This is a genomic window from Bacteroides ilei (assembly GCF_900128495.1).
Classification (GTDB): Bacteria; Bacteroidota; Bacteroidia; order Bacteroidales; family Bacteroidaceae; genus Phocaeicola; species Phocaeicola ilei.
Genome location: NZ_LT635801.1, coordinates 461,374 through 519,044 on the forward strand (window position 1 = coordinate 461,374; position 57,671 = coordinate 519,044).

The 57,671-nt window shown below is 45.2% G+C and carries 42 protein-coding genes and 3 tRNA genes (2 of these 45 only partly in view); 25 read left to right on the forward strand and 20 right to left on the reverse strand.

All coding sequences use genetic code 11. From position 1 onward, the window contains the following. The 4 genes from BQ7489_RS01945 to BQ7489_RS01960 all read right to left on the reverse strand — a co-directional run. A protein-coding gene (locus BQ7489_RS01945) for a Bax inhibitor-1/YccA family protein (protein ID WP_072529825.1) crosses the window boundary here: on the reverse strand, positions 1 to 597 show its 5' portion. The gene continues 105 nt to the left of window position 1, outside the view; the window shows 597 of its 702 coding nt (coding positions 1-597); the start codon lies at positions 595 to 597; its stop codon lies off the left edge, out of view. Positions 598 to 673: 76 nt separating this feature from the next. Further along, a complete protein-coding gene (locus tag BQ7489_RS01950; RefSeq protein WP_072529826.1) occupies positions 674 to 1,885 on the reverse strand; it encodes a bifunctional 3,4-dihydroxy-2-butanone-4-phosphate synthase/GTP cyclohydrolase II in 1,212 nt (403 codons plus the stop codon). 4 nt (positions 1,886 to 1,889) lie between these two features. Beyond that, positions 1,890 to 3,794 (reverse strand): LptF/LptG family permease, encoded by a 1,905-nt coding sequence (locus BQ7489_RS01955; RefSeq protein ID WP_072529827.1) that lies wholly within the window; start codon positions 3,792 to 3,794, stop codon positions 1,890 to 1,892. A gap of 81 nt (positions 3,795 to 3,875) precedes the next feature. Further along, complete coding sequence (locus BQ7489_RS01960; protein WP_072529828.1) at positions 3,876 to 4,259, reverse strand: START-like domain-containing protein; 384 nt, start codon at positions 4,257 to 4,259, stop codon at positions 3,876 to 3,878. 228 nt (positions 4,260 to 4,487) lie between these two features. Here BQ7489_RS01960 and BQ7489_RS01965 point away from each other — a divergent pair. The 3 genes from BQ7489_RS01965 to pfkA all read left to right on the forward strand — a co-directional run bounded on the left by BQ7489_RS01965 (position 4,488) and on the right by pfkA (position 5,913). Then, a tRNA-Met gene (locus BQ7489_RS01965) sits at positions 4,488 to 4,561 on the forward strand. A 56-nt stretch (positions 4,562 to 4,617) separates the two neighbouring features. Beyond that, positions 4,618 to 4,691: transfer RNA gene (locus BQ7489_RS01970), tRNA-Met, on the forward strand. A 241-nt stretch (positions 4,692 to 4,932) separates the two neighbouring features. After that, positions 4,933 to 5,913: a 6-phosphofructokinase gene (gene pfkA, locus BQ7489_RS01975; protein WP_072529829.1), complete on the forward strand. Its 981-nt coding sequence runs from the start codon at positions 4,933 to 4,935 to the stop codon at positions 5,911 to 5,913. Between the two features lie 121 nt (positions 5,914 to 6,034). On the opposite strand, the gene BQ7489_RS01980 is transcribed toward pfkA, so the two are convergent. Further along, the gene (locus BQ7489_RS01980; protein ID WP_072529830.1) at positions 6,035 to 6,685 is read right to left on the reverse strand and encodes an HAD family hydrolase; all 651 of its coding nucleotides are present in this window, start codon (positions 6,683 to 6,685) and stop codon (positions 6,035 to 6,037) included. A gap of 219 nt (positions 6,686 to 6,904) precedes the next feature. On the opposite strand from BQ7489_RS01980, the gene BQ7489_RS01985 reads away from it, so the two are divergent. The 5 genes from BQ7489_RS01985 (at position 6,905) to BQ7489_RS02005 (ending at position 11,759) form a co-directional block, all read left to right on the forward strand. Continuing rightward, a complete protein-coding gene (locus BQ7489_RS01985) occupies positions 6,905 to 7,714 on the forward strand; it encodes a hypothetical protein (protein WP_072529831.1) in 810 nt (269 codons plus the stop codon). Between the two features lie 52 nt (positions 7,715 to 7,766). Continuing rightward, positions 7,767 to 8,273: a nitroreductase family protein gene (locus BQ7489_RS01990; protein ID WP_072529832.1), complete on the forward strand. Its 507-nt coding sequence runs from the start codon at positions 7,767 to 7,769 to the stop codon at positions 8,271 to 8,273. A 116-nt stretch (positions 8,274 to 8,389) separates the two neighbouring features. Then, on the forward strand, positions 8,390 to 8,647 hold the full coding sequence (locus BQ7489_RS01995; protein WP_072529833.1) for an OadG family protein: 258 nt from the start codon (positions 8,390 to 8,392) through the stop codon (positions 8,645 to 8,647). Between the two features lie 32 nt (positions 8,648 to 8,679). Continuing rightward, positions 8,680 to 10,524, forward strand: coding sequence for a biotin/lipoyl-containing protein (locus BQ7489_RS02000; protein WP_072529834.1), 1,845 nt, complete (start codon positions 8,680 to 8,682; stop codon positions 10,522 to 10,524). Then, positions 10,524 to 11,759 carry a sodium ion-translocating decarboxylase subunit beta gene (locus tag BQ7489_RS02005; RefSeq protein WP_072529835.1) on the forward strand — a complete coding sequence of 412 codons (1,236 nt, stop codon included), beginning with the start codon at positions 10,524 to 10,526 and terminating at the stop codon, positions 11,757 to 11,759. The genes BQ7489_RS02000 and BQ7489_RS02005 overlap by 1 nt, the downstream gene beginning before the upstream one ends. Before the next feature lie 213 nt (positions 11,760 to 11,972). On the opposite strand, the gene BQ7489_RS02010 is transcribed toward BQ7489_RS02005, so the two are convergent. Then, positions 11,973 to 13,229 (reverse strand): phosphoglycerate kinase, encoded by a 1,257-nt coding sequence (locus tag BQ7489_RS02010; protein ID WP_072529836.1) that lies wholly within the window; start codon positions 13,227 to 13,229, stop codon positions 11,973 to 11,975. Between the two features lie 200 nt (positions 13,230 to 13,429). Continuing rightward, a complete protein-coding gene (locus BQ7489_RS02015; RefSeq protein ID WP_083580432.1) occupies positions 13,430 to 14,953 on the reverse strand; it encodes a family 43 glycosylhydrolase in 1,524 nt (507 codons plus the stop codon). Positions 14,954 to 15,128: 175 nt separating this feature from the next. On the opposite strand from BQ7489_RS02015, the gene BQ7489_RS02020 reads away from it, so the two are divergent. Next, complete coding sequence (locus BQ7489_RS02020) at positions 15,129 to 16,451, forward strand: MATE family efflux transporter (RefSeq protein WP_072529837.1); 1,323 nt, start codon at positions 15,129 to 15,131, stop codon at positions 16,449 to 16,451. A 69-nt stretch (positions 16,452 to 16,520) separates the two neighbouring features. Beyond that, positions 16,521 to 17,852, forward strand: a complete 1,332-nt coding sequence (gene ffh / locus BQ7489_RS02025; protein ID WP_072529838.1) for a signal recognition particle protein — start codon at positions 16,521 to 16,523, stop codon at positions 17,850 to 17,852. Positions 17,853 to 17,956: 104 nt separating this feature from the next. Here the strand turns inward: ffh and BQ7489_RS02030 are convergent, their stop codons facing one another. Continuing rightward, entirely contained in the window at positions 17,957 to 19,147 is a 1,191-nt protein-coding gene (locus BQ7489_RS02030; protein ID WP_072529839.1) for an exo-beta-N-acetylmuramidase NamZ family protein, read from the reverse strand. A gap of 50 nt (positions 19,148 to 19,197) precedes the next feature. Between BQ7489_RS02030 and BQ7489_RS02035 the strand changes: the two genes are divergently transcribed. After that, positions 19,198 to 19,734: an HDIG domain-containing metalloprotein gene (locus BQ7489_RS02035; protein WP_072529840.1), complete on the forward strand. Its 537-nt coding sequence runs from the start codon at positions 19,198 to 19,200 to the stop codon at positions 19,732 to 19,734. Between the two features lie 88 nt (positions 19,735 to 19,822). After that, positions 19,823 to 22,597 (forward strand): putative LPS assembly protein LptD, encoded by a 2,775-nt coding sequence (locus BQ7489_RS02040; protein WP_072529841.1) that lies wholly within the window; start codon positions 19,823 to 19,825, stop codon positions 22,595 to 22,597. Positions 22,598 to 22,617: 20 nt separating this feature from the next. Here the strand turns inward: BQ7489_RS02040 and BQ7489_RS02045 are convergent, their stop codons facing one another. Together BQ7489_RS02045 and asnA are read right to left on the reverse strand one after the other, a co-directional pair. After that, the gene (locus BQ7489_RS02045) at positions 22,618 to 23,280 is read right to left on the reverse strand and encodes a uracil-DNA glycosylase (RefSeq protein ID WP_072529842.1); all 663 of its coding nucleotides are present in this window, start codon (positions 23,278 to 23,280) and stop codon (positions 22,618 to 22,620) included. A gap of 123 nt (positions 23,281 to 23,403) precedes the next feature. Beyond that, complete coding sequence (asnA, locus tag BQ7489_RS02050) at positions 23,404 to 24,444, reverse strand: aspartate--ammonia ligase (protein ID WP_072529843.1); 1,041 nt, start codon at positions 24,442 to 24,444, stop codon at positions 23,404 to 23,406. 233 nt (positions 24,445 to 24,677) lie between these two features. Here asnA and BQ7489_RS02055 point away from each other — a divergent pair. The 5 genes from BQ7489_RS02055 to BQ7489_RS17940 all read left to right on the forward strand — a co-directional run bounded on the left by BQ7489_RS02055 (position 24,678) and on the right by BQ7489_RS17940 (position 31,258). Next, positions 24,678 to 24,749, forward strand: a tRNA-Arg gene (locus BQ7489_RS02055). A 271-nt stretch (positions 24,750 to 25,020) separates the two neighbouring features. Beyond that, on the forward strand, positions 25,021 to 28,083 hold the full coding sequence (locus BQ7489_RS02060; RefSeq protein ID WP_072529844.1) for a SusC/RagA family TonB-linked outer membrane protein: 3,063 nt from the start codon (positions 25,021 to 25,023) through the stop codon (positions 28,081 to 28,083). 17 nt (positions 28,084 to 28,100) lie between these two features. After that, positions 28,101 to 30,077 carry a RagB/SusD family nutrient uptake outer membrane protein gene (locus BQ7489_RS02065; protein ID WP_072529845.1) on the forward strand — a complete coding sequence of 659 codons (1,977 nt, stop codon included), beginning with the start codon at positions 28,101 to 28,103 and terminating at the stop codon, positions 30,075 to 30,077. A gap of 82 nt (positions 30,078 to 30,159) precedes the next feature. Beyond that, positions 30,160 to 30,687 carry a family 43 glycosylhydrolase gene (locus tag BQ7489_RS17935; RefSeq protein WP_394334062.1) on the forward strand — a complete coding sequence of 176 codons (528 nt, stop codon included), beginning with the start codon at positions 30,160 to 30,162 and terminating at the stop codon, positions 30,685 to 30,687. Then, complete coding sequence (locus BQ7489_RS17940) at positions 30,680 to 31,258, forward strand: family 43 glycosylhydrolase (RefSeq protein WP_394334063.1); 579 nt, start codon at positions 30,680 to 30,682, stop codon at positions 31,256 to 31,258. Before BQ7489_RS17935 ends, BQ7489_RS17940 begins: the two co-directional genes overlap by 8 nt. 114 nt (positions 31,259 to 31,372) lie before the next feature. Here BQ7489_RS17940 and tnpC read toward each other — a convergent pair whose 3' ends face one another. From tnpC to tnpA, 3 genes are all read right to left on the reverse strand, one after another. Further along, positions 31,373 to 32,998 (reverse strand): IS66 family transposase, encoded by a 1,626-nt coding sequence (gene tnpC / locus BQ7489_RS02075; RefSeq protein ID WP_072529846.1) that lies wholly within the window; start codon positions 32,996 to 32,998, stop codon positions 31,373 to 31,375. 86 nt (positions 32,999 to 33,084) lie between these two features. Further along, positions 33,085 to 33,453 carry an IS66 family insertion sequence element accessory protein TnpB gene (gene tnpB / locus BQ7489_RS02080; protein WP_071149928.1) on the reverse strand — a complete coding sequence of 123 codons (369 nt, stop codon included), beginning with the start codon at positions 33,451 to 33,453 and terminating at the stop codon, positions 33,085 to 33,087. Then, a complete protein-coding gene (gene tnpA, locus BQ7489_RS02085; protein WP_022233666.1) occupies positions 33,446 to 33,769 on the reverse strand; it encodes an IS66 family insertion sequence element accessory protein TnpA in 324 nt (107 codons plus the stop codon). The genes tnpB and tnpA overlap by 8 nt, the downstream gene beginning before the upstream one ends. Positions 33,770 to 33,863: 94 nt before the next feature. Here tnpA and BQ7489_RS02090 point away from each other — a divergent pair, with 94 nt between their 5' ends. Both BQ7489_RS02090 and BQ7489_RS02095 read left to right on the forward strand, forming a co-directional pair. Continuing rightward, the gene (locus BQ7489_RS02090) at positions 33,864 to 34,319 is read left to right on the forward strand and encodes a beta-xylosidase family glycoside hydrolase (protein WP_072529847.1); all 456 of its coding nucleotides are present in this window, start codon (positions 33,864 to 33,866) and stop codon (positions 34,317 to 34,319) included. A 43-nt stretch (positions 34,320 to 34,362) separates the two neighbouring features. Next, positions 34,363 to 36,462, forward strand: coding sequence for an alpha-glucuronidase (locus tag BQ7489_RS02095; protein ID WP_072529848.1), 2,100 nt, complete (start codon positions 34,363 to 34,365; stop codon positions 36,460 to 36,462). A gap of 441 nt (positions 36,463 to 36,903) precedes the next feature. Here BQ7489_RS02095 and BQ7489_RS02100 read toward each other — a convergent pair whose 3' ends face one another. From BQ7489_RS02100 to BQ7489_RS02120, 5 genes are all read right to left on the reverse strand, one after another. Next, positions 36,904 to 37,632, reverse strand: coding sequence for an inorganic diphosphatase (locus tag BQ7489_RS02100; RefSeq protein ID WP_072529849.1), 729 nt, complete (start codon positions 37,630 to 37,632; stop codon positions 36,904 to 36,906). Positions 37,633 to 37,739: 107 nt separating this feature from the next. Next, positions 37,740 to 39,089 (reverse strand): glucose-6-phosphate isomerase, encoded by a 1,350-nt coding sequence (locus tag BQ7489_RS02105; RefSeq protein WP_072529850.1) that lies wholly within the window; start codon positions 39,087 to 39,089, stop codon positions 37,740 to 37,742. Positions 39,090 to 39,102: 13 nt separating this feature from the next. Beyond that, positions 39,103 to 40,098 carry an NAD(P)H-dependent glycerol-3-phosphate dehydrogenase gene (locus BQ7489_RS02110; protein WP_072529851.1) on the reverse strand — a complete coding sequence of 332 codons (996 nt, stop codon included), beginning with the start codon at positions 40,096 to 40,098 and terminating at the stop codon, positions 39,103 to 39,105. A 100-nt stretch (positions 40,099 to 40,198) separates the two neighbouring features. Beyond that, complete coding sequence (gene lysS, locus BQ7489_RS02115) at positions 40,199 to 41,923, reverse strand: lysine--tRNA ligase (protein ID WP_072529852.1); 1,725 nt, start codon at positions 41,921 to 41,923, stop codon at positions 40,199 to 40,201. A 312-nt stretch (positions 41,924 to 42,235) separates the two neighbouring features. Further along, entirely contained in the window at positions 42,236 to 44,440 is a 2,205-nt protein-coding gene (locus BQ7489_RS02120) for a sodium-translocating pyrophosphatase (RefSeq protein WP_072529853.1), read from the reverse strand. A 262-nt stretch (positions 44,441 to 44,702) separates the two neighbouring features. Here BQ7489_RS02120 and BQ7489_RS02125 point away from each other — a divergent pair, with 262 nt between their 5' ends. The 5 genes from BQ7489_RS02125 (at position 44,703) to BQ7489_RS02145 (ending at position 53,526) form a co-directional block, all read left to right on the forward strand. Beyond that, complete coding sequence (locus tag BQ7489_RS02125; RefSeq protein WP_072529854.1) at positions 44,703 to 46,961, forward strand: aconitate hydratase; 2,259 nt, start codon at positions 44,703 to 44,705, stop codon at positions 46,959 to 46,961. Positions 46,962 to 46,971: 10 nt separating this feature from the next. Next, on the forward strand, positions 46,972 to 48,231 hold the full coding sequence (icd, locus tag BQ7489_RS02130) for an NADP-dependent isocitrate dehydrogenase (protein ID WP_072529855.1): 1,260 nt from the start codon (positions 46,972 to 46,974) through the stop codon (positions 48,229 to 48,231). Between the two features lie 38 nt (positions 48,232 to 48,269). After that, positions 48,270 to 49,610, forward strand: coding sequence for a citrate/2-methylcitrate synthase (locus tag BQ7489_RS02135; protein WP_072529856.1), 1,341 nt, complete (start codon positions 48,270 to 48,272; stop codon positions 49,608 to 49,610). A 167-nt stretch (positions 49,611 to 49,777) separates the two neighbouring features. Then, positions 49,778 to 52,237 carry a glycoside hydrolase family 95 protein gene (locus BQ7489_RS02140; RefSeq protein WP_072531985.1) on the forward strand — a complete coding sequence of 820 codons (2,460 nt, stop codon included), beginning with the start codon at positions 49,778 to 49,780 and terminating at the stop codon, positions 52,235 to 52,237. 59 nt (positions 52,238 to 52,296) lie between these two features. After that, the gene (locus BQ7489_RS02145; RefSeq protein WP_072531986.1) at positions 52,297 to 53,526 is read left to right on the forward strand and encodes a family 8 glycosyl hydrolase; all 1,230 of its coding nucleotides are present in this window, start codon (positions 52,297 to 52,299) and stop codon (positions 53,524 to 53,526) included. Between the two features lie 13 nt (positions 53,527 to 53,539). Here BQ7489_RS02145 and folB read toward each other — a convergent pair whose 3' ends face one another. Continuing rightward, positions 53,540 to 53,908, reverse strand: a complete 369-nt coding sequence (gene folB, locus BQ7489_RS02150; RefSeq protein WP_072529857.1) for a dihydroneopterin aldolase — start codon at positions 53,906 to 53,908, stop codon at positions 53,540 to 53,542. A gap of 117 nt (positions 53,909 to 54,025) precedes the next feature. Next, the gene (locus BQ7489_RS02155) at positions 54,026 to 56,572 is read right to left on the reverse strand and encodes an adenosylcobalamin-dependent ribonucleoside-diphosphate reductase (RefSeq protein ID WP_072529858.1); all 2,547 of its coding nucleotides are present in this window, start codon (positions 56,570 to 56,572) and stop codon (positions 54,026 to 54,028) included. Positions 56,573 to 56,942: 370 nt separating this feature from the next. On the opposite strand from BQ7489_RS02155, the gene BQ7489_RS02160 reads away from it, so the two are divergent. Beyond that, a protein-coding gene (locus BQ7489_RS02160) for a nitroreductase family protein (RefSeq protein ID WP_072531987.1) crosses the window boundary here: on the forward strand, positions 56,943 to 57,671 show its 5' portion. Its footprint extends 12 nt past the window's final position; only the first 729 of its 741 coding nucleotides appear in the window; the start codon lies at positions 56,943 to 56,945; the stop codon falls past the right edge of the window.

The following is a 57,671-nucleotide window of genomic DNA, read 5'->3' on the forward strand; positions in this document are numbered from 1 at the left end:
GACTTCCATGTCATCGGCCGACAGTAGCCGTTTGATTTTCTGGGTATCGTATGCTGTCAGTCCTACGAAAAGTAATACTCCGATGTATGAGATGACAACATCCATCATTGCACTTTTGAGGAACAGGTTGACCAATGAAGCGATAATTATTCCTATCAGTGCCATAATGCAGATATTTCCGATTTTGCTAAGGTCTTTTTTCGTTACATATCCGAATATAGCCATGACTGCGAATGTTCCGGCTGTAATGAAGAATGTACTTGCAATGGAGGCTGCCGTATAGATGGCGAAGATAAATGAAAGCGTCACACCGTTCAGTATGGAATATAGAATGAAAAGGACGGTTGCCTTGGTGAATGAAATACTGCTGATCCGTGCAGACAGATACCATACAACACCTATTTCAGCAATCAGTAATCCCCAGAAAAGTAGTGAATTCTGGGCGATAGCTGCCAATAGTGTATATGATTTGGCTACATACATGGCTACAAAGGCAGTAATGACAAGTGCCAGTGTCATCCATACATAGACGCTTCGGAATAATGTAATTTGTGCAGCTTTGGCTGCATAAGGTTTGGCTAATTGATTCATTTCCATAGTTTATATGATTTTAATGATTGTTCTTAATCGGGGGGATTGCCTTTGACACCCCCCGATTCTTATTGTCTGTGGTTCATTTAAAATGTAAGGTATGTCCCATACGCATCTTCTTGGTTAGGAGATAGCGTTCGTTGTACTTGTTCGGAGTGACTTCGATAGGTACATTTTCAGTGATTTCCAGTCCGTAAGCTTCCAGTCCTACGCGTTTTACTGGATTATTGGTTAGCAGACGCATTTTCCGGATGCCAATTTCACGCAGAATCTGTGCACCTACACCATAGTCGCGTTCATCGGCTTGATGTCCCAGGCAGAGGTTGGCGTCTACCGTATCCATACCTTCTTCCTGAAGTTTGTAGGCTTTCATCTTTTCCATCAGTCCTATTCCGCGGCCTTCCTGGTTCAGGTAGATAACGGCTCCTTTTCCTTCTTTCTCGATCAGTTGCATGGCTTTGTGCAGCTGCTCTCCACAGTCGCATCGCATCGAGCCGAAAATGTCGCCTGTAGCGCAGGAGGAATGGACCCGTACCAATACCGGTTCATTTTCTTCAAACGAACCTTTAATCAAGGCCACATGTTCCAGACCGTTACTTTTCTGGCGGAAGGGAATCAGACGGAAATGACCGTATTCGGTAGGCATATCCACTTCCACTCCTTTTTCTACCAATGATTCCTGTTTCAGTCGGTAAGCGATCAGATCGGCTATGGAAATCAGTTTGAATCCGTACTCATCCGCCATTTTCCGTAATTCCGGCAGGCGTGCCATTGTTCCGTCTTCATTCATGACTTCCATCAGTGCAGCTGCCGGATAAAGGCCTGCCAATTTTGCCATGTCAATGGAGGCTTCTGTGTGTCCTGCACGGCGGAGTACTCCTTTATCTTGTGCATATAGCGGATTTACATGTCCGGGGCGCCCGAAGGTTTCGGGGCGGGAGTTCGGATCGGCTAATGCACGGATTGTTGCGGCACGGTCGGCTGCAGAGACTCCTGTAGTACAGCCTTCCAGTTTATCGATAGTTACAGTAAAAGGAGTTCCAAGGACAGATGTGTTGTTTGAAACCTGATGTGGCAAGTCAAGTTCCTGGCAGCGCGACAAAGTAATCGGAGCACAGAGTACACCTCTTGCATGTTTCAGCATGAAGTTGACTTTCTCTGGAGTAATGAGTTCGGCGGCAATGATCAGGTCGCCTTCGTTTTCGCGGTCTTCGTCGTCGACAACAATGACAAATTCACCTTTACGAAAGTCCTCAATGGCTTCTTCAATTGTGTTCAATTTAATTTTGTCCATAGTGCTATTGTATATCTAAATGTTGTTTTGTTATTTCTTGCTGTATGTTTTTATTTGTCTGTATAATGGTTTTCAGGTCTTTTCCTAACCGTCTCCGGTATCTCCATATATTCAGGTAGATAAGGATTCCGGCGGGAACTGCCAGACCGAGGAGGATGTTCAGATACAGATTGTCCGATACACTCTTGTGAGCTTTAACGGATAAGAACGGATAATTGTTCAGATAATTGATCAGAATCGGGTCTTTGGTGTTCGACAGTTCTTCGATGAGGCTTTCCAACCGTTCGCTGATCTCTGCTATAGCATTGTCGTGCGTATGGTTGGTAAAGATCTTGAAATAGTTCGGCATCTTGTTCAGTCTGTGAATCTGCAGGTAAGCTTCACAGCCGGCCGTTATGTCACCCAGAATATGCATGTCTTGTGCATAGTCTGGATTCTCAATGATCACTTCTTTCTTGAACAGGTGTCGTGAAGAGCGGATTCCGAACAGTTTCCGGAAGAATCCGGTGTAGACATCGATATTGAATACAACGGAATCCTTGTTTGATTTATAAGTTAGGAACCCTCCCAGAGGTGCCAGTACCAGCGTACTCATCCATGTACCCAGCACAATATTCATTTCACCGCTTTTCCCTACGCGGGTTGCACCGGAATCTATAATATAGTAAATTACGAATATCAGGACTGACAGTACTACAGGCATTCCCAGACCACCTTTCCGGATAATCGCACCCAAAGGGGCTCCGATGAAGAAGAAACAGAGGCATGCCAGTGACAGGGTAATTTTTTTATGCCAGTCGGACCGATGGGTACGTATATCTCGGTCTGTATCTTTTGTCAGATAGCTTTTCATACTCCAGTCGGACGACAGGGATGATGTCCGGCTGTTGGCATTATTCAATACTTTTAACTTTTCTGCCGAAGTCATAGAGTTGTATACACTGTCGGTATTAATTACCGTAATGCGCTTTTCCTGCAGACGGATGGAATCTTGTCTGCTCAGAATCGGAGCTTTGAAGGTTGTCTTCATTACATCTTTATACATGGAACGGCCCACACTGTCTGCAAAGTTATTGAGTGAGTCGATTGCCAGCGATATTTCACGCATGTTTTTGATGTCTGAACGGCGGTCCAGAAAACTTCCGTCTACCATATTGAATTCGGTATTGAATTCAATCAATGTATGTTTTTCCTTGAATGTTTCACGGCGGTAGGGTACACTGTTGGATAAAACAGACTGCGATTTCAGATTTTCAAACTGTTCTCCATTATATAAATGCAGAAAAAGATGTTGTTTGTCGGCCGTCAGGTCCAGTTTCCCTTCTTCCGCCCATATGATGTGTGCATTATCGAATCCGTCTGAAAAGTTATAGATGAGTATGTCTTTCAGTAATCCGGTTTCACGGTCTTTGTGCTTGACATAAATGTTATAGCCTTCGATATCTGTATAGAATACCCCTTCAGGAATGTCTACTTCTGGCGATTTCTGTTTCATGGAAACCAGTAGCGTCCATAATTGTTTTTGGGCTTTCGGGCCTATTACATTCTGGAAATAGAATGACATGAGTCCCAGAAAAACACAAAAAAGGATAATCGGGCGCATGATACGTAACAGCGGAATGCCAGCAGCCTTCATGGACAGAAGCTCATATCGTTCTCCGAAATTACCGAATGTCATCAGGGCGGCAAGCAGGATTGCCAATGGCAGTGACATGGGTATCAGGGTAAGGCCCGAATAGAAGAAGAATTGGGCAAGAACACTAATTTCCAAACCTTTACCGACCAGCTCATCGACGTATCTCCATAAGAACTGCATCATAAAGATGAATAGGCAGATAAAGAAAGTTCCACAAAAGAGGAGCAGGAAGCTTTTGAGGACGAATATATCGAGTTTTTTTATGCGTAGCATTCTCTATTTATAAATAATTATCAGAGTGCAAAAGTAGCATAAAAAATGGAGAGGCAAATGAAGTTTTTTATATTTTTAAAATTATACGCCGCAGGTTCTTCTCAAAACGTCTATTTGTGAATTCCAAAGGTTGATGGTATCTTCCTCTTCCGATGTATCTGTAAAATCGGTGACGATCAGTTCATAGTCGTTTGTCAGTTCATTATATTGGATTTTAAGCTCGAAATAGGTCTTGGGCTCTTCATCTGTCCAATGGAATCTGATAAAGTATTCATTTCGTAGATTGATAATTTCTGCGGTGCGGGTTTCTGTCTTTCCCCATTGGAAGGTAAATATTTTGTTTTCTGTCTTTGTCACTTTGTCGGCAAACCATCTTTGCAGTCCGGAAGGAGTGCTGATAGCTCCCCAAAGTACAGTTCCCGATGCTGGATTTAACGGGTATTCAATGTGAATTTTCTTTTTCATATAATTCCTCTTAAAGGCTATTAGGATTCGGGGGCAAAGTAAACTAATTTTTTTATATTTCATGTCTGATAGTTCTTTTTTTTATATTTCTCCTGAAAAAGTATTGGAAAGTATCTGTCCGGATGAATGATATGTGAGGCGTTTTGAAAAAATATAAAAGAAAAATAAGAGGAGATGTTGCATAATTGAAAAACTTGTCCTACCTTTGCACCCGCAATCGAGAAAGATGGCGGGATAGCTCAGCTGGTTAGAGCGCATGATTCATAATCATGAGGTCCCCGGTTCAATCCCGGGTCCCGCTACAATCAAAGATTTTACCGTTGGGTGGCTTCCACGCCTGGCGGTTTTCATAGAAGATGGCGGGATAGCTCAGCTGGTTAGAGCGCATGATTCATAATCATGAGGTCCCCGGTTCAATCCCGGGTCCCGCTACATGAGACATCCTGTAATGGATGTCTTTTTTTATTCCTTTTCCTCTTTTTTTGTAATGAAAAAATGGTGGCCGGTACTTTGTAGGCAGTTGATCCGGTTGGGTATATACCTTGGAATGCGAATGATAATTTTCCTTTTTTTAGAGATATTTATACTATAAAATGAATACCGTTATTTAATTAAATTCTATTTTTGGCGTGTCCTTAGAAGAAGGACAAGAACAGATTTAACTAACAGTGGTATGAAAGAGATTAAGTGTATTGGTATCTTGACATCAGGGGGTGATGCTTCTGGTATGAATGCGGCTATCCGTGCTGTGACTCGAAGTGCCATTTTCAATGGCATGACAGTGAAAGGTATTTATAGAGGGTATGAGGGACTGATCCGTAATGAGATCAGGGAACTTACTACACAGGATGTCAGCAGTATTATTCAGCGTGGAGGAACTATTTTGAAGACTGCCCGTTCCAAGGATTTCATGACTGCCGAAGGCCGGAAGGTTGCGTACGACAATATGGTGGCTGCCGGCATTGATGCATTGGTTATTATTGGCGGTAATGGTTCTCTTACCGGTGCTCTGATTTTTGCAAAAGAATATAATGTTCCGTGTATAGGTCTTCCCGGTACTATTGATAATGACTTGTATGGTACTGATGTTACTATCGGTTATGATACGGCATTGAATACGATTGTGGAATGTGTCGATAAAATCCGTGATACCGCTACTTCACACGACCGCATTTTCTTCGTTGAGGTGATGGGACGTGATGCCGGATTCCTGGCTCAGAACAGTGCTATCGCTTCGGGTGCTGAAGCTGCCATTATTCCGGAAGACCAGACCGATGTCGATCAGTTGGAACAGTTTATCGGTCGTGGTTTCCGTAAGAGCAAGAACAGTAGTATCGTCATTGTTTCTGAAGCTCCCAAGAACGGCGGTGCCATGTATTATGCGGAACGTGTAAAGAATGAGTATCCGCAGTATGATGTGCGTGTCACTATTCTGGGGCATTTGCAGCGCGGAGGTTCACCGAGTGCCAGCGACCGTATTTTGGCCAGCCGTTTGGGCGTAGGGGCTATTGAAGCCTTGAAGGAAGACCAGCGGAATGTGATGATAGGCTTGCGTAATGACAAAGTGGTTTATGTACCGTTTTCAGAGGCGATCAAGAAAGACAAACCTTTGGACAAGTCTTTGATTCAGGTTCTTGATGAGTTGTCTATCTGATCAATGACGGGCAAAGAGGAAAGATTTTCCAAATAAAAAGTATCTATATAGTAGTTGAAGTCATTCAGTACGCATGTAGCTATTATGTTACATGTTGTTCTGAATGACTTTTATTATGTGGCTATTTAATATATTCCAGCAGTTCTTCTGGCCGGTCGGCAATGTGTTGCGGGTGGTAGCTTTCCAGTTCTGTGCGGGGGCGGAATCCCCAGCTTACACCAATTGTCGTGACTCCGGCATTGATTCCGGTCTGCATGTCTACACAGGAATCGCCTATATAGGCCACCTCTTCTTTTCCGGCTCCCGCATGTTGCATGATTTCAAATATGACGGAAGGATCCGGTTTGGCCGGTATACCTTCTCTCTGACCGAATATTTCTATGAAATTTATTTCCGGGAAAAACTGCCTGATAAGCTTGTGGGTCGCTTCCTGATATTTGTTGGAGGCTACGGCCAGTTTTATTCCTCTTTTCTGCAACGTTTCCAAGACTCCGGTTATGCCTGGATAAGGACGGCTTAAGTCGGCGTTATGGATGTTGTAATAAGGTATGAACTGGGAACGTATGTTCAGTATGTTTTTTTCGGTACGTTCCGGTTCGGGCAGGGCGCGTTCAAAAAGTTTGTTGATTCCGTTCCCGACAAAGTATTTATATTCTTCCGTTTCGTGTGTCGGATAATTGAAATGGGAAAGTGCATGGTTTGTCGCTGCTGCCAGATCGGCTATGGTGTTCAGCAGGGTACCGTCTAAATCGAAAATGGCTAGTTTTTTCATATGTGTCGTTTTTTGGTTATTGCAAAGTTACAATAAATTTGTATTCATCGGAACAAGCTTTTTATTATCTTGTCGATACGATTTTCCTATCTTTTATGTACATATGTCTGGTCTTTTTGTGATGGAATTAGTTAATTTTGTATCATATGTTTAGTATTTCCCCGGCTTGAAGCGTAGGATGCCCGGAATCACTGAATTAAAATGAAAATAATATAGATTATGAAAAAATTATGCCTTCTGTTGTTGGGAGCGATGGGATTACTTTCTGCGAGTTCCCAGACTTATAAGATTTATCAGTTCAAAGAGAGTGATATTCCGGAAATCGACGGGAACACTGCCGATTGGAACCGTGTTCCGGACAGCTATGTGCTTACGGAACAGCTCATGAAGGAAGATGAAGGGAAATATGACAGGCCTGATACATCGACCTTGAAGTTTAGTGTCAGGGTAGGATGGAGTCCGAAGACGCAGCGTCTGTATTTTTTGTATGAAGCGGAAGATAATTATTGGCGTTTTACCGAAAATTCATTGAATACCGATATCTTTGAAGTCGTTGTCGACGGGGATTGTTCCGGAGGTCCTTTCATTGACCGTTTTCATCCTACGGCGCCCAAAGACGTATGGCAGGCCTGGTTCAATTTCCATGGCTGCCATGCACAGAATTATCATATTTTTACTCCCGGACATAAGGAAGACTGGTGTATGTTGTGGGGACCTCAGGTGTGGTTGAAGCAGAAGCCTTACGCCGATTATGCCTATAATTACAATTTCGGAGAAGGTGAGAACGGAAAGCTCGTCCTTGAATTCTATATTACCCCTTTTGATTATGCGGCGGCTAACGGTCCTCAGTTCTCCACTCCGTCCGTATTGGTCGAGGGCAATGATGTAGGGCTTTGTTGGGCTGTTATAGACTGGGATGCGGATCCCGAATCGAAAGATGGTTTCTGGAACTTGTCGGATGAGCATACCATGTATGGAAATGCCTCTTATCTCCGTAAGTTCAGACTGATGCCTCTTGAGGAGGAATAGGATGGACATGGTTGGATAATGGTAATGGATGTGTAACATTAAATAAGAATATATGAATTTCCTTGATTTAGTTAAACGGCGCCATTCGGTACGTAGTTACGAATCACGCCCCATTGAGCAAAGTAAGTTGGATTATATTATGGAGTGTGTGCGTATGGCTCCTTCTGCCGTCAATTTCCAACCGTGGAAATTTGCAATTGTTACCGAGAAACATAAGCTGGATGCGCTGAAAGCAGTCTATCCGCGTGAATGGATCCGAAATGTCCCCTGTATCATTGTGGCATGTGCCGACCATGAGGTGTCATGGCACCGTAATTCTGATGGGAAGGATCATGCTGATATCGATGTCGCGATTGCAGTGGAACATCTCTGTCTGGCTGCTACCGAGCAGGGCCTAGGAACGTGTTGGGTATGTAATTTTGATACTTTGTTATGTAAACAGGTTTTAACTCTTTCTGAAAATTTGGAACCTGTTGTATTGATTCCTATAGGTTATGCAACATCAGAAGAGATACCTGAAAAGAAACGAAAATCAATGGAAGATATAATATTAGTGTAAATTTTACATCTTTTAATAGGGTTATTTTACGATTTGTAATTTGGATTCAGTAATTTTGAAACGCTCTTTGGAAAATGCTTTTTTAAAGGGCGTTTTATAATTTTATATAAAAGTTTATGGGAAATATAGAAATTGGATTAATGTTGATGGTGGTCGGAATGGTCACTGTCTTCTTGATTCTTCTTATTGTAATCTGGTTGAGCCAAGGCTTGATTTCATTGGTAAATAAGGTGGCTCCGGAAGAAGAACCGAAAAAGAAAAAAGCGGTTGCGGTCGCTGCTTCTTCGGACGCTGCAGCAATGGAGGCGATAAAGAAAGCCGTATCCATGCTGACTGCAGATAAGGGCCAGGTTGTGAAGATCGAGAAATTATGATAATCCTTAAAAGAAAAACACATTAGTACACAATGGAAAGAGAAGTGAAGTTTAGTCTGGTCTTCCGTGATATGTGGCAGAGTGCTGGTAAATATGTGCCACGTGTAGACCAGTTGGTTAAGGTTGCTCCAGCTATCATTGAAATGGGATGTTTTGCCCGTGTCGAAACCAATGGAGGGGGGTTTGAACAAGTTAATTTGCTTTTTGGTGAAAATCCGAATAATGCGGTCCGTCAGTGGACCAAACCGTTTCATGAAGCAGGTATCCAGACTCATATGCTGGATAGAGCCTTGAATGGTTTGCGTATGAGTCCGGTACCGGCTGATGTCCGTAAATTATTCTATAAGGTCAAGAAAGTACAAGGTACAGATATTACCCGTACGTTTTGCGGACTGAATGATGTCCGTAACATCATCCCTTCTATCGGGTATGCCCATGATGCAGGAATGATTTCCCAGTGTTGTCTTTGCATTACATATTCGCCCATCCATACGGTTGAATATTATCTGGATATGGCTAAAAAACTGATTGAGGCCGGCTGTGATGAAATCTGTATCAAAGATATGGCCGGTATAGGCCGTCCTGTATTCCTGGGTAAGATTGTTGCGGGAATCAAGAAGATCAAGAATATTCCTGTGCAGTATCATTCGCATGCAGCTCCAGGATTCAACATGGCATCTATTCTGGAAGTTTGTAAAGCAGGTTGTGATTATGTAGATGTCGGAATGGATCCGTTGTCTTGGGGTACAGGCCATGCCGATGTGATTGCTGTCCAGGCAATGTTGAAGGATGCCGGATTCAAGGTTCCTGAAATAAATATGACTGCCTATATGAAGGTCCGTTCTCTGATCCAGGAGTTCATGGATGATTTTCTGGGATTGTATATCAGTCCGCGTAACCGTATGATGAACTCCTTGTTGGTAGGTCCGGGATTGCCGGGAGGTATGATGGGTAGTCTGATGGCCGATCTGGAGACAAATCTGGATTCGATCAATAAATATAAAGCTAAACATAATTTGCCGTTGATGACTCAGGATGAGCTGCTGATCAAGCTGTTCGATGAGGTTTCCTATGTATGGCCCCGTGTAGGTTATCCGTGTCTGGTAACTCCGTTCAGTCAGTATGTGAAGAATCTGGCTATGATGAATGTGATCCAGATGGAAAAGGGTAAAGAGCGTTGGAGTATGATTGCCGACGATATATGGGATATGATTCTCGGTAAGGCCGGTAAACTGCCGGGTGAGCTGGCTCCTGAAATCATAGAAAAGGCAAAGGCTGAAGGACGTACATTCTTTAATGATAATCCGCAGGACAATTATCCTGACCAGCTTGACAAGTACCGTCAGATGATGAAGGAAAAAGGTTGGGAATTCGGACAGGATGATGAAGAACTCTTTGAATATGCAATGCATCCGGCACAATATGAGGCTTATAGAAGCGGTAAGGCAAAGGCAGACTTTCTGGCTGATGTGGAGAAACGGCGTGCAGAAAAGAATGCTGGAGGGGCTAATCCGAAAGAACCTCAGGTCTTGACGGTGGATGTAAACGGTCAGCCATACCGTGTAACAGTTGCCTTTGGTGAGGTTGATCCGTCTAAATTGGCTGGGAACCAGACTGCGGCTCCTGCTGCAGCTTCTGCAGGTGAAGGTAAAGAGGTTCTTTCTCCGCTGGAAGGTAAGTTCTTCCTTACCAAAGGAGCTCAGGATACTCCGGTGAAGGTTGGCGATAAGGTCAACAAAGGGGATGTAATCTGCTACGTGGAAGCGATGAAGACGTATAATGCTATCCGTGCAGAATTCAGCGGTACTGTGACTGCTATTTGTGTGAATTCCGGCGATGCCGTATCTGAAGATGACGTATTAATGAAAATTGCATAATGGAAGAAATACTAGAAAAATTATATGGGATGACCGCCTTCAGCAATATTGTTGAAGATCCGCGGTTCCTCATCATGTATGCCATTGCATTCATTCTGCTTTATCTGGGTATCAAGAAGCAGTATGAACCGTTGTTGCTGGTGCCGATTGCCTTCGGGGTGTTGCTCGCCAATTTCCCCGGCGGTGAGATGGGGGTGATCCAGGCCGACGAGAATGGTTTGGTCATGGTGAATGGAGTGGCAAAGAATATATGGGAAATGCCGTTGCATGAAATTGCACATGATCTGGGGTTGATGAACTTCATTTATTATATGTTGATCAAGACCGGATTCCTCCCGCCGATTATCTTTATGGGTGTTGGTGCGTTGACCGATTTCGGTCCGATGTTGCGTAACCTCCGTCTTTCTATTTTCGGGGCGGCGGCACAGTTGGGTATTTTTGCTGTCCTGCTGGTTGCCATCCTGATGGGATTCACTCCGAAGGAAGCGGCTTCATTGGGTATCATCGGTGGTGCCGACGGTCCGACAGCCATCTTTACTACCATTAAGCTGGCTCCTCACTTATTGGGCCCTATTGCCATCGCCGCTTATTCATATATGGCTTTGGTTCCGGTAATCATTCCGTTGGTAGTGAAGATATGGTGTACCAAGAAGGAACTTTCCATCAATATGAAGGAGCAAGAAAAGAAATACCCCTCCAAGACGGAGATCAAGAATTTGCGTGTATTGAAGATTGTGTTCCCTATTGTAGTGACGACTATCGTAGCTCTGTTTGTTCCGAGTGCCGTACCTTTGATCGGTATGCTGATGTTCGGTAACCTTGTCAAGGAAATCGGTAGTAATACGTCGCGTTTGTTTGATGCCGCTTCAAACAGCATTATGAATGCCGCTACTATCTTTTTGGGCATTTCGGTCGGTGCGACAATGACAACTGATGCGTTCCTGAACTGGACTACTATTGGTATCGTTATCGGAGGTTTCCTGGCATTTGCCTTGTCCATTTCCGGCGGTATCCTGTTTGTCAAGGTTGTCAATCTTTTCACCAAGAAAAAGATCAATCCGTTGATCGGTGCTACTGGCTTGAGTGCTGTTCCTATGGCGAGCCGTGTCGCCAATGAAATTGCCCTGAAGTACGATCCGAAGAATCATGTGCTTCAGTATTGTATGGCAAGTAACATTTCGGGTGTAATCGGGTCGGCTGTTGCTGCCGGTGTCCTGATTTCATTCTTGAGTTGATCTGGATTATTTGTTTATTCTGATAAAGGCGGAGAGTCTCAGTTTTTGCTGTAAGGCTCTCCGCTTTTTGTCTGTTAGCTGTTAAGTATTAGGGGTTACATAGTCTGTTTTATCGATGAATCAATAGTGGCACCGTTATGTCACCTTGTTGCCCTAAAAAAGAAAGGCTGGATCATCAATCCAGCCTTTCTTTATATCAAGTTGTCTTATTTATTATTTATCACCGCGGATAGCTGCAATACCCGGAAGAACTTTACCTTCGATTGCTTCCAGCAGAGCACCACCACCTGTAGAGATGTAAGAAACCTGATCTGCCATGCCGAACTTGTTGATACAAGCTACAGAGTCACCACCACCGATCAGTGAGAAGGCGCCTTCTTTAGTTGCTTCTGCAATAGCTTCTGCGATAGCTCTGGAACCACCTGTAAAGTTATCGAACTCGAATACACCGGCAGGACCATTCCACAGGATTGTCTTGGCACCCTTGATGGCAGCCTTGAATTCTTCGCGTGTCTTAGGACCTGCATCCAGACCCATCCATCCGTCAGGAATGTTCTTGTCGTCGCAAACCTGAGTGTTGGCGTCGTTGGCGAACTTGTCGGCAGCGATACAGTCGCTTCCCAGAACCAGGTTCACACCTTTTTCCTTAGCCTTGGCAATGATATCCAAAGCCAGGTCCAACTTGTCGTCTTCAACCAATGAACTACCGATATGACCACCCTGAGCTTTTGCGAAAGTGAATGCCATACCACCGCAAAGAATCAGGTTATCTACTTTATCCATCAGGTTTTCAATGATACCGATCTTTGTAGAAACCTTAGAACCACCCATGATGGCAGTGAACGGACGTTTGATGTCTTTCAATACATTGTCAACAGCCTTCACTTCTTTTTCCATCAGGTAACCCAACATCTTGTGGTCTGCGTCGAAGTAGTCGGCAATAACAGCTGTAGAAGCGTGTTTACGGTGAGCAGTACCGAATGCATCCATAACGTAGCAGTCAGCATAAGAAGCCAGTGTCTTTGCGAATTCTTTCTGACGTGCTTTCATTTCTTTCTTTGCATCTTCGTATGCAGGATCTTCTTTGTCGATATCTACCGGTTTGCCTTCTTCTTCCGGATAGAAACGCAGGTTTTCAAGCAGCAGGACTTCACCTGGTTTCAAGGCAGCGGCAGCATCCTGAGCCTTGGCACAGTCCGGAGCGAACTTCACCGGAGTACCCAGTGCAGCGGCTACAGCGTCTACAATCTGGCTCAAAGAGTATTTAGCGTTTACTTTGCCTTTTGGTTTACCCATGTGTGACATGATGATCAATGCACCACCGTCTGCCAAGATCTTTTTCAGAGTAGGCAGTGCACCACGGATACGAGTGTCATCTGTAATTTTACCTTCTTCGTTCAATGGAACATTGAAGTCTACACGAACGATTGCCTTTTTACCGGCAAAGTTGAATTTGTCAATAGTCATCATAATCTCTAATATTTTTTGTTTAAAGTGTTTTAGTCTGATTTTTAGACAGCACCGCAAAGTTAAGAAAAAAAACTTTCGGGCATGTAACACTTCCTATTATTTTCGGCCGGTTTGTTATTTTGTATTAAATGGAATGATATATCGATACCTTATTTGCCATATGGACATTTCATTTTGGAATGGATATGCCGTTGGACCTTTTAGTCGTGACAATCGAGATTGCGCAGAACAAAGTGGCTTACTTCTACCGTTCCGTTTCCTCCTGCGTAGATGGCGGGACGTACAAACAGGAAGCCGTAGAGTATATTGTGGTGCGCTCCGCTGATTTCGAATGCCCAAGGATATTTGTGCCATTCTTTACCGTCGGCACTGTACCAGGCCGATACCACATGTTCGTCGTTTCTCAGTTTCAGCCACAATTTGCCTTCCCTGTTAGCTTCCGGATAGAGTGAGGCGCTGCGGCTCACTTGTCCTCTGCGGTAGCGGAGGATTTGTTTGTGGTCAAAACCAAATCCGAAGTGGTAGTTCTCGTTGTAATAGGCTACCAGTCCGGCCGAGGCGTCGGGGCTTTTCAGCTCGAAACATGCTTCTATTTCGTATCGGTGAGCGCTGGTACGTGCCAGTAGGGGAGATCCTTCCTGTGGATTGTTCCCTTTTCCGCTGATGATGATTTTGTCTTTTTCCGGGACGAACTGAAAGCGGTCACTGATGCGGTGTTCCTTATAGGTCTGCCAGACAAGGTCATCCATGTGGGTGTCTTTCAGCCTTTGGGGAGCTGGTAGAGATATTTTACCTTCTTTGAGGTGTAGCCACCCGTCGTCACCTAATGTCAGTTCTCTGATAAGGGTTTGCCGTCCCAGTGTCTGATACCCGTTTTCATAGGCATGGAAAAGCATGAAGAGCCGTCCGTCGGGAGTGTCTACGATAGAGCCGTGTCCTTTACTCCACCATTTCTCATGGCGCGATTCCGTGCGGAGCAGCGGATTGGACGGAGCGTTTTCCCAAGGTCCCAATATACTTTTACTGCGCGCCTGTACCACCATGTGGCTTGTCGGAGGACCGGCGGTACCTCCTTCTGCGGCAAACAGGTAATAGTATTCACCTACTTTCTTGATGTTGATACCTTCCAGTGATACGCCTTCTATATCCCATTCTTCCGGAATAGGCCATTCTTTGTAAATCTTGATGGGGTCACCGGTGATACGGGTTCCGTCGGCCGACAATGGATGTAGGTTGCCCGAACTTAAGAGCAGGTAGCGGTTGCCTTTTTCATCGGTTACATGTTCGGGATCGATTTCTCCTATTTTAAGGTCGACCGGCTTGCTCCACGGCCCTTTGGGGCTGTCGGCCCACATGACCATGTTTGTCTTTTTGCCTTCGGCATTGCGGGTAGGCAGGTAAATGTAGAACTTGTCTTTGTATACGCACAGGTCGGGGGCCCATATTTCACCGTTGTATTCGGTCAATGCTACAGAGCAGGGATGCCAGTCGGTCAGGTTGTCCGATTCGTATACGATCAGTCCCGGGGTATAGACGAATGAGGAATGGATCATGTAGTATTTGCTGCCGTACCGTATGATTGACGGGTCAGGGTTATCTCCTTCTAACAGGCGTATGGTGGTTTCGTCTTCGTTGAGGATATCAGTTGGGGTCGACTGGGCGTGCCCGGCTGTCCCGCTTAATGCAAGCAACAGCACTCCGATTGATGTGAATAGTTTGTTCATAGTTTTGGTTTATTAATTAATTAAGGAATATCCTACAAATATAACATTAAAATGCTATCGGACACTGAAAAATTCCGGAAAGCGGTTACCGTTCTTTATTAATTTAGGATAAAAGGCATAAAAGCCGTATATTTGTGCAGATCAACAACCGATAACCTAGTTTTGAGAGTAATTTATGTATACCAATAAAGAGATTTGGAGTGTCACCTATCCGATTTTCCTGGGCCTTCTTGCACAAAATGTAATCAATGTCACCGATACGGCTTTTCTGGGTCATGTGGGGGAAGTGGCATTAGGAGCTTCAGCCATGGGAGGGTTGCTCTATATTTGTTTCTATACGGTTGCTTTCGGTTTCAGTGTAGGTTCACAGATTCTGATAGCCCGCCGTAACGGGGAGGGGAACTTCCGTGCCATCGGACCGGTCATGTGGCAGGGGGCAGCGTTCAGTCTGGGAATGGCTGCAGTTCTGTTGCTGATCATGTCGTTCTGTGCCGGGCCGCTGATCCGCCTGCTTATTTCGTCCGATGCCATATACGGGGCAACATTGGAATTCTTTACCTGGAGGATGTGGGGATTTGTCTTCTCGTTTCTGAATGTGATGTTCCGTGCATTCTATATAGGAATTACCCGGACCAGGGTACTGACCTGGAGTGCAGTGGTTATGGCGGCTGTAAACGTTTTTCTGGACTATGCTTTGATATTCGGTCATTTCGGGTTACCGGAAATGGGGGTGAAAGGAGCTGCCCTTGCTTCTGTCATAGCCGAGGGTGCATGTCTGTTGTTCTATCTTATCTATACATATGGATGGATTGATCTGAAAAAGTACGGTTTGAAGCATATAGGCGGGTTCGACTGGAATATGGTGGCCCGTATTCTGCGTATTTCCTGTTTTACCATGTTGCAGTATTTTCTGGCAATGGCCATCTGGTTTGTTTTCTTCATGGCATTGGAACGTCTCGGGCAACGTCAGCTGGCTATTGCAAACATTGTGCGCAGTGTGTACGTGGTATTGCTTATTCCGGTACAGGCTTTGTCGACTACAGCCAATTCGCTGGTCAGCAACCTGATCGGATCGGGAGGCGTTTCTGGTGTGATGGTCCTGTTGAACAAGATAGCCCGCATGTCGTTCTTCATTATGATAGTGGCGTTGGGCTTGTGCGTCCTGTTTCCTGATGCCCTGCTTTCGGTCTATACCAATGAATCGGCTCTGCTGTATGAATCCCGTATGTCACTGTATGTAATTTGTGCGGCGATGTTGGTATCGGCCTTTGCCAACATTTATTTCAACGGGATTTCGGGAACAGGAAACACACAGGCCGCTTTGGCTCTCGAAATCTTTGTTCAGGTATTTTACGCCCTTTATATTATTGTGATAGGCATGGTTGTAAAGGCGCCTGTAGAGATTTGCTTTACAACAGAGATTGTTTATTATGTCCTGATGCTGTCATGTAGCCTTATTTATCTGAAAAAAGTGAAATGGCAGAACAAAAAGATTTGATGCTAGCGATTTTTTTGTAATTTTGCACTCCGTTGTAAAATAAGTAATTAAGAAAAACAAGATAAATTTATGTTCGATAATTTAAGTGAAAGACTTGAACGGTCTTTTAAGATCTTGAAGGGTGAAGGTAAAATCACCGAGATCAATGTGGCCGAAACACTGAAAGACGTGCGTCGTGCATTGCTGGACGCAGATGTCAACTATAAGGTAGCTAAGAATTTCACCGATACGGTGAAGGAGAAGGCGCTGGGGCAGAATGTGCTTACGGCTGTCAAGCCTAGCCAGTTGATGGTTAAGATTGTGCATGACGAGCTGACCCAGCTGATGGGAGGTGAAACGGCCGAGATTGAGTTGAAGAACCGTCCTGCCGTTATCTTGATGTCAGGTCTGCAGGGATCCGGTAAGACTACTTTCTCAGGTAAGCTTGCCCGCATGCTGAAGAGCAAGAAGAACCGTAAGCCGTTGCTGGTTGCCTGTGACGTATACCGTCCTGCGGCTATCGAACAGTTGAAGGTGCTGGGACAGCAGATTGAAGTTCCTGTATACAGTGAACCGGACAGTAAGGATCCGGTGAAGATTGCCTTGGATGCCATTCAGGAAGCCAAGGCCAAAGGGTACGATCTGGTTATCGTCGATACGGCAGGTCGTCTGGCAGTCGACGAACAGATGATGAACGAGATTGAGGCCATCAAGAAAGCTATCAATCCGGATGAAACCTTGTTTGTAGTCGATGCCATGACCGGTCAGGATGCTGTGAACACCGCCCGTGAGTTCAATGAACGGCTCGATTTCAACGGTGTTGTATTGACCAAGCTCGACGGTGATACCCGTGGTGGTGCGGCCTTGTCTATCCGTACCGTAGTGAACAAGCCTATCAAGTTTGTAGGTACAGGCGAAAAGTTGGATGCCATCGACCAGTTCCATCCGGCACGTATGGCCGACCGTATCTTGGGTATGGGTGATATCGTTTCACTGGTTGAACGTGCCCAGGAACAGTATGATGAGGAAGAGGCAAAACGTTTGCAGAAAAAGATCCAGAAGAACCAGTTCGACTTCAATGATTTCCTTACTCAGATCCATCAGATCAAGAAGATGGGTAACCTGAAGGAACTGGCTTCCATGATTCCGGGCGTAGGGAAGGCTATCAAGGATATCGATATCGATGACAATGCATTCAAGAGCATCGAGGCTATTATCTATTCTATGACCCCGGAAGAACGTACTCATCCTGAAATATTGAACGGAACTCGTCGTACACGTATTGCCAAGGGTAGCGGAACCAGTATTCAGGAGGTGAACCGTCTGCTGAAGCAGTTCGACCAGACACGTAAGATGATGAAGATGGTTACCGGAAGCAAGATGGCCGGAATGATGCAGAAGATGAAGAAAGCCGGAAAATAATAACGGTGGTCTGATATACGGATAGAATAGAATGGTGGCGGAACAGAATCTTTTCCAGGTTCGGTTCCGCCACCATTTTTTTTATTAAGACAGGTATGTTGGCGTCATTCGTTGTAGTCAGGATAGAGCAGATACCGGTTTCTTGTCTGCCGGTATTTTTCCAGTTCCTCTTGCCATCCTTTCCGTATCTCTTCTTCGCTCTTTCCGCGTATGATGGCATGGCGTACGTGTGCAGTGCCCATCAGCAGGTCGAACCATTGCGGGCGGGTGAAGAATTTCTTTTCGGCGTCTTGCATGGTCGATTTGTACAGGTCGTAGAATTGGATGATGTATTTCAGGGTGAATCCTTTATCGGCAGGATTGTGTCCTTGCAGGTTCAGTCCGTAGCAATATTTGCCTTTGTATAGCGGGTTCTTGTCGAATCCCGGCAGGGATTGGGGCATGAACCGGAAATTGAAAATGTGTATATCGGGGCTGCCGATTACCTGGAAGGGGGTGGTGGTACCTCTTCCTACGCTGATGGCTGTCCCTTCGAAGGGGCAGAGAGACGGATAGAGGGCTATCGACGTGTCATTGGGCAGATTCGGCGAAGGCTTGACGGGTAGTGAATAGGGCTGGCCGTGCTTCCAGCCTTCCACTGGAATGACGGTAAGCTGGCAATGATGGTGTTTACCGGTCCATTTCTCTCCGTTTATCATCCGTGCCATTTCTCCGATGGTGCATCCGTGTAGAACAGGGATGGGAAACATACCCACGAAACTCCGGTACCGGTGTTGCAGAACCGGACCGTCTATGGTGTCACATGGGTTCGGACGGTCCAGGACTATCAGCGGCTTGCCGTTTTCGGCACAGGCCTGGATTACATAGTATAGGGTGCTGATATACGTGTAGAAACGTGCTCCTACATCCTGCATGTCGAATACTACTATGTCTGTATTTTCCAACTGTTTGTCTTGTGGTTTCTTGGTCTGTCCGTAAAGGGAATAGATGGGTAGTCCTGTACGTACATCCTTTCCGTCTCTGACCGTTTCTCCGGCATCGGCCGTTCCCCTGAATCCATGTTCAGGGACGAAGATTCCCGTAAGTCTGACTCCCAGTGAAAAAAGTGAATCGGGTAGCGGTGTGTTGCCTATCAGGGAGGTGTGGTTGACTACCAGTGCCACCCGTTTGCCCGACAACAGCGGAAGATATTTGTCTGTCTGTTCGGCACCGCAACGTACTGAAGCCGCGTGTGTAGAACCGTAAATGAAAATACAACATGAGAATAAAATGACATATCTGATGTAACGGCCCATAATTTTTTGTAGTTTTGTACCCACAAATATAGCGAATTAAAAACCAAAGTATGAATCCTCTGGCATTAATAGATAAATATTATCCTGAAGAAAATGAATTGAAGCACATTTTGCTGGTGCATAGCCGTTCTGTAGCCGACAAGGCATTGGCTATGGCCGCGAAGCATCCGGAACTGGATTTCGACGTCCAGTTTGTCGAAGAGGCTGCCATGCTGCATGATATCGGCATATTCATGACCGATGCCGAAGGCATACAGTGCTTCGGCAAGTATCCTTATATCTGTCACGGTTATCTGGGAGCCGAACTTTTACGCAAGGAGGGGTATCCGCGCCATGCTCTGGTCTGTGAAAGACACACCGGTGCGGGAATTACATTACGGAACATTGAGGAACAGCAGCTTCCTATACCTCATAGGGAGATGGTTCCTGTAAGTCTGGAAGAACAGCTCATCTGTTTTTCCGACAAGTTCTTTTCAAAGACTAAACTGGATAAGGAAAAGAGTATAGAAAAGGCCCGCAAAAGTGTTGCCAGGTTTGGAGAGGACGGAGGTCTCCGCTTCGATCACTGGTGTGAACTTTTTTTATAGTTTTAAAAATACATTAAAATGGGTTGCCATCCGTGTTTATTTGCTTGAGATTATGTACTTTTGCACTCATTGCGTAAAAGATGAATGAATGACATCGTTTAAAAGAACAACATATTTATTCCTATTTCTCATTTTGTCGGGATTTTTCTGTTCCTTTTATGCTGAAGCACAGCGGGTGAAAGGAAAGAGGGAAAGACGGGATTCTACGGTGGTCGCTGTGGATTCACTGGCAATAGGATTGTCCGTTGGCGACTCGGTGAGGGTAGATTCTTTGGGAAATCCGATTGATACCGTTGCTGCCGATACAGCCAAGAAGGAGCCTTTGGACGCTCCGGTGGTATACGAGGCTTCCGATTCAATCGTATTCCTGAAAGGCGGTTTCGCTCATTTGTATGGAAACGGCAAGGTCAATTACCAGAATATCGAACTGACTTCCCAGCTTATTTCCATGAATATGGACAGCAGTACGGTCTATGCCCGTGGCGTTCCCGACTCTACAGGAGTCGATCAGGGTACTCCTGTCTTTAAAGATGGGGATACGCCATATGAATCCAAGATCATGCGCTATAACTTCAAGACGAAGAAGGGATTCATCAATACCATTACTACCCAGCAGGGTGAAGGTTACGTGACCAGTTCGGAGGCCAAGAAAGGTCCCGACAATGAAATCTATATGCGGCATGGTAGATACACCACGTGCGACAACCATGAACATCCGCACTTCTATCTGAAGCTTTCAATGGCAAAGGTACGTCCGAAGAAAGATGTGGTTTTCGGTCCTGCCCAGCTGGTGGTGGAGGATGTCCCTCTGCCAATTGCTGTTCCGTTTGGTTTTTTCCCCTTTAACAGCAGTTATTCTTCGGGTTTTATCATGCCTACCTACGGTGATGAAATGAACCGGGGGTTCTATCTGCGCGACGGAGGTTATTATTTTGCTATCAGTGACCAGATGGACCTGAAGCTGTTGGGTGAAATCTATACCAAAGGTTCGTGGGGATTGTCGGCTGCGTCTACCTATAACAAGCGGTATAAGTTCAGCGGCAGTTTCAATGCCAGCTACCTGGTTACCAAGACGGGTGAGAAGAACATGCCCGACTATACGGTGTCTAAAGATTTCCGTATCCAGTGGAGTCATCGTCAGGATGCCAAGGCCAACCCGAACAGTACGTTTTCTGCCAGCGTGAACTTTGCTACCAGCAGTTACGACCGTTCCAGTTTGAGTACCTTGTACGATCCTTCGTCATACAGCAACAATACGAAGGCTTCAAGTATCAGCTATTCCCGTAATTTCCCGAGTATCGGTCTGAATATTTCCAGTACGTTCAATATTACCCAAAATACTCAGGATTCGTCATTGAACATGACTTTGCCCGACTTGAACATTGCTTTGAACCGTTTCTATCCTTTCAAGCGCAAGAAGGCTGTCGGTGATGAACGTTGGTATGAGAAGATTTCTGTGCAGTATACCGGATCATTGACAAACAGTGTCAATACTACGGATAACTTGCTGTTCAAGACTCCGTTTTCTAAATGGCAGACGGGTATGAAGCATTATATTCCGGTGGAGGCAAACTTTACCCTGTTCAAATATATCAATATTACTCCTTCATTCAACTATACTGAACGGTGGTATACCCGGAAGGTGATGCAGCATTATGACGAACGTTTGGGTGAGGCGGTAAAGGATACGGTCAACGGATTCAACCGTGTGTACGACTATAACATGGCACTGTCTATGAATACCAAACTGTATGGTATGTACAAACCGTTATTCTGGAAGAAGAAGGATATTACCATCCGTCACGTGGTCACTCCTTCTGTGAGCTATACTTATACTCCAGACTTTGGAAAGGCGCGTTTCGGATATTATGATACTTATACCTATACAGACGAAAACGGTGAAGTCCGTATGGTAGAATATTCTCCTTACGAAGGTTCTCCTTACAGTTATCCGGGTAAGGGTGTTTCCCAGAATGTCAGTTTTAATCTGAAGAATAACCTGGAAATGAAGATGGCTTCCGACAAGGATTCCACCGGTTACAAGAAGATCAGTCTTATCGATGATTTGGGAGCGCAGCTTTCGTATGATATCGCCCAGAAAAAATGGAGTGATTTGAGTTTGAACCTCCGTATGAAACTGACCAAAAGCTATACCTTTAATATGAATGCACGTTTTGCCACTTATGCCTATAAGTTTGATGAAAACGGTAATGTGGTGACCAGTGACCGTACAGAATGGTCGTACGGGCGTTTCGGACGTTTTGAAGGATATAGCGGTTCTTTCTCGTATACCTTGAATAATGATACTTTCAAGAAACTGTTCGGTAAGAAGGATGATTCTTCCGGAAAAGACAAGGATAAGGATGGTAAGGAGGGCAGTGAAGACGGGGATGAAAATGAAGAGGAAACGAACGGCAATAACAACAACAGCAACAGTTCCACTACCCGGAAAACGGAGTCGGCGTCAATTGATCCGGACGGTTATCTGGCTTTCAAACTGCCTTGGAGCGTGAGCTTGAGTTACAGTTACAGCATCCGTGAAGACCGTTCGAAAGAGATCAATATCAAGACTATGCGTTATCCGTATTCGTTGACCCATTCTTTGAATATTTCGGGGAACATGAAGATTGGAAGCCGGTGGAATATAAACTATTCGAGCGGTTATGACTTTACTTCGAAGGAACTGTCAATGACTACGGTCAACATTTCACGCGACCTGCATTGCTTCAACATGTCGTGCGGACTGGTGTTCGGACCGTTCACTTCCTACAACTTCTCTATCCGTGCCAATTCGTCTATGTTGACCGATGCGTTGAAATGGGACCAGCGGAGCAATACGGGTAGTGCGGTTACCTGGTACTGATTCCGGTTTTCTTCCTGGTTTTACCAGTTGATGGGAGTTTTCCCGTGCTGGATCAGGTATTCGTTGCAACGGCTGAAGTGCCTGTTTCCGAAGAAACCGTTATAGGCCGACAGGGGTGACGGATGTACAGACGTGAGTACAAGATGTTTGTTCCGGTCGATGAAGGCACCCTTTTTCTGTGCATATGATCCCCATAAGATGAAGACCAGATGTTCCCGTTTTTCGGCTAAGGCCCGTATGGCCGCATCCGTGAATTCTTCCCATCCGTGCCGTTGGTGAGAACCCGCCTGATGGGCCCGTACGGTCAGTGTCGCATTGAGCATGAGTACGCCCTGGACGGCCCATCGCGTCAGGTTTCCGGTAGTCGGAATCGGGCTACCCAAATCATCATGGATTTCCTTGAAGATGTTCTGTAGTGAAGGTGGAAATGCTACGCCGTCATTTACCGAGAAGCAGAGGCCATGAGCTTGACCCGGGCCATGATAGGGATCCTGTCCTATAATGACAGCCTTGACCTTGTCGAAAGGGCATAGATTGAAAGCATTGAATATCAATTTACCCGGAGGATAGACGGTTGTTGTTCTATATTCGTTTCTCACAAAATCCGTCAGTCGGATGAAATAATCCTTTTCGAATTCGGGGGCCAATACTTTTTTCCAAGATTCTTCTATCTGTACGTCCATAAGTCCTTTATTTTTTCGGGAAGTAAAGTTAATGAATTTTATGGAAAAATGATGAAAGGGGAAGTTGGAAAAAGAAAGTGTGCCGGGTAGGGCACACTTTCCAGTCTTTTTATGTAATCGGAATCAAATCAGTTGCATTCCCAGCCGGGCACATTCCCGGCGCATATCTTCCGGCCATATGCTGGCCTGGATTTCTCCGATATGGGCTTTTCTGAGGTAGAGCATACACAGGCGTGACTGTCCTATACCTCCTCCGATGCTGAGCGGTAGAGAACCTTCCAGAAGGCGGCGGTGGAAATACAGTTTGGTGCGTTCTTCCTTTCCGGAGAGTTCCAATTGTTTCAGCAAGGCACTCTTATCGACACGGATACCCATTGACGACAGTTCCAAGGCACGTCCCAATACGCTGTTCCATACCAGCAGGTCGCCATTTAATCCGGGCAGACCTGTTTTGGGGTCGATGGTTGTATAATCGTCATAGTCGGGGGCACGTAAGTCGTGTGGAATCCCGTCGCTCAGTTTGCCTCCGATACCGATAATGAAGACAGATCCGTATTTTTCAGTAATCAGGTTTTCACGTTCCTTGGGGGTCTTGTCGGGATACATGTCCAGCAGTTCCTGCGAATGGATGAAATGTATGTCGTGTGCCAGGAAAGGAGTTATCTGTGGATAGACTTCACAAATCATGTATTCGGTACGCCGCATGGCGGAATAGATGCGTGTCACGATATTTTTCAGGAATTCGGTATTGCGTTGTTCCGGAGTAATGACACGTTCCCAGTCCCACTGGTCTACATATAATGAATGTAAGTTTCCCAGTTCTTCATCGGCGCGGATAGCATTCATGTCTGTATAGATGCCGTAGCCCGGCTCGATATGATAGTCGGCCAGCGTGACGCGTTTCCACTTGGCCAGTGAATGTACAACTTCAGCCTGTTGTTCTCCCAAATCCTTGATTGGAAATGATACCGGGCGTTCAACTCCGTTGAGGTCGTCATTGATACCCATTCCTTTCAGGACGAAAAGCGGGGCGGTGACACGGCGCAGACGAAGTTCTGACGACAGGTTCTGCTGGAAGAAATCCTTGATCTGTTTGATTCCGAGCTCTGTCTGTTTCATGTCAAGCAGAGGCTTGTAGTTTTCGGGTTTTATCAGGTAACTCATTTTTTGAATATCTTTTTTTGTTTTAGGTTAATTGTTGGCAAAGTTAATTATATTTTGTAATTGTGCAATCTTTTTTGTGTAAATATTGGCATATTGTATTTTATCTGCTCTATATCTTCTCTTTTTGATATAATGGCTCTTGTGGAATGTGATGAAAAAAAATAAATTTTAGGCCGAATATTAGGTTGGAATAGATAATAATTGTATTTTTGCCGTGCATTTTAGATGCAGATGCGCTTATAGTTCAATGGATAGAATAATGGATTCCGGTTCCATCGATTGGGGTTCGACTCCCCATAGGCGTACTTTTAATCTTGTTAATGTCTGTTCCCCGCCAAGTTTTTTGGTGGGGATTTCTTTTATAGGTTTTTTAGTGTTATTGTATATAGGCTATTGGTCGTTTTATATTATAGAACATAGATGAACGTTTTTTAGTGTATAGATGTAATATTTTTGTTAATTGATATAATGTTTGTTAATGCATTTGTTCTATTTATAAATTATATATATTGTTACCAATTCGTTATAGCGATAACGATAAATACTATGAATATTAATGCTAATTAATTTAAGCGTATGAAAAACACATTTTCTAGATTTTTGGGAATAGCCATGTTGCTATGTCTCATTCCTCTGTACGCTTTTTCTCAAAGTGTTGTCATTCGAGGCATTGTCAAGGATGCGAGAGGAGAAACTGTTATTGGTGCAAGTGTAGTCGAGAAGGGTACAACTCATGGTACAATTACCGATCTTGATGGTAATTTTGAATTGCAAGTAGATCCAAAGTCCACATTAATAGTTTCTTTTGTTGGATTTAAGACACAAGAAATTCCGGTAAATGGAAAAACTTCTTTTAATATAATTTTGAAAGAAGATACGGAAGTTTTAGATGAAGTTGTAGTTATTGGTTATGGTACAGCTAGAAAATCAGATGTTACAGGTTCAATTGCTTCTGTAGGTGGGGAACAATTACGGGAAGTCCCTGCAAACAATATTACTTATGCTTTACAAAATCGAGTGGCTGGTGTAGACTTGTCCCAAACATCATCACAGCCAGGTGCAACAATGCAGATTAGAATTCGTGGAACTCGTTCATTGACAGCATCTAATGATCCGTTAATAGTACTGGATGGTATCCCTTTTATGGGAAATATTTCTGATATTAATCCTAATGATATCAAGAGTATGGATATTTTGAAAGATGCTTCATCTACGGCTATTTATGGATCACGTGGAGCAAATGGTGTTATTTTAATAACGACAGACAAGGGTGTACAAGAAGCCTCTGCTAAATTTACTTATAATGGTTATGCCGGTTTAAAAACTGTCTTTTCAAAATATCCGATGATGGATGGTGAGAAATTTGCTGCTATGCGTGAATATGCAGGTATTTATACAAATACGTTAGAAGAATCCAATGATGTAAGTACTGACTGGCAAGATTTGATGTATCGTAATGGGTATGTTACTAGTCATGATATTGGTGTTACTGGTGGAACTAAAGGTGGCAATTATGGGTTTGGACTAGGGTATTATAAAGACCAGGGAGTAATACCTACTCAGCAATATACACGATATTCTTTGCGTGGTAGTTTTGAACAAAGTATAGGTAAATATTTGAAATTTGGATTGACTACTAATACCAATTATAATGTAACAAGTGGAACTCAAGTAGGATTGTATGGAGTTTTATCAATGTCTCCTTTAGCTACTCCATATAATGAAGATGGCAGTTTGAAACGTACTATCACTATGCCTAATGATGTACAATATGTGTTGACCCGTGATGTCGTCGAAAACTTAGGTGATAGTTGGGTAAATGATAAAATAGGATTTGGTACCTATAATAGTTTTTATGCGGAGGTAAAATGTCCATGGGTTGAAGGATTGAAATATCGTATGAATTTAGGATTGAATTACCGTTCTGCTAAGAATGGAGCATTCACTGGAGAGGGAGTGAATAGTGGTACTGCTGATACTCCATCTACTGCATCTTTACAACATGAAGAAACAACAAACTGGACTGTTGAAAATTTGATTACTTATGATCGGATATTTAATGATAAACATCAATTGAATTTGGTTGGTATGTTTTCTGCAGAGGAAACAGTTTATACTAAATCACATGTATCTGCGTTGGATATTCCAGCTGATTTTTTCCAATATTATAATATAGGTCGCGCAGAGAGTACTATTACGGTTGATCCTAATAATTGGAATTATCAGAAAAGTGGTCTAATATCATATATGGCTCGTGCAATGTATACTTATGATAATCGCTATATGTTTAGTGCAACTGTGCGTTCAGATGCTTCTTCACGGTTGGCAAAAGGCCATCAGTGGCATACTTATCCGGCGGTTTCTGCAGGATGGAATATTCGTCAGGAATCGTTTATGGATAATGTAACATGGATGGATATGTTAAAGTTACGTGTTGGTTATGGACAAACTTCGAATCAGGCCGTTGATCCATATTCTACTTTAGGTATGTTGAGTACCCGTCCATATAATTTTGGCCCAACAGGTTATGCTACAGGATATTATGTATCTTCATTACCAAATGCTGATTTAGGTTGGGAGTATTCTTCTACGTGGAATTTGGGGTTGGATTTTAGTTTGTTCAATGGTCGTTTATCTGGTACATTGGAATATTATATTCAAAAGACTAATAATTTGTTGTTAAGTGTCAATTTGCCAAGTACTGCTGGTGTTGGTAGTTATATGGGTAATGTAGGTAAAACACAGAATAAAGGTGTTGAATTTACCATTAATGGAACTATTTTGGAAAATCTTAATGGATGGACTTGGGATGCAAGCGTAAATATTTCTGCAAATCGAAATAAAATTACGGCATTGGCTTCAGGGCAAAAACGGGATGAGGGTAACCGTTGGTTTGTGGGGTATCCTATTGATGTAATTTATGATTATGAAAAGATAGGTTTGTGGAATGAAACAGATCCCGATGCTCAATATCTACAAGTTTTGGAACCAGGTGGTAATTTTGGTATGATTAAGGTTAAATATACAGGTGATTATGACGAAACAGGTAAACCGACTCGTGCAATAGGAGCTGATGATCGTCAGATCCTTAGTATGGATCCGAAATTTCAAGGTGGTTTCAGTACTCACGTTTCTTATAAGGGTTTTGATTTAAGTGTTATAGGTGCATTCAAATATGGAGGGATATTGATTAGTTCATTGCATGCTTCTAATGGTTATTTAAATATGTTGACCGGTCGTCGTGGACAAGTCGATGTTGATTATTGGACAGAAGAAAATACTGATGCCAAATATCCTAAACCAGGTGGTATACAGAGTGGTGACAATCCTAAATATGGTTCTACATTGGGTTATTTTGATGCTTCTTATTGGAAAATCCGTACAATTACTTTAGGTTATCAGTTTGAAAATCAAAAATGGGTGAAAAATCTTGGAATTGATAATTTACGTGCGTATGTTACTATACAAAATCCGTTTGTTATATGTTCTCCTTATCATAAAGAAACAGGTCTTGATCCCGAAACAAACTCTTATGGTGATGAAAATGCAGCTGTCGCTTCTATCAGGCGTTTGTTGACTGTTGGTACGAATTCTCCTGCGACTCGTAATTTCTTATTTGGTATTAATCTTACATTTTAATTAAATTGAAGACTATTATGAAACTTAGGTTATTTAATACGAAGACAAAAACTATAAGTGCAATTGGATTAACTTTGCTTATGGTTTCTTCATGTTCTGATATTTTAAATGAACAACCCCGTAGCTTTTATACTCCTGATTATTTTCAGACTGAGAGAGGGATTGAAGGAGGAATAACTTCCATGTATGCACATTTGCGTTATATTTATGGGCAGTACTATTATGCGGCTTGCGAAGGAGGTACAGATGAAATGACATATGCGGCAGAAGCTGATGGGAATTTTAAAGATGCGGATATGTCGGATGTTAGTAATTTAAATCCTTCTTCCTGTCGTGCCGATGTATTATGGGGGGCTGCTTTTTCAAATATTAATACAGTGAATGGTGTACTTGAGAATGGAACAGCAGCTGGAATGGATGAGGCTTTATTAGCTGAAGCTCGCTTCTTTCGTGGGTTTGATTATTTTCAGTTGGTTCAGACGTTTGGAGGGGTACCATTGGATTTAGGTTCAGGTGAATTGAAATTTAATATTTCAACAGTACGTGTTTCAACTCGTAATACGGTTCCTGAAGTATATACAAAGGCAATATTCCCTGATTTAATTGCTGCTGTTGAAAAATTGCCAGAATATCCTAGAATTACAGGAGGAGTAACTAAAAATGTGGCTCGTTTGTTTTTGTCAAAAGCTTACTTGACTTATGGGTGGTGGCTGGAAAATCCTAATAATATTCCGACTTATCCAGAGTGTCAGAGAATGGATCCTGATGGTCATGATGCTGCATGGTATTTTCAACAGGCTTATGATATAGCTGTTGCTGCAATCCAAAATCCTGGTCCGTATGGATTAATGGATAGTTATTATGAGGTAAATGCGGGACAATTTGATCGTAATAAAGAAATCCTTTTATATGCAGATCATACAGTAAATGATGCTTATTATAATGGTGCTCCTACAACAGGTTCTGGAACAGGTGGTGCACCTGAGTTTTTCTGTGGATGGTTTCCGAATTGGAATTATACGATTTTGGCATGTGCTACAGAGTTAGAAAATGGAAAATGGGTTGAAAGTTCAAGGATTACTCCGATTCGTCGTGTAGCTGTTCAGGGTTATGGACGTCCATGGACTCGTCTTTGTCCTACTATCAATATTATTCGTGATGTGTTTACAGATAAAGATAAAGATTCACGTTATGATGGAACTTTTAATACAACTTATCGTACTAATTGGTCAACGGAAAAAGTTGAAGTTCCTAATGGTTATGTTTATGGTGCAAATAATATGGAGGTTCGAGAAGGGGAGCCTATTTTGAAATTCTTATTTGAGGACAATCCTTCTATAAATTATGCAGTTGCAGAGCGAAATAATGCTATTGGTGTAGGTGAATTACCTAATCTTCCTTATTTTGTAGTTGGTATCGAAGGTATTAGTCGACGTGTATTCCCGGGATTTTGGAAATGGGGTCCTTACCGTACAGATAATGGTGATGGTGTGGGACAACCTAATGCAGGAAATACTAGACCGTATAATATTGCTAAATTTTCAGAGTTTTATTTTATAGCTGCTGAAGCTGCTGTTAAGGGGGCAAATCCTACTTATATGACTGCGAGAGATTTGATAAATGTTATTAGGGATCGTGCTGGAAACTGGTCATTCAGTAATTCTGAAAATCAAGAAGTTAATGAAGATTATAGCTCATATTTGACTACTCAAACTCCTGAAAATATTACGATTGATTATATATTGGATGAACGTGCTCGTGAATATTTTGGCGAAGGGTACCGTTGGCTGGATTTGGTCCGTACACAGAAGTGGGAAGAAAAAGCTGGTCAATATGAAATATGTGGAAATAATTATGGCGATCATACTAAGCAGGTGATTACTCGTACTATTGAGGATTATCATTATCTTCGTCCAATTCCACAAGGGCAGTTAGATGCAATGACTATGACTGAAGCAGAAAAGGATGCATATCAAAATCCGGGTTATGAATAATTTCTATTATCTATAGATATAAGGGATACACGGTTGTCCGTGTACCCCTTTGTTTGTTGTTAATCTATAATTGTTTAAATCTATGAAAAAGCAGGTCTTGATTTTTTTCTTTTGTGCATTATGTTTTTGTCACATGGTTGCGGCTCAAGGTTTTCGTAATCCGGTATTACCGGGATTTCATGCCGATCCCAGTGTGTGCCGTGCCGGCGACGACTATTATCTGGTGAACAGTACTTTCCAGTTTTTTCCTGGAGTACCGGTCTATCACAGTAAGGATTTGATTCATTGGGAGCAGATCGGAGCCTGTCTTACCCGACCGTCGCAAGTGAATCTGGAGAATACTGACGGAAATAGTGGAATCTATGCTCCCACGATCCGTTATCACGAAGGCCGGTTTTACATGATCACTACAATTTATCCTTCCCGCAGACATTTTTATGTCTATACGGATGATCCTGCTGGTGAATGGTCTGATCCTATCACCATCGATTTTGCCATAGGAAGTTGTGACCCTACACTTTTTTTTGATGATGGAAAATATTATTTCCTGTGGAAAGATGAATACATCAAGATTTGTGAAATAGACGTAAAGACAGGAAAGCTTGTCTGAGATTAAACGGCTGTGGTCCGGGCTGGGAGGTCGGTATCCCGAAGGTCCACATTTATATAAAAAGGATGGATTCTATTATCTGATGATTGCAGAAGGAGGTACAGAGCATGGTCATCATGTAACAATAGCGCGAAGCCGTTTTCTGGACGGGCCTTATGAACCTTGTCCTGCCAATCCTATTCTTTCACATTTTAACAAGGAGATGCAGAACAGTCCGATACAGGGCCTGGGACATGCAGATCTGGTAGAAGGAACGGACGGATCATGGTGGATGATCTGTTTGGGGTATCGCACTAGCGGATACTTGCAACATGTGATGGGTCGTGAAACTTTTCTGGCTCCTGTCCGATGGGATAAAGGTGCATGGCCGGTAGTGAATGGAAACGGAACGATACAATTGGAAATGGATTGTAAGACTTTGCCTCAGGTGCCAATGCCCGAAGAAATCTCATTGGATCATTTTGACAATCCTGAAATGCAGTTGTTCTGGAGTTATATATGCAATCCGGACACGGTCAACTATTCATTGAAAGAGCGGAAAAGTTTTTTGCGTATGAGGGCTTCTGGGTAAGTATTCGGCCAACTACAGGTATTAAACCTTTATATACAACAATAGCGACTGTCACTATGAACCTAATAGTATCAGCCGCTATTGTTTTGTTGAACCCATATGTTACAATTTATATCAGTTACAAGATTCCTCCTTTTGCCTTGTCAGTACACATTCCGGATGTTTCAACTTCCATTTATGTGGAAGTAGATTCAAAAGTTCTTCTTGGGTTGCCTTTTTGTGATAAGGCATTTGTGCGATAACATCGTTCAGGTATACCCTGGGATTTACCCCGTGCGCCTTACATGTGGCCAGCAGAGAACATATGACAGACATATTAACCGCAGCTTCGTGATTACCACAGAAGAGAAAATTTTTTCTGCTCAGAGTGATGGGCCGTTGGACATTTTCCGCCAGATTGTTGTCCCAGTACAGGCGGCCATCGTCCAGACATCTCATAATATTATCCCATTTGGTATAGGCATATGTTATGGCCTTGCCTGTCAAAGAACTTGGACTGTATTTAATTCCTTCTGTCTCCATCCATACCTTCATTGCCTCCATGATTGGCCTGGACAGTTCCTGACGCGTCTGTCTGCGCTCATCATATGACAGGCCGGCTTCGTCACACTGGCGTTCTATTTTATAGATATGCTGTATCTGAGTCAGTGCATGTTGCGCCATCTCCCTGTTTTCATCCAAAGCCTGCTCAAAATGACGGCGTATATGCACCAGGCAGTTGAGTAGCCGCACGTCGGGGTTGGTCTTGAAGGCTGTTTCATAACCTGCAAAACCGTCACATTGAAGATATCCCTTGAAGTGATAGTGATTTGCCAGGGATTCGATGACCGCTCCGGCCCGTGATCCCCCGTCGTAATGGAAGATGACCAGTTTCTCCATGACTGATCTTACCATCCAGAGATATTCCTTGTCGGCTCTGTGTTTTTCTCTGTTAATGACCGGAACTGTAGTTTCATCCGCCTGTACATAGTCACAGGAGAAGACTTCCCATTTGAGTTCTTCATACAGAGGCTTAAGCAGTTCCACGGTTTTCTTGAACCAGCCGTCCAGTGTACTTTCGGTAAGGCCTTTCATTCCAAGATGGCGGTATTGCTGTATCTGACGGTAGAACGGGACATGATATTCATACTTCTGAAGCAGTATCTCGGCAAGCAGGCTGGTGTCAGCAATGCACTTGTCGACCGGCATCAGCGGCATGGGAGCTATCTCTACGCCTTTCTGTCCGGCCGGAGGAAGCAGGGTACTATCCTTGAGAGCATATTTGGGACGGATGATCACCTTGACGTAAAGCATTCCCGGCTTGTGTTTGACGACTTTTGTTATCTCTTCGCCTATTCTACGGTATAAAGACAAGTCTACGCCTTTCGGTTCTATTGTATCGGTTTCCAATACGGGCAAGTCCTCTATCATTTTGCGGTTCTGACGATTTCGTTTTACGTCTTCCACCGATTCCTTCTCAATCTTTTCCACAGCCTCGTCCCGCTTTTCTTCCGCCTGCTGCCGGAGTCCGGAAAACTCGTCGGCAAAGAGATCTGGCATATTAGGATCATATACGCGAAGTTTCTCCGATTTACGACCAAAGAGCTGACGGTTCAGCCATGCGACCTGAGCCGTCAACTCCTTGATACGTTCCTGCAGATTTTTTATCTGTTCGGATTGATTCTTATTAGTAGTAGACAATGAGGCTATAGAGGCATTCAGCCCTTCTATCGTCTTGAGTAAAATTTCTTTTTCTTCCATTGTCTATACTTCTTTTAATGATGTAAATATACTAATTAACAGTGAATTATGCAACAATATCCAAAGTTTACTCACATAAAAACATGTTATACATGGTATTCCTTACGTTCGGCTCTTAACCGCCGGAGCCTCTGTTCCGGGTTTTCCTGTATTCCTTCAACCATCATCACCAGATCGCGCCACTCCATGGGATAGCTGTTTGATTTGGGATCATACTCCGGCAACTTGAAGCGACCGGCCTCCAGACGTTTTACATACATTACCATACCTCCGTCTTCGGCATGAAGGAGTTTCATTAGCCTGCGGCTGGAACCGATGAAGATGAAGACATCACCGTTCCTCACTTCACTGTTCATTTTCTCATGTACCACTCCGCATAGCGAACTGATACCCTTGCGCATATCTGTCCTGCCAGGACACAGGAAGTAGCGCATCGTGTCGTTCAGGTTAAACATGACCGTTTCGAAGACTTTGGGTAAATATTTCCTTCAGCAAATCTTCAGAACCGCTCCCGAAGTGGGCACGAAGTCCATTGGGAAACAGCAGCGCAACACCATGCGGCAATTGTTCTTCTTGGGAAGACTCCGTAAATGCCTGTTTAAAACTGATAGGAGCCAACTCGTGTTTGATACTGCTCCTGTCAACGGAACATTTTCTACGCCAGTAGTGATAGGTTGAATAACTTACACCTATCTGTTGAAGGTACGACTTCAACGGCAGCTCGCTTTGTTGCACCTGCAATTCTAATTCTTCAAATTCTTGTCTGTTCATAATAATTGAGGTTTGATTGTATTCACTGCCGCAAAGCTACAACCAAACCTCAAAATGTAAAAGGTGCATTTCTTCGAATGCTTACGCTTCTGGTGTGTCAATCGATAGTTTAGGGTCACCTACTTTTATCGGAAGAAGGCAGACGGAACTCAATTTCCAGGCGACAACCTGTCTGGATGTAAACGGATTGAAAGAAGGGGATGAGGCTGGAATTATAGCTTATGCAGCCCGTTTGAACCATTATGAAGTTCAGGTCACTTGTCGTAATGGAAGCAGGTATGTACAGGCTGTGATACATATAGGGCAAATGAAGCACATTGCATATGAAGCGAAGCTTGACAGTCGCATTGTGTATTTGCGGATAACATCGGATAAAGATTTTTATCATTTGTGGTATTCCGAGGATAACCGTTCGTTCAAATTGTTGGCTTCCATGGAATATCGGTATCTGAGTACGGAAACAATCGGTGGATTTACAGGGGTTCATTTGGGCCTTTTTGTACAGGGCGTTCTGTTTACAGAAGGATATGCTGATTTTGATTTTTTTTGATTATCAGCGGTTTTAACTTTTTAATTTATGTTTTATGAGTATAATGAATAATATTAGGTATTGTCTGTTCGTGGGAGCCGTAGTCTTTTTCTTGATTTCACCATTAAGGACGAATGCGGATGATGGTTCTCGTTTGTGGCTTAGACAAACTTCAAGTCAAAAAGCTCAAATTACGTTGGAGACAAAATCATCTTTAACAACGGATATCGCAGTTAATGAACTGACTCAAGGATGGCATGGAGGTCCTGTGATTTTGAAAATGAGCAAACGTAAAGGAATGAAGGCTGATGCTTTTACAATTAACATACATAATGGTTCAACGACTGTGATTTCACCTTCGGATATTGGTTTACTTTATGGAGTATATCATTTGTTGAGACTACAGGGAATAGGTTCTATTGTTGATGCTGTAAACGGGGAAAGGTCATATTCAGTAACTGAAACTCCTTTTCATGATATTCGTGTACTTGATCATTGGGATAATCTTGATGGAAATAGTGAACGAGGATATGCTGGAAGTAGTATCTTTTGGAAAATGAATGAGGAGGGGGTTAATGATGTTGCTGGAATTGTCAATAATCCATTGCACAATACGATGTATATGCGTGCTAATGCATCATTGGGGATTAATGGGGCAGTACTTAATAATGTTAATGCTTCACCACGGATGCTTACACATGAAGTACTTGATTGGGTCCGTCAATATGCAGATGTTTTACGTCCTTATGGTATTAAAGTGTATTTATCAGTAAATTTTTCGAGTCCAGCAGTTCTGGATGGACTTAAAACTTCGGATCCTATGAACAAGGAAGTCCAAAGATGGTGGAAACAGAAAGTTAAGGAGATTTATAACCTGATACCGGACTTCGGAGGATTTTTGGTAAAAGCGAATAGTGAAGGTCAACCTGGACCTATGGATTTTGGTCGGACTCATGCTGATGGGGCAAATATGTTAGCGAAAGCATTACGTCCCTATGGTGGAATTGTGATGTGGCGTGCTTTTGTTTATAGCCCAACCGATCCGGATCGTGCCAAGCAGGCATGTCTGGAATTTAAAGATTTAGATGGGTTATTTCTTGATAATGTAATTATCCAGATTAAGAACGGTCCTATTGATTTTCAGCCTCGGGAACCATTTAACCCTCTTTTTGGAACATTACAGAAGACATCTAATATGGTGGAATTTCAAGTGACACAGGAATATTTAGGTCAATCCAATCATTTGGCTTATTTGGGCACAATGTGGCAGGAGTTCTTTGAAGATGTAGATCGTTATGCCAATTATACTGCATATCAGCAGCAGGCCCATTATAATGCTATTTCTGGAGTAGCTAATATTGGAACGGATGCCAGTTGGTGTGGCCATCCTTTGGCTCAAGCAAATTGGTATGCTTATGGACGTATGGCATGGAATCCACATTTGGATGCCAAGAGTATAGCGGAAGAGTGGGCCGTACAGACTTTTCTTTCGCCTCAAGATTCAAAGATTACTGCTACTGTTGTGGATATGTTGATGAGGAGCCGTGAAGCTGTTGTCGATTATGAAATGCCTCTAGGTCTGCATCATCAGTTTGGTGATTCACATTATGCACCGGGACCTTGGCAGAATTTTCCAGGTGTACGTCGTGATTGGCTGCCTGTCTTTTATAATAAAGCTGATTCTTTAGGTATTGGGTTTGACCGTACTGTTGCTACAGGAAGTGGTAATACAGCTCAATATAGGGATGAGTTTTATCATATGGTTGAAAATGTAAGTACTTGTCCGGATAAATATTTGTTATGGTTTCATCATGTTCCTTGGGATTATCCTTGTCAGAGTGGACGTATTTTATGGGATGAACTTTGTTTTCGATATCAGCATGGACTTGACGAGGTGCGAGATATACAACGTCAATGGAACAGTCTGCAAGGAGAGATCGATTTGGATATTTTTAAAGATGTACAAGTTCGGCTAATGACACAAGTACGTGATGCTGAATGGTGGAAAGACGGATGTTTATTGTATTTTCAGACTTTTAGCCGGATGGCATTTCCAGATTATTTGGATCCTCCTGTTCATACTTTGGAAGAGTGTAAAAGTGTAAAATTGAATGTTGGATTATATCGGAGTCCGTCAAGGGAGGAGCTTAACCGTCAGAGGTGATGGCATGAAATGTTTTGTTTGTTGAATGACGAAGGCCAGTTACCGTCCTGCAGTTATCTGCCGATGCGGATGTACGTTCTGCAGCATTTTATGTAACATGTTTATTGGTGGTTGTAATAACCGTCAAACACTGTGTTACAGCGGCGCAATGTCCTTTCAGTGAGGTTATGTATCTTTGTGTATACTTAGAGAAGTGAGACGGTTGTGATGGTTCGTAACCGGTCTGTCTGGAATGTATGATATACTGTTCACTACATAATACATGATTAAGGTTTACTAGGAAAAGGATGTGTCACAGGGGATGTGATGCATCCTTTGATTCAGAAGATGTAAAAAATAAAAAGACCGCTTCATCACGAGGCAGTCTTTTCGTCTATCCAATTTGAATTTGTTAGGGTTAGTATAAGCATTGTAAATGCTATTGTGCACAAATATACGGTTTTATTTGATTCCTTGGTAAAATATTTCCCAATTATCGTTGAATTCCGGCATAGAATGGAAAAGTTTGTCGGCTCCTTCGTCCAGCAGGACCTTGTCGGGAAGCGGTCCGGTATTGACTGCGACGGTAAATATTCCTGCCGCTACGCCGGCACGTACGCCTAACGGGGCGTTTTCTACTACGATGGCTTCGTTGGCTTTTATCCCTGCTTTCTTCAGTGCCATCAGGTAAGGTTCCGGGTTAGGTTTCCCGTATTTCACGTCGAAAGCCGTGACCATGAGTTCGGCCTTGAATATGCCGGGGAAATTCCGGTTCAATCTGTCCAGCAATGATTTTTGTCCAGACCCTGTCACCACCATGGTAATCAGTCCGCATGCCTTTATCTTCTGCAGCAGTTCATAGGCTCCGGGCATCCGTTCGGCTTCTGGCAGGGAGTTGAATATCTGGCTTTTGGTCTTATAGATCTTTTCTATCTCTTCCTGGGTCGCTTCACGGTGGCGTTCCCGGGTACTGACAATGTTGATTGTCGATGCTCCGGTCCGTCCTTCGTGCATATAGGCTTCTTCACGGCTGAGGTGCATGCCATATTGTTTCATCGTTTCATGCCATGCAGTGGCATGGTTTTTCATCGAATCAAACAACACGCCGTCCATGTCGAATAGGACGGCTTTCAGGTCGATCTTTTCAAAGTGATGTTTTTGTAAGTAATCGTTTACCGCTTGTTCTGGCATAATGTATGTTAGGTTTATAATATTGATCAATGTGGTGCGGAATAAAAAAGAACAAAGGAAGCTAACGGTGTTTCCGCTGCTCCCTTTGTTTCCTGTATTTTAGGGCTTTATTTGTTCAGACGTGCCCGGATAGCTTTGGATTCCTCTTCATATCCCGGTTTGTCCAGCAAGGCAAACATGTTCTTTTTATATGCCTCTACTCCCGGTTGGTTGAACGGATTCACTCCAAGCAGATAGCCGCTGATTCCGCAGGCCTTTTCAAAGAAATAGATCAGTTGTCCCAGGTAGTATTCATTCAGTTTCGGAACACTGATGTGCAGGTTCGGAACTCCTCCGTCTACATGGGCCAACTGGGTTCCCAGTTCGGCCATCTTGTTGACTTCGTCTACCCGTTTTCCTGCCAGGAAGTTCAGGCCGTCCAGATTTTCTTCGTCACTGGGAACGTGCAGTTCATGGTTGGGGGTAGCGATGGAAACCACGGTTTCAAAGATGGTACGTTCTCCCTGCTGGATCCATTGTCCCATGGAGTGTAAGTCGGTTGAAAAGTCTACAGAGCTGGGATAGATACCTTTGTTGTCTTTTCCTTCCGATTCTCCATACAGCTGTTTCCACCATTCCATGAAATAGTGGAGTTTAGGCTGGAAGTTTACCAGAATTTCAATTTTTTTCCCGCTGCGGTAGAGTTCATTTCGGGTGGCTGCATACAGGGCCGAAGGATTTTCGGACATGTTTTCATTGGCACACACCTTTTCCATTTCAACGGCACCGGCCACAAGCTGGTCTATGTCGATACCTGCCACGGCAATCGGCAGCAAACCTACCGGAGTAAGTACAGAGAAGCGTCCGCCTACATTGTCGGGAATGATGAAAGACTTGTATCCCTCCTTGTCGGCTGTAACGCGCGCCGCACCTTTCTTGGCATCAGTGACAGCCACAATTACCTTGCGGGCCATTTCCTTGCCGCGCTGGTCTTCACATTGTTTTTTCAGCAGTCGGAATGCCAGGGCAGTTTCGGTTGTAGTGCCTGATTTGGATATGTTGATGACACCGAATTTCTTGTTTTTCAGGTAGGAGGTCAGTTCATAAAGATAGTCTTCACCGATGTTGTGCCCGGCAAAGATAATGGTGGGTTGTCCTGCCTTCTTCTCCTGCAGCCATGCAAAGCTGTCGGACATGGCTTCGATTACGGCGCGTGCTCCCAAGTAGCTGCCGCCTATACCTGCAACAACTACCACTTCACAGTTTTCACGGAGAATCTGGGCGGTAGCCTTGAGGTCATCAAGATGTTCCTTTGTAATGGAAGACGGCAAGTGCAGCCAGCCTAGAAAATCATTTCCTAAACCTGTACCCTTTTCAAGTGTTTCCATACATGCTTTGACATCGCTTTCGTAAGAAGCAAGTTTGTCTTTGGATATGAAATCCAGTGTCTTTTCAATGTTTAGTTTGATATTTTCCATAACGGTATTGTATTTATCTGAATGAGTCTGTCAGCAGTTTGATTTCAATCATGGGTGAAATCCGTTCATAAAGAATATTATATACGGCATCTACAATCGGCATGTTTACGTGCAGGTGTTTGTTCAGTTCCTTGATACATTTGGTTCCGTAATATCCTTCTGCTATCATTTCCATCTCAATCTGTGCACTTTTAACCGAGTATCCCTTGCCTATCATGGTTCCGAAAACACGGTTACGGCTGAAGTTGGAGTAACAGGTAACCAGCAGGTCTCCCAGGTAGGCCGAGTCGTTGGTACAGCGGTCTATCGGATCGACCGTGTCCAGGAAACGGTTCATTTCCTGCAGGGCATTCGATACCAGCACCGCCTGGAAATTGTCGCCGTATTTCAGTCCGCTGCAGATACCTGCCGCAATGGCATAGACATTTTTCAGTACGGAAGCGTATTCAATGCCTGCAATGTCTGTATTGACGGAAGTCTTGATGTAGTGTCCGGACAACTGCCGTGCAAACATCTTGGCCTTTTCGATATCTTTACACCCGATGGTGAGATAGGAGAGACGTTCCAAGGCTACTTCTTCGGCGTGACAAGGACCTGCCAGTACGGCAATGTTCTCTTCCGGCACGTCGTACATCTGATGGAAATAGTCGGATATGATCAAGTTGTCATCGGGAACGATTCCCTTGATAGCTGTTATGATGAATTTATCCTTGATTTTTGTCTTTAGCTTTTTGAGGTGGATTTTCAGATAAGGAGAGGGGGTAACGAAAATCAGAGTGTCCGATTCTTTTACTACCTTGTTGATATCCGATGAGAAGTTGATGCATTTCAGATCAAAGCGCACACTGGTCAGGTAAGCCGGATTATGTCCAAGCCGCTTGAATTCTTCAATGCGGTCGTCTCGGCGCATATACCAGTTTATCGAGTCTGTCTGGGCCAGAATAATCTTGGCGATTGCCGTTGCCCAGCTACCTCCACCCATAATAGCTATTTTCCCGGGTAATTTCATTCTTCTATTCTGTAATTAAAAATTAAAAGAGAAAAATTAAAAGCTCCTTCAACCTTGAGGAGGAAGGAGTCTTTAATATTTGGTTCCAATTTTTAATTGATTAAATCTTCGAAATCCAGCCCGCAACCTCATCTACCGTCGGGTTGGCCAGCTCCAATTTGTACTTCTTGTTAATGCCACAGATATCCTGGTGAAGTTTCTGAGGATTCACTTCCTTCATATCTGTTACAAGGTTATATCCTGCTTTCTGGAGGACAGGTACCCATGCTTCGGGTACACCCAGCTCCATGAATTTGGCCGGAGCATCTTTCGGGGCAACTTTTTCCGGACGCATCTGCGGGAAAAACAATACTTCCTGGATGTAGGTCTTGCCCGTCATCAGCATGACCAGACGGTCGATACCGATACCGATACCGCTGGTAGGAGGCATACCGTACTGCAGGGCACGCAGGAAGTCCTGATCGATAATCATCGCTTCATCGTCTCCCTTATCAGCCAGACGCATTTGTTCCTTGAAGCGTTCTTCCTGATCGATCGGATCGTTCAGTTCTGAATAAGCGTTAGCCAGTTCTTTTCCGTTTACCATCAGCTCGAAACGTTCGGTCAGTCCCGGTTTAGAGCGGTGCATCTTGGTCAGCGGTGACATTTCTACCGGATAATCGGTGATGAAGGTCGGTTGGATGAAGTTACCTTCGCAGAATTCACCGAAGATTTCGTCGATCAGTTTGCCCTTGCCCATGGTGTCGTCAATTTCCATATTCAGTTTCTGGCAGACTTCACGGATTTGAGCTTCGTCCATACCGTTCAGGTCGTAACCGGTTTTTTCCTTGATGGCGTCCAGGATCGGAAGACGACGGTAAGGAGCCTTGAAGCTGATGATTTTTCCGTCGATTTCGCGTTCCGGTTTACCGTTTACAGCAATGCAGACAGTCTCAAGCAGCTTTTCTGTAAACGACATCATCCAGTTGTAGTCCTTATATTGAACGTACAGCTCCATACAAGTGAATTCCGGATTGTGGCTGCGGTCCATACCTTCGTTACGGAAGTTCTTGCCTATTTCGTATACACCCTCAAATCCGCCTACGATGAGTCGTTTCAGATACAGCTCGGTAGCGATACGCATATACATATCGGTGTCGAGGGCATTGAAATGGGTAATGAATGGCTTGGCGCTGGCGCCGCCTGCAATGTTCTGTAGTGTCGGAGTTTCTACTTCAGTATATCCGGCTTCATCCAGAATGTGGCGGATGGTACGGATAACTGTTGCACGTTGCAGGAAGATATCTTTTACACCGTCGTTTACTATCAGGTCTACATAGCGCTGGCGGTAACGGAGTTCCGGGTCTTCGAATTTATCGTATGCCACTCCGTCTTTGTATTTTACAATCGGAAGCGGTTTGAGGGATTTGGAAAGTACCGTCAGCTTCTGGGCGTGGATGGAGACTTCCCCGGTCTGTGTACGGAACACGAAACCCTCGATACCGATAAAGTCACCCAGGTCAAGCAGGCGTTTGAATACTACATTATATAGATCCTTGTTTTCGCCCGGACAGATATCGTCACGGGTGATATATACCTGAATACGACCTTTAGAGTCCTGTAATTCAATGAAAGACGCTTTTCCCATTACACGACGTGACATGATACGTCCCGCAACGGATACTTTACGCGGTTCTGCATCGTCTTTGAATTCTGCTTTGATGTCTGTCGAAAAAGCATTGGTTACATACTCGGCAGCAGGGTACGGATCGATGCCCATCGCTCTCAATTCATTCAGACTGTTGCGTCTGATTATCTCTTGTTCACTTAGTTCTAATACGTTCATTGTTGATACATTAACTCAATTTCGCTACAAAAATAACAAAGATTTTGCAATTCCTCCCTATGTTGGGCTACTTTTATTCCCAATCCGGCTTCAGGTGGCCTTCAGGCGTACATTTCCTTTAGAGGAACGGAGCGTACTGTGATCCATTTCTGAAAAATGACTTGATCTTTTACCGTAAAGTTCCTGGCGTTCATAGTCAAAAGCCTTGACGTTTTCATGAGAAGATCTTGAATTTTTCGGGAAAAGATCTTGAACTTTCCAGAAAAGACCTTGAAGAATTTCCGGGTACCTTTCGGATGGTTCCGGAAGGGGTCAGAACAGGCTGAACGATATGGTAAGACCGGCCATGACAATGGCCACCATGCTCATCAGCTTGATGAGGATGTTCAGGCTCGGTCCGGATGTATCCTTGAAGGGGTCGCCCACCGTATCGCCTACTACCGTAGCTTTATGCACTTCACTGCCTTTTCCTCCGAAGTTCCCTTCTTCCACGTATTTCTTCGCGTTGTCCCAGGCGCCGCCGGCGTTGGCCATGAAGACGGCCAGTACGAAACCTGCCGACAGGCCTCCTACCAGCAGTCCGATAACTCCGGGAACCCCGAATATGAGTCCGGTGAGGATAGGGGCGATGATGGCCAGGACGGAGGGGAATATCATTTCATGCTGCGCTCCGATGGTGGAGATCTGTACGCAGCGGGCATAGTCGGGTTCGGCTTTCCCTTCCAGTATGCCTTTGATTTCACGGAACTGGCGGCGCACTTCCTCTACCATATGGGCTGCCGCCCGTCCTACGGCATTCATCGTCAGTCCGCAGAACAGGAAAGCCATCATACTGCCGATGAACATGCCGGAAAGTACTTTCGGGTTCATCAGTGTCACGTCATAGTAATACATGAAGTCGGTGAAGCTTGCCTTCTGTATTTCAACGCTGGTACCGTCGGGAAGTGCCAGCAGGTCGGTCCCTATCCGTTCCAGTCCGATCCGTATCTCTTCTATATAGGAGGCCAGCAGGGCAAGGCCTGTCAGGGCTGCCGAGCCGATGGCGAACCCTTTTCCGGTTGCGGCTGTAGTGTTTCCAAGGGAATCAAGCGCATCGGTGCGCCGGCGTACCTCTTCTCCCAGTCCGCTCATTTCGGCGTTACCTCCAGCATTGTCGGCAATGGGGCCGTAAGCATCGGTAGCCAAGGTAATACCCAGCGTGGAAAGCATTCCTACCGCTGCGATTCCTATACCGTACAGTCCCATGCCTATGTTCGTCAGGTCGAATCCGGATGCCAGCCAGTAGGACAGGATGATGCCTGCCACTACGGCGATGACGGGAATGGTGGTAGATATCATACCCAGGCCGATACCCGAGATGACTACCGTGGCAGGTCCTGTTTTACCACTTTCCGATAATTTTCGGGTGGGCTTGTAGGATTGGGAAGTGTAGTATTCGGTCGACTGTCCGATGATGATGCCTACTACCAGTCCGATAACTACGGCAAAGGCGATGTTCAGCCAGTTGGTTATATCCAGCAGCCATAGAATGAAGAATGTGGCTGCTACAATCAGGATGGCGCTCAGGTTGGTGCCGAACGAAAGTGACCGGAGCAGGTCTTTCATGTGGGCGTCTTCGCGCGTGCGTACCGAAAATATACCTATCATGGAGAGGATGATGCCCACAGCTGCAATCAGCATCGGGGCGATGACAGCCTTGAACTGCATGGATGTGTCGCCGCTCCCGATGAAGGCAGCCGCTCCCAAAGCGGCCGTTGCCAGGATGGATCCGCAGTAGGATTCATACAGGTCGGCTCCCATACCGGCTACGTCACCCACGTTGTCTCCCACATTGTCGGCTATGGTTGCCGGATTGCGCGGGTCGTCTTCGGGGATACCGGCTTCCACCTTTCCTACGAGGTCGGCCCCTACATCGGCGGCTTTCGTATAGATGCCTCCGCCTACACGGGCGAAGAGGGCCTGTGTAGATGCCCCCATTCCGAAGGTGAGCATGGTGGTTGTGATAATGCAGAGCTTGGCTGTCGGGTTATTCCCGTCGTCGGGGATGAAATGGTCCAGCAGGATGTACCAGAATGAGATGTCAAGCAGTCCGAGACCTACTACCACCAGTCCCATGACGGCCCCGCTCCGGAAAGCGATCCTCAGTCCCTTGTTCAGCGAACTGCGTGCGGCATTGGCTGTGCGGGCGGAGGCATATGTGGCGGTTTTCATTCCAAGGAATCCCGACAGGCCGGAAAAGAAGCCTCCGGTAAGGAAAGCTACGGGTACCCAATGGTTCTGCAGGTTGAATCCGTAGGCCATGATGGAGAACAGGATAACCAGTCCGAGAAAGACCAGGGTCACTACTTTGTATTGTTGTTTCAGGTATGACATCGCTCCCTGGCGCACATGGGAGGCAATCTGTTGCATGCGGGCTGTTCCTTCGCTTTCGCGCATCATTTGCCGGTAGAAATACCATGCCAGCAAAAGGGCTGAAATGGAAGCTGCAGGTATCAGCCAGAACAATGGAGTTTCCATATGAAAAGATGTTTAAGGTTTATCTTCAAATATAAAGATTATATGCCGACATGCAAATTTTCAATGTGAAAAATTTGTTTAAAAGGACAAACAGGCTTCTTTTTGTTACAATTTTACTTTTTGTTTTGCTTTTAATTATGATATTTATGCAAAAAAGGCTGCTTTAATTGTAAATCGGATAATTTTATCCAGTTTTTGTTGAATATTGTATCGGGAAGTTTGTATATTTGCGGTCTGACAAAAAGTTATAAATTATATTGAAATGGTTTACGATATTGAAATGTTGAGGCAATTCTATTCGTCTTATGCAGAAAAAGTAGAGAATGCCCGTAACAATTTGGGAAGAGCTATGACATTGGCGGAGAAAATCCTCTATGCACATCTATATAATCCGGAAAAATTGGCGGCTTTTCGTCGTGGGGAAGACTATGTCGATTTCCGTCCCGACCGGGTAGCCATGCAGGATGCAACGGCCCAGATGGCTTTGCTACAGTTCATGAATGCAGGGAAAGAGACGTCGGCCGTTCCGGCTACAGTTCACTGTGACCATCTGATACAGGCCTATAAAGGTGTGAAGGTGGATCTGCCTGCCGCCTGTGAAACGAATAAGGAGGTGTATGATTTCCTGAAAAGTGTAGCCTCACGTTATGGCATAGGATTCTGGCGTCCGGGAGCCGGTATCATCCATCAGGTTGTCCTTGAAAATTATGCGTTTCCTGGCGGTATGATGGTGGGGACCGATTCGCATACCCCGAATGCCGGAGGCCTTGGAATGATAGCTATCGGTGTGGGAGGTGCCGATGCCGTGGATGTCATGACCGGTATGGAATGGGAACTGAAGATGCCTAAGCTGATAGGTGTGAAGCTGAACGGAAAACTGGAGGGATGGGCCGCTCCGAAGGACGTGATCTTGAAACTGGCCGGTATCCTGACTGTCAAAGGGGCAACCAATGCCATCATCGAATATTTTGGCGAAGGAACTGCTTCCTTGTCGGCTACCGGTAAGGCTACCATCTGTAATATGGGGGCCGAAGTAGGGGCAACCACATCGCTGTTCCCATTTGACGAGGAAATGAAAAAGTATCTTTGTGCCACCGGTCGTGAGGAAGTGGCTGCGATGGCGGAAGCGAACAAAGACAGTCTGAAGGCGGACGATGAAGTCCTGTCTGATCCGGAGAACTATTACGACCGTATCATCGAGATCGACCTGTCTTCGCTGGAACCATATATCAACGGACCGTTTACGCCGGATGCTGCCTGCCCGATTTCAGAATTCGCCGCCAAAGTAAAGTCGAACGGATATCCGCAGCGTATGGAAGTGGGGCTGATAGGATCTTGTACCAATTCTTCGTATCAGGACTTGAGCCGGGCGGCGTCACTCGCACGTCAGGTAAAGGCGAAGGGACTGAAGATGGCTTCGCCGCTGATTATCAATCCGGGTTCGGAACAGGTATATTGCACTTCCGAGCGTGACGGTATGATTGCCGATTTCGAGGCGGTAGGCGGTGTGATCATGACCAATGCCTGCGGTCCTTGCATTGGCCAGTGGAAACGTGTGACGGACGATCCTACGAGGGCCAATTCCATTGTCACCTCATTTAACCGTAACTTTGCCAAACGTGCCGACGGTAATCCGAATACCCATGCGTTTGTGGCTTCTCCTGAACTGGCGATGGCATTGACCATAGCAGGTGACCTGTGTTTCAATCCGCTGACGGATACCTTGACAAACGAAAAAGGTGAGCAGGTGAAGTTGGATGCGCCTGTGGGCGATACCTTGCCGGCCAAAGGATTTACGGTAGACGACAACGGTTATGTGGCTCCGGCTGCCGACGGAAAGAATGTGAGTATTTCCATTGATCCGGAATCCCAACGCCTGCAGAAGCTGGTTCCGTTTGCTCCGTGGGACGGGAAAGACCTTATAGACATGCCGCTGCTGATCAAGACACAGGGCAAGTGTACCACCGACCATATTTCCATGGCGGGCCCGTGGCTGCGTTTCCGCGGACATCTGGAAAACATTTCCGACAATATGCTGATGGGAGCGGTCAATGCCTTCAACGGAAAGACCAACAGTGTGTATAACAGTCTGACCGGTGGGTATGAAGCGGTCTCAGCGGTAGCCAAACAGTATAAGGCGAAAGGAATCTCATCCATTGTTGTAGCCGAAGAAAATTATGGGGAAGGTTCGAGCCGCGAGCATGCCGCAATGGAGCCTCGGTTCCTGAACGTGAAGGCTATCCTGGCCAAGAGTTTCGCCCGTATTCATGAAACGAACCTGAAGAAACAGGGTATGCTGGCACTGACGTTTGTCAATAAGGACGACTATGACAAGGTGCAGGAGCATGACCGTATCTCTGTTCTCGGACTGGATACATTTGCACCCGGAAAGCCTCTGAAGGTAGTGCTGCGCCATGAAGACGGTACGAGCGATACCATTGAAGCTTCCCATACATATAATGATATGCAGATTGCCTGGTTCCGTGCCGGTTCTGCTTTGAATACATTCAGAAAACAATAAATCCGATTCTATGAGTAAAGTATATATGCAAGACGGTCGGCTGGTAGTGCCCGACTGTGTGACCATCCCTTTCATTGAAGGCGACGGTGTAGGAGCCGAAATCACTCCGGTTTGTCAGAAGATTGTCAACGAGGCCGTGAAACTGGCCTATGGAGGAAAACGTTCCATCGAATGGAAAGAAGTGCTGGCCGGCGGTAAGGCGTTTGAAAAGACAGGCGAATGGCTGCCCGAAGCGACGATGGACGCTTTCCGTGAATACCTGGTAGGAATCAAGGGTCCGCTTACCACGCCTGTAGGCGGCGGTATCCGTTCCTTGAATGTGGCCTTGCGCCAGACACTCGACCTGTATGTCTGCCTGCGTCCGGTACGTTGGTTCAAGGGGGTAGTATCTCCGGTAAAGGAACCTCAGAAAGTGGATATGCATATTTTCCGTGAAAATACGGAAGATATCTATGCCGGAATAGAATGGGAACAGGGAACTCCGGAAGCGGAAAAGTTCTATACGTTCCTGCGTGACGAAATGGGAGTGACCAAGGTACGTTTCCCAAAGACTTCATCTTTCGGTGTGAAGCCTGTATCTGTGGAAGGAACCCAGCGTCTGGTACGTTCGGCTATCAGCTATGCCCTGGAACATCAGTTGCCTTCCGTTACATTGGTGCATAAGGGGAATATCATGAAGTTTACCGAAGGAGGATTCAAGCGTTGGGGCTACGAAGTAGCCGAAAAGGAATTCGCCGGCAAGACATTCACCATGAACCAATATGAAAAGGTAAAGAAGGATCTGGGTGAAGAATCGGCGAAAGCCGCTTTGGCTGAGGCCGTCAATACCGGCAAGCTGATTGTCAAGGACTGTATTGCGGATGCGTTTCTGCAGAATACCCTGCTCATTCCGGAGGAATATTCCGTGATTGCCACATTGAACCTGAACGGCGACTATATCTCCGACCAGCTTGCTGCGATGGTGGGTGGCATCGGTATTGCACCGGGAGCCAATATCAATTACCTTACAGGACATGCCATTTTTGAGGCTACCCATGGTACGGCACCTAACATTGCCGGGAAGAACATAGTCAACCCGTGTTCGTTGCTGCTGTCTTCGGTCATGATGCTCGAATATCTGGGATGGAAGGAGGCCGGACAGTTGATTACCGGTGCGCTTGAAAAGGCCTTCGGAGAAGGAAAGGCCACCAATGATCTGGCCCGCTTCATGCCGGACGGACAGTCTCTTGGAACTGTTGAGTTCGGTGATTGTGTGATCGATTTTTTATAATAGAAGTTTAACCAATTCCTGCGTAACACTGAGAATCTATGAAAAAGGAATATGTTGTATATAAACTCTCGGAATGTGCAAAACATGCATGCCGTATCGATAATGAGCTTTTTACCAAATATAATGTAAAGCGCGGACTCCGTAATGAAGACGGGACCGGAGTACTGGTAGGTCTGACCAAGATCGGTAATGTGGTGGGTTATGAAAGAACCGACCAGGGACTGAAGGCGATTCCCGGCAAGCTGTTCTATCGCGGATACGACCTGGAAGACATTGCCCATGCCTTGCTGAAGGAAAAACGTTTCGGCTTTGAAGAGGTGGCCTATCTGTTGCTTTCGGGTGAGCTTCCTGATTCTGAGCAGCTGGCTTCCTTCAAGGAACTGATCAATGACAATATGCCTCTCGACAAGAAGACTACGATGAATATCATTGACCTGGAAGGACAGAACATCATGAATATCCTGGCCCGGAGTGTACTTGAAATGTATACCTTCGATCCGAATCCGGATGACATCTCGCGCGACAACCTGATGCGTCAGTCGATAGAGCTGATTTCGAAGTTTCCTACCATCATTGCCTATGCCTATAACATTTACCGTCATAGCACACAGGGACGTTCACTGCATATCCGTCATCCGCATGAAAACCTGTCATTGGCCGAAAACTTCCTTTACATGATCAAGAAGGACTATACGCCGTTGGAGGCACGTATGCTCGACCTGTTGCTGGTTTTGCAGGCCGAACATGGCGGTGGTAACAACTCTACCTTTACGGTCCGTGTGACCAGTTCAACCCGTACCGATACCTATTCAAGCATTGCTGCCGGAATCGGATCCTTGAAAGGTCCGTTGCACGGAGGGGCAAACATCCAGGTAGTAAGGATGTTCCACCATCTGAAGGAAGTTATATCCGACTGGAATAACATCGATGAGATAGATACATACCTTATCCGGATGCTGAACAAGGAGGCGTACGACGGCAGCGGACTGATCTATGGGATCGGTCATGCCGTGTATACCATTTCCGACCCACGTGCCGTATTGTTGAAGGAACTGGCCAGTGAACTGGTGGCCGAGAAAGGGATGGAAAAGGAATTTGCTTTCCTTGAACTCCTTGAGCAGCGTGCCATCGAATGTTTCAAGAAGGTGAAAGGTACCAAGAAACAGGTATGCTCTAATGTAGATTTCTATTCAGGCTTTATTTATGAGCTGATGGGGCTGCCTGTAGAGATCTATACTCCGCTGTTTGCTATGGCCCGTATAGTAGGATGGACGGCACACCGTATCGAGGAATTGAATTTTGAGGGTCGCCGTATCATCCGTCCGGCCTATAAGAATGTGTTGGACGAAATGGAGTATACTCCTATATCCGACCGTTGATCTGCTCTTTTCGTTTTCTCTCTTCATATGTTCAGGCGGCTTTCATTATCCGGAGGTCGCCTGAATTGTTTTGTGTAGTTTGTAGGAGCGTTTTCTTTGAAATATATTTGCCAGATAAAGTACTTCTGTGTAAATTTAACACCTGATTAATCTAAATTATGGAATTCATGAAAAAATATTTTATTGGAGTAGGGCTGCTCCTGAGCATGACGGTTTATGTGCAGGCTCAGGATCTGAAGCTTTGGTATGGAAAGCCGGCCACTACATGGGTTGAGGCTTTGCCTGTGGGCAATTCGTCTATGGGAGCCATGGTTTATGGGGGAACCTATAAGGAAGAGTTGCAGCTGAACGAGGAGACCATGTGGGGAGGGGGACCTCACCGGAATGACAATCCCGAGGCCCGATCGCATCTTCAGGAAGTACGCGATCTGATTTTCGCCGGTAAAACGATGGATGCCCAGAACCTGATTGACAAGACTTTCTATACCGGAAAGAACGGTATGCCTTATCAGACTGTCGGCAGCCTGCTGATCGAGATGCCTGACAAGGGGCAGGTGAGTGATTATTACCGTGATCTGGATTTGGAACGTGCCGTTGCCACGACCCGTTTTAAGGCGGACGGGGTGACATATACACGTGAGGTATTTGCTTCCTTTCCAGATAAGGTTATCATCGTGCGGTTTACCGCCGACAAGCCGGGTATGCTGAACTTTAAAGTCAAGTACACTTCTCCGTTGGAAAATACGGTCAGGAAATCGGGAAAGAAGCTGGTGTTGAGAGGAAAAGGACAGGCACATGAAGGTGTACCGGCTGTCATTGAAATGGAAACACAGAGTCAGGTGGCTGCTCAAGGCGGGAAGGTGAGGCTGACCGGCGATGCCATTTCTGTAGAGAATGCTACATCTGCTACTTTATATATTGCTGCGGCAACCAATTTTGTGAACTACCACGATGTGAGTGGCAATGAAACGAAAAAAGCTTCGGCCTTGCTGAATGCTGCGATGAAAAAGAATTACGATGATGCGCTGAAGGCACATGAAACCTATTACAAGTCACAGTTCGACCGGGTTTCCCTATCGCTGGAAAGTGCCGACAAGCAGGCGGCCGGACAGGAAACGGTAAAGCGTATAGCCGGTTTCAGTAAAGGGGGAGATGCTTCACTGGCAGCTCTGATGTTCCAGTACGGGCGTTATCTGCTGATATCTTCTTCACAGCCGGGCGGACAGGCTGCCAATCTGCAGGGTATCTGGAACGATAAGTTGCTGGCTCCCTGGGATGGGAAATATACCATCAACATCAATGCCGAAATGAATTATTGGCCGGCTGAAGTGACCAACTTGTCGGAGACACACAAGCCGCTGTTCGACCTGATACAGGATCTTTCCGTTACGGGCCGGCAGACTGCCCGCGACATGTATGGCTGTAACGGATGGGTAGCCCATCATAATACAGACATCTGGCGTATTACGGGTCCTGTCGATAATGCATTTTACGGAACCTGGCCCATGGGAGGAGCCTGGCTCACCACCCATCTGTGGCAGCATTATCTCTATACCGGTGACAAGCAGTTCCTGGAAGAGGCATATCCGGCGATGAAAGGGGCGGCCGACTTCTTCCTCAGCTATATGGTTCCGCATCCGAAGTACGGATGGAAAGTGACAGCGCCTTCCATGTCGCCCGAGCATGGTCCGGCGGGAGAGAATACCCAGGGCAATTCAACGATTGTGGCGGGATGTACGATGGATAACCAGATCATTTTCGACGTGTTGAGCAATACGTTGGATGCCGCGAAGGTATTGGATATACAGCCGGCTTACCAGGATTCGCTGAAGAACCAGCTGGCTCAGCTTCCGCCTATGCAGATAGGCCGCTACAACCAGTTGCAGGAGTGGCTGGAAGATCTGGACAATCCTCGTGACGAACATCGCCACGTATCGCATGCATATGGTTTGTTCCCCAGCAACCAGATATCTCCTTATACCCATCCTTACCTGTTCCAGGCGGTTAAGAACACGTTGCTGCAACGGGGTGACAAGGCAACCGGATGGTCTATCGGCTGGAAGATCAATTTGTGGGCGAGACTTCTTGACGGCAATCATGCCTATAAGATGATTTCGAATCTGCTGGTGCTGCTGCCGAGTGATGCTGTAGCGCGCAAATATCCGGAAGGACGTACTTATCCGAATATGTTTGATGCCCATCCGCCTTTTCAGATTGACGGAAATTTCGGATTTACGGCAGGTGTGGCCGAAATGTTGCTCCAGAGCCACGACGGGGCGGTACATCTGTTGCCGGCTTTGCCTGATGCCTGGTCGGAAGGTAGCGTAAAGGGTTTGGTTGCCCGTGGTGGTTTTGTGGTAGATATGGAATGGAACGGCGTACAGCTGGCCAAGGCCAAGATACATTCCCGTCTGGGAGGCAATCTGCGTCTGCGTTCTTATGTGCCGTTGAAAGGTGAAGGCTTGAAGCCGGCGCAAGGGGAAAATTCCAATCCGTTGTTCAGACAGGCTGATATCAAGGAACCTTTGGTGTCGAAGGACATAGTTCCGCAATATCCTGTTATTCCGAAGGTTTATGAATACGATCTGATGACCGAAGCCGGAAAAGATTATGTGGTTACGAGATGATGGAACAAGATGAAAAAGTAGGAAAACGATGTAGGACATTTGATAATTTGGACACCGATATGAAAATTTATTCTGTTTTTTTAGCTTTGATAGTATGCCTGGGGTGCGGTTTGGATGCATGGGGGAAATCTGCCGGTACCGGCAGACCTTCGGGAGCATTCTATACGGGAATCTATCCGAACCTTTTCCATGAGTATCTTGGTGTGTCACAGGATGAGACCGATGAGAAGCTGGCCCGGATATGGAACCATTTCTTTGTAGACGATGAAACGAAGGTCTATTATGAAGATAGTGACAGCACTGCTTATATTTATGATACCGGAAGCAACGATGTCCGGACGGAGGGCATGTCATACGGGATGATGATTTGTGTGCAGATGGACAAGCGGCAGGAGTTCGACAAGATTTGGCGGTGGACCAAGAAATATATGCATTATACTTCGGGACGGTGGTCGGGATATTTTGCCTGGCAATGTACTACTGACGGAAAGAAGATAGGTGAGGAGCCCAGTTGTGCAACCGACGGTGAAATCTATTTTATCACATCCCTGTTCTTTGCCTCACACCGTTGGGGAAACGAAGGAGCGTATAACTATGAGAAGGAGGCACAGCAGATCTTGAAGGATGTCATGTCAAAGGATGGTGCAGGAGACATTTATAACATGTTTGATGCCGGTTCCAAGCTGGTGACATTCGTTCCGTCCAGGGACATGCGTCATTTTACCGATCCGTCTTATAACCTTCCGGCCTTCTTTGAATTATGGGCGTTATGGGCCGATTTGGATCAGGATTTCTGGGCTCAGACTCCGGATGCCGCACGTCGTTTGTTGGCACAGGCTTCACATCCGGTGACCGGGTTGTTCCCTGATTATTCCACGTTTGACGGGAAACCTCACCAACCGTATTGGAAAGAGGATTACGATGCCCGCCGTTATCAGTATGATGCCATCCGTTGTGCCATGAATGTGGGGATGGACTATTATTGGTTTGGCAAGGATGCCTCCCGGCAGACTGAGATGATGACACGCCTGCTCACTTTCCTGAAGAATGATAATTATACGCACGGGCAGTTTGAGCTGGATGGAAAGAAGCCTACAGGTTCATATTCCGAAGGGATGGCAGGAGCCAATGCTGTAGGTGCCTTTGCCCTGACCGACAAGGAACTTGCCCGTGAATATATCCTCCGTTTATGGAATACTCCGTTGCCTACGGGTAAGTTCAGGTATTATGCCGGTATGGTGTATATGCTTTCCATGCTTCACGTCAGCGGTAATTTCAGGGTGTATTGACCGTATGCTTGCTTTAGCGGAGATAGGTCGCTTCGACCCCTACTTGTTGGCAGTCTGCCCCCATAGGAGGATTCTGTTTGAACAGTGCGATCTTTATTTCCACTATAGACGGGAAACGGTCGAACAGGTGCCGTGCAATCCGATGTATGACATGCTCCAGCAGTCGGGAAGGGATATCCATCTCTTCTTTCACTGCCGCGAATACATCGGCATAGTTTACGGTTCCTTCCAGTTCATCCTGTGCGGCGGCCCGTGAAAAATCTGTTTTCAGCCTCAGGCTGACGGTATATTCGGCTCCTACCTTGTTTTCCTGGGGGAGTACACCGTGGTAAGCGTACAGTTTTATCCCGTCCAGGTAGATATACATGTTGTCTGCTCTCATAGTTGATGGGAAGTTTAATTAAAAAAGTCATTCGGAAAATGAACTGTTTCCGGGAATATTTTCCCCTGCAGCTATATTCCGAATGACTTGTTTTATTATTATGTAGAATTGTAAAGATTATCCGCAACGCGAAGCACCGCAAGTCTTACAGATAAGGCAGCCTTCCTGATATACCAGTGTTTCATGGCCGCAATTCGGACATTTTACCCCTTTAGCTTCGGTTCCGTCCTGCACATATTTCTTCAGTGCACGTTCCACACCGTTTTTCCAGGTATTGATGTTCTCGCTGTCGAGCTGCAGTGAACTTACCAGCTTGATGACCTGTTCGATAGGCATCTGCCAGCGCAAGACTCCTGAAATGAGTTTTGCATAGTTCCAGTACTCTTTGTCGAATTTACCGGAAAGGCCTTCAACCGTCATCTTGTATCCTCGTTTGTTCTCGAACTGGAAGTCATAACGTTTATTGCCTTCTTCGTCGAAATTCTTGATGATGCGTCCTTTGGTTACGGATTTCGGAAGTACGATACCTTCTTCATCATCCTGCAGACCGGTAAAGATTTCGTAAGGACGACCGTCTAGCAAGCCTACAAAGGCTACCCATTTTTCCTTGTTGTTCTGGAAACGTACCACATCGGCTTCCAGTACCCGTGGACGTACTTCTACAACCTCACGTGTCTTGACACATTCGCAAGGCCCTTCTTTCTTGTCGTCCTTCTTCTTGGTAGAAAGCAGCACACCAGCGCGTGAACCGTCACGGTAAACCGTACATCCCTTGCATCCGGAGCGCCATGCTTCTACATACAGGCGGTTTACCAGGTCTTCATCGACGTTGTTGGGCAGATTGATCGTTACACTGATAGAGTGGTCCACCCATTTCTGGATGCGGCCCTGCATCTTGACTTTCATCAGCCAGTCGACATCATTGGAAGTAGCCTTGTAGTAAGGTGATTTGGCCACCAGTTCATCTATTTCTTCCTGGGTATACCGTTTATCGGGATCATATCCGTTGACTTCCATCCAGGTAAGGAACTTATGGTGGAATACAGTATATTCTTCGAATGCATCGCCTGTTTCATCCACAAAGTCTACATGTACATTGGTGTCGTTCGGGTTAACCTTACGGCGGCGCTTGTATACTGGCATGAACACCGGTTCAATGCCGGACGTAGTCTGCGTCATCAGACTGGTTGTACCTGTAGGAGCGATGGTAAGGCAGGCGATGTTACGGCGACCGTATTTCTTCATGTCTTCATACAATTGAGGATCGGCTTCGCGTAAACGATTGATGAACGGGTTTTCCTTCTCACGTTCCGCATCGTAGATTTCGAAGGCTCCGCGTTCCTTGGCCATGTTGACTGATGAGCGGTAAGCTTCCAGAGCGATCGTTTTCTGTACCTGTTCTGCAAATTCCGTAGCTTCTTCCGTTCCGTAGCGCAGTCCCATGGCGGCAAGCATATCTCCTTCGGCTGTGATACCTACTCCCGTACGGCGTCCCATTCCGGATTTGCGGTAAATCTTTTCCCACAGGTGGCGTTCTGTTCCCTTGACTTCTTCACTTTCCGGATCGCTGTCTATCTTTTCCATGATCTTCTGGATCTTTTCCAGTTCAAGGTCAATGATATCGTCCATGATACGCTGTGCCAATGCCACATGCTTTTTGAACAGGTCGAAATCGAAATATGCTTCCGGAGTGAACGGATTCACTACATATGAATAGAGGTTGATGGCCAGCAGTCGGCAGGAGTCGTACGGACACAATGGAATTTCACCGCAAGGGTTGGTCGATACGGTTTTGAAACCCAGGTCGGCATAACAGTCGGGTACCGATTCGCGGATAATGGTGTCCCAGAACAGTACACCCGGTTCGGCCGATTTCCATGCGTTGTGCACAATCTTCTTCCATAATGCTGCGGCATCAATTTCCTTGACCACTTTCGGCTGGTCGGAATCAATGGGGAACTGTTGGGTGTAGCTCCGGTTTTCGATGGCTGCCTGCATGAATTCGTCGTCAAGCTTTACAGATACGTTGGCGCCCGTAACCTTGCCTTCAGTCATTTTCGCATCGATGAATGCTTCCGAATCAGGATGTTTGATGGATACACTCAGCATCAAGGCTCCGCGACGTCCGTCCTGTGCAACTTCACGCGTCGAGTTGGAATAACGTTCCATAAACGGAACCAGGCCGGTTGAAGTCAGAGCAGAATTCTTTACAGGAGAACCTTTCGGGCGGATATGCGAAAGGTCGTGACCTACACCACCGCGACGTTTCATCAGCTGAACCTGTTCTTCGTCAATGCGGATGATGGCTCCGTATGAATCAGCGGATCCGTCAAGTCCGATTACAAAACAGTTAGAAAGAGAAGCTACCTGATAATCGTTGCCAATTCCAGTCATCGGACTTCCTTGCGGTATGATGTACTTGAAATGGTCAAGCAGGTTAAACAGTTGTTGAGCGCTAAGTCCGTTCGGATACTTGGCTTCAATTCGGGCAACTTCATTGGCGATACGCCAATGCATGTCTTCCGGTGACTTTTCATAGATGTTTCCAAAAGAGTCTTTGACGGCATACTTATTTACCCACACGCGGGCTGCCAACTCATCTCCTTTGAAATACTCCAGCGAGGCCGCGAAGGCTTCGTCGTAGGTGTAAGTTTGTTTTTCCACGGTTTTTATAAATATTTGGTACGTTATTATTTTTAGTTGTCTTGATGTCTGTAGTAGAATGTTCGCTTATTAATAACATACGGCTGCAAAACTATATATGTTTTTTAGAATGACAAAATAAAACAACAAAAAGTTATCAACAAAAATAAAAGTTTTCCGATTTTAATTTATTATCTTCTGATTATTAATATATTATGAATTTTTATTCTAGAAAAAGTTGTCTAAAATGTAAAATTATCCTTGTGCGCTGTTTTTATGCCGATTATGTCCTTCATCTGAATGTGCCTGCATTTTTAACTATTTACAATACCTGTCAGCCGTCGGATTTGATAAATATTTGCTATTTTTGTATAAATCAATTTTTATGTATATGGATTCAATTAAAAACAGACGTACGATACGTAAGTATAAGGAACAGGACATTCCCGAAGAATTGTTGAACGGGTTGCTGGAGGAGTCATTCCGGGCTTCTACCATGGGGAACATGCAGTTGTACAGTGTGGTCGTGACCCGCAGTCGCGAAATGAAGGAAAAGCTGGCTCCCGCCCATTTTAACCAGCCTATGGTTACTTCCGCTCCTGTTGTCCTTACATTCTGTGCCGATTTCAACCGTTTCAGCAAATGGTGTCTGCAGCGGAAGGCCGAACCTGGATACGACAATCCGCTGTCATTCCTGAACGCCATGAGCGACACGCTGCTGGTGACCCAGAATTTCTGTACTTTGGCCGAAGACAATGGATTGGGAATCTGTTATCTGGGTACTACCATCTATAATCCTGCCCCGATTATCGAATTGCTGAAGCTGCCCCGCCTGGTTATGCCCGTGGCTACCATTACGGTAGGTTATCCGGATGAATGTCCGGCACAGCCCGACCGTCTTCCTTTGAGAGGAATCATACATGAGGAAGTATATAAGGACTATACTCCAGAAATGATTGACGACATTTATGCCTACAAGGAGTCTTTGCCGGAAAACAAGCATTTTGTGGAGATCAACCATACCGAAACGCTGGCTCAGATATTTACTGATATCCGTTATAAGAAGGCAGATAATGAAATGATGTCGGAGTCATTGAAGGCGACGTTGAAGAAACAGGGA

What these genes read in the sequence shown, in the direction of transcription:
- BQ7489_RS01990 (WP_072529832.1), top strand. Translation starts at nt 7,767, where the DNA reads ATGAATTTCCTTGATTTAGTTAAACGGCGCCATTCGGTACGTAGTTAC.
- icd (WP_072529855.1), top strand. Translation starts at nt 46,972, where the DNA reads ATGAGTAAAGTATATATGCAAGACGGTCGGCTGGTAGTGCCCGACTGT.
- lysS (WP_072529852.1), bottom strand. Translation starts at nt 41,923, where the DNA reads ATGAACGTATTAGAACTAAGTGAACAAGAGATAATCAGACGCAACAGT.
- BQ7489_RS02040 (WP_072529841.1), top strand. Translation starts at nt 19,823, where the DNA reads ATGACATCGTTTAAAAGAACAACATATTTATTCCTATTTCTCATTTTG.
- BQ7489_RS02005 (WP_072529835.1), top strand. Translation starts at nt 10,524, where the DNA reads ATGGAAGAAATACTAGAAAAATTATATGGGATGACCGCCTTCAGCAAT.
- BQ7489_RS01955 (WP_072529827.1), bottom strand. Translation starts at nt 3,794, where the DNA reads ATGCTACGCATAAAAAAACTCGATATATTCGTCCTCAAAAGCTTCCTG.
- BQ7489_RS17935 (WP_394334062.1), top strand. Translation starts at nt 30,160, where the DNA reads ATGAAAAAGCAGGTCTTGATTTTTTTCTTTTGTGCATTATGTTTTTGT.
- BQ7489_RS02010 (WP_072529836.1), bottom strand. Translation starts at nt 13,229, where the DNA reads ATGATGACTATTGACAAATTCAACTTTGCCGGTAAAAAGGCAATCGTT.
- BQ7489_RS01985 (WP_072529831.1), top strand. Translation starts at nt 6,905, where the DNA reads ATGAAAAAATTATGCCTTCTGTTGTTGGGAGCGATGGGATTACTTTCT.
- ffh (WP_072529838.1), top strand. Translation starts at nt 16,521, where the DNA reads ATGTTCGATAATTTAAGTGAAAGACTTGAACGGTCTTTTAAGATCTTG.
- BQ7489_RS01995 (WP_072529833.1), top strand. Translation starts at nt 8,390, where the DNA reads ATGGGAAATATAGAAATTGGATTAATGTTGATGGTGGTCGGAATGGTC.
- BQ7489_RS02065 (WP_072529845.1), top strand. Translation starts at nt 28,101, where the DNA reads ATGAAACTTAGGTTATTTAATACGAAGACAAAAACTATAAGTGCAATT.
- tnpA (WP_022233666.1), bottom strand. Translation starts at nt 33,769, where the DNA reads ATGAACAGACAAGAATTTGAAGAATTAGAATTGCAGGTGCAACAAAGC.
- BQ7489_RS02135 (WP_072529856.1), top strand. Translation starts at nt 48,270, where the DNA reads ATGAAAAAGGAATATGTTGTATATAAACTCTCGGAATGTGCAAAACAT.
- BQ7489_RS02125 (WP_072529854.1), top strand. Translation starts at nt 44,703, where the DNA reads ATGGTTTACGATATTGAAATGTTGAGGCAATTCTATTCGTCTTATGCA.
- BQ7489_RS02015 (WP_083580432.1), bottom strand. Translation starts at nt 14,953, where the DNA reads ATGAACAAACTATTCACATCAATCGGAGTGCTGTTGCTTGCATTAAGC.
- BQ7489_RS02000 (WP_072529834.1), top strand. Translation starts at nt 8,680, where the DNA reads ATGGAAAGAGAAGTGAAGTTTAGTCTGGTCTTCCGTGATATGTGGCAG.
- BQ7489_RS02030 (WP_072529839.1), bottom strand. Translation starts at nt 19,147, where the DNA reads ATGGGCCGTTACATCAGATATGTCATTTTATTCTCATGTTGTATTTTC.
- BQ7489_RS01950 (WP_072529826.1), bottom strand. Translation starts at nt 1,885, where the DNA reads ATGGACAAAATTAAATTGAACACAATTGAAGAAGCCATTGAGGACTTT.
- tnpB (WP_071149928.1), bottom strand. Translation starts at nt 33,453, where the DNA reads ATGTTTAACCTGAACGACACGATGCGCTACTTCCTGTGTCCTGGCAGG.
- BQ7489_RS02140 (WP_072531985.1), top strand. Translation starts at nt 49,778, where the DNA reads ATGAAAAAATATTTTATTGGAGTAGGGCTGCTCCTGAGCATGACGGTT.
- BQ7489_RS02020 (WP_072529837.1), top strand. Translation starts at nt 15,129, where the DNA reads ATGTATACCAATAAAGAGATTTGGAGTGTCACCTATCCGATTTTCCTG.
- BQ7489_RS02095 (WP_072529848.1), top strand. Translation starts at nt 34,363, where the DNA reads ATGAATAATATTAGGTATTGTCTGTTCGTGGGAGCCGTAGTCTTTTTC.
- BQ7489_RS02035 (WP_072529840.1), top strand. Translation starts at nt 19,198, where the DNA reads ATGAATCCTCTGGCATTAATAGATAAATATTATCCTGAAGAAAATGAA.
- pfkA (WP_072529829.1), top strand. Translation starts at nt 4,933, where the DNA reads ATGAAAGAGATTAAGTGTATTGGTATCTTGACATCAGGGGGTGATGCT.
- tnpC (WP_072529846.1), bottom strand. Translation starts at nt 32,998, where the DNA reads ATGGAAGAAAAAGAAATTTTACTCAAGACGATAGAAGGGCTGAATGCC.
- BQ7489_RS02060 (WP_072529844.1), top strand. Translation starts at nt 25,021, where the DNA reads ATGAAAAACACATTTTCTAGATTTTTGGGAATAGCCATGTTGCTATGT.
- BQ7489_RS02105 (WP_072529850.1), bottom strand. Translation starts at nt 39,089, where the DNA reads ATGGAAAATATCAAACTAAACATTGAAAAGACACTGGATTTCATATCC.
- BQ7489_RS02145 (WP_072531986.1), top strand. Translation starts at nt 52,297, where the DNA reads ATGAAAATTTATTCTGTTTTTTTAGCTTTGATAGTATGCCTGGGGTGC.
- asnA (WP_072529843.1), bottom strand. Translation starts at nt 24,444, where the DNA reads ATGAGTTACCTGATAAAACCCGAAAACTACAAGCCTCTGCTTGACATG.
- BQ7489_RS01960 (WP_072529828.1), bottom strand. Translation starts at nt 4,259, where the DNA reads ATGAAAAAGAAAATTCACATTGAATACCCGTTAAATCCAGCATCGGGA.
- BQ7489_RS01980 (WP_072529830.1), bottom strand. Translation starts at nt 6,685, where the DNA reads ATGAAAAAACTAGCCATTTTCGATTTAGACGGTACCCTGCTGAACACC.
- BQ7489_RS02100 (WP_072529849.1), bottom strand. Translation starts at nt 37,632, where the DNA reads ATGCCAGAACAAGCGGTAAACGATTACTTACAAAAACATCACTTTGAA.
- BQ7489_RS02110 (WP_072529851.1), bottom strand. Translation starts at nt 40,098, where the DNA reads ATGAAATTACCCGGGAAAATAGCTATTATGGGTGGAGGTAGCTGGGCA.
- folB (WP_072529857.1), bottom strand. Translation starts at nt 53,908, where the DNA reads ATGAGAGCAGACAACATGTATATCTACCTGGACGGGATAAAACTGTAC.
- BQ7489_RS02120 (WP_072529853.1), bottom strand. Translation starts at nt 44,440, where the DNA reads ATGGAAACTCCATTGTTCTGGCTGATACCTGCAGCTTCCATTTCAGCC.
- BQ7489_RS02045 (WP_072529842.1), bottom strand. Translation starts at nt 23,280, where the DNA reads ATGGACGTACAGATAGAAGAATCTTGGAAAAAAGTATTGGCCCCCGAA.